This window comes from Serratia sp. Ag1, assembly GCF_000743355.1.
Classification (GTDB): Bacteria; Pseudomonadota; Gammaproteobacteria; order Enterobacterales; family Enterobacteriaceae; genus Chania.
This window is the reverse complement of the sequence record NZ_JQEI01000046.1, coordinates 1-49,692: the sequence shown is the minus strand read 5'-3', so window position 1 is coordinate 49,692 and position 49,692 is coordinate 1. Positions and strand designations below refer to the sequence as shown.

Below are 49,692 nucleotides of genomic sequence, written 5' to 3'. Positions count from 1 at the left end.
AGTCCCTGACTAAGTTGCAAGAACAGCTCACGGCGCAAACCAAAGATAGCGAGCAAAAAGCGCAGCAGCTGAAGCAGTTACAGCAAACGTTGCAGGATAACCAGCAGGCGAGTGCCAAGCTGCAGGAACAATTGGGGGCGCAGACCAAAGACAGCGAACAAAAGGCTCAGCAGGTGAAAGAACTGCAACAGGGCCAACAGGCCTTGGCTAAACTGCAAGAGCAACTGGCATCGCAAACCAAAGATAGCGAGCAAAAAGCGCTGCAGCTGAAGCAGTTACAGCAAACGTTGCAGGATAACCAGCAGGCGAGTGCCAAATTGCAGGAACAATTGGCGGCGCAGACCAAAGACAACGAGCAAAAAACTCAGCAGGTGAAAGAACTGCAACAGGGCCAACAGGCCTTGGCCAAACTGCAAGAGCAACTGGCATCGCAAACCAAAGATAGCGAGCAGAAAACTCAGCAGGTGAAACAACTACAGCAAACGTTGCAGGATAACCAGCAGGCGAGTGCCAAATTGCAGGAGCAGTTGGCATCGCAGACCAAAGACAACGAGCAAAAAACTCAGCAGGTGAAAGAACTGCAACAGGGCCAACAGGCCTTGGCCAAACTGCAAGAGCAACTGGCATCGCAAACCAAAGATAGCGAGCAGAAAACTCAGCAGGTGAAACAACTACAGCAATCGTTGCAGGAGAACCAGCAGGCTCTGACCAAATTGCAGGAGCAGTTTACAGCTCAGGCCAAAGATGGTGAGCAGAAAACCCAACAGGTTAAACAGCAACAGCAAACGCTAGAAGAAAGCCAGCAGGCGAACGCCAAGTTGCAGGAGCAACTGGCGGCACAAGCCAAAGACAGCGAGCAGAAAGTGCAACAGTTGGCACAATTGCAGCAAACCGTACAGGAAAGCCAGCAATCGAATGCCAAACTGCAAGAGCAACTGGCAGAGCAGGCTAAAGATCGCGAGCAGAAAGATCAGGATCTCAAGCAGTTACAACAAGCGTTGGCTGATGCTAAGAAATCGCAACCGGAAAGTGTGGCTGTCTTGACAGAGCCTAAAACCGATCAGGAAAAGCGTGATTATGCTATCGGGACTTCTCTGGGTAACGACATTGTAAGCCTGCTTGAGAGTAAAAAGTCGCAGGGTGTTGAAGTTAATCGGCAAGTGGCGTTAGCGGGGGTGACCGACACCATCAACGGCCAGATTAAAATGGACAAAGAGCAAATTGCTAAAGCCTTGTATGAGAGCGAGCTGGAATTAAATAGTCAGCATAAGCAGTTAAAAACAAAGAATGAACAAACGGGCAAGAAATATATTGATAAATTCAGGCAGCAGGCCAAGGTGGTTAAATCACCGCAAGGCTTCTACTACCGTATAGATTATAAGGGTGATGGTGCTATTAATGAGACGGATACGGTTGCCGTCGTGGTTAAAGAAAGTCTGACCGATGGTAAGGTGATTAAAGATATGGATCTGGCGGGTACATCGATTTCACAACCGCTGAGTGCTTATCCACCATTGTTCCGTGAAGCAATTACCAAGTTGAAAAACCATGGCAGCATGACGCTGGTAGTTCCACCTGAGTTGGCCTATGGCGACAAAGGGATGGCGCCAGACATTCCACCGGGTGCCACTATGGTCTATAGCGTGCGTATCCTGGATGTTATGCCTGCAAGCAGTACCGCTGAAGCTCACTAAGCCTAAGCCCTGAAAGTCGCAACAGAAACCCCGCATGGTGACATGAGGGGTTTTTCGTTTTGCTGCTAGCCATTTCTGCCAGAGAGTTAACGGAAAGGTGGCTCGTTGAAGGTACGCAGCTTACGGGAATGCAGATGTTCTCCCTCGGCACGTAATAGCTCGATCGCGCAGATTCCGATCTGCAGATGTTCGGAAATCGCACCTTCATAGAAGCGGTTTGCCTGACCTGGCAGTTTGATCTCACCATGCAGCGGTTTATCAGAAACACAAAGCAAAGTACCGTAAGGGACCCGGAAACGATAGCCCTGAGCGGCAATGGTGGCGCTCTCCATATCGACAGCCACGGCTCGGCTGAGGTTAAAACGTAGTGCAGAGGCGGAGTAGCGTAATTCCCAGTTGCGATCGTCCGTTGTGACAACCGTGCCAGTTCGCAGACGCTGTTTCACCGCTTCACCCGGCATGCCACTGACCGTTTTGGTCGCGTCATAAAGTGCTCGCTGCACTTCCGCGATGCTTGGGATAGGAATATCCGGTGGTAATACTGAGTCGAGTACGTGATCGTCGCGCAGATACGCATGGGCCAGAACATAGTCGCCGATTGATTGGCTTTCACGCAGGCCACCACAGTGGCCGATCATCAGCCAGGCATGTGGGCGCAATACAGCCAGATGGTCGCAGATGGTTTTGGCGTTAGAGGGGCCGACGCCGATATTCACCAAGGTGATTCCTTGGCCATCACGAGCAATCAGATGGTAAGCGGGCATTTGGTGGTTTTTCCAGGCGAGATCCGAAACTGCCTGTTCTGGGTTAGGGGTTTGTGCCGTGACATAATGCCCACCTGCACAGGAAAGAGCGACATAGGGGCTGTCTGGGTCGGCAATTTGGCGGCATGCCCACCGTACAAACTCATCCACATAGCGCGTGTAATTAGTAAACAGTACGAAAGGCTGGAAATGGTCTACAGGGGTACCGGTATAGTGCCTTAATCGTGCCAGAGAGAAGTCCGTACGCAGTGCGTCAAAATGTGACAGTGGGAAGTGATTGATAAAAGGGAACAGCCCATCTGCTGTCTCATCGCCGATTTGTGCTAATTCGGTGGTGGGAAAATGTTTGGTTATTCCGGCACTCATCGAGCGATCCAGCGTGAGATCGGAACCGTCAATCACATAAGGGAAAGGGATCTCCTGCCTGGATGAAACGACCTCAATCACGGCGGCATATTCGCTTTCTAGTAAAGCCAATTGCTCAGACAAATAATGGCGAAACAACTGTGGCCGGGTAATGGTGGTAGTGTAATTACCGGGCCGGGTAAATCTTCCGTAGGCGCGTGCCCTGGGGCTATTAGGCGTATCACCATCCCAACGGACACGCAATTCCGGGTAAGAAAACAGCCCCTCTGCGCGTGCTTGCTCGTCTGGGAGGGCCCCATGAGCGATGAAATCCTTGATGGCTCCTCGTAGCGCGCAAACCGAGGCATCATACATCGCCTCGAGTTTATCGAGTGCCTGTATGGCTGTCAGAACTGTTCCTGGGTTGTTATTCATAGCTTTTCCTTAGTTCTTGCGATATCTCAGCATAGCGTAGTGTAGGCTTTCAATGCATGCTACTACATCGTCTAAGGGGGCAGTGCCCGAAAAATAGGCAAATAAGCAGGCAGAGTGAGGAAAAACAAAAAAAAGAATACAGCATAAATATGTGTTGATTTTATAACCAGATGAAAATTGAAATCTTTAGAATATTAATGAGTGGTGTAAACAATTGCCGAATATAATTTATGATATATCGCAGAGAGGAAATTACCATTAATCTATATGGTGAATGTTTTAATTTTAAATATATAATAATTTTATATATTGGTGGGTTTTTGATAAAAATACGCCTGGTTTTTTGATGTAGATCACTTTAATAGACGGCAGTTAAACGTGACTTTTAAAATAATTCAACAGAGAAATAGGTAAAAATCAATTAATCAGCTTATTAGAGAATACACTGCACCGATTTTTGTTGGAATACTCCTACATAATAAGGTCTATTTTTATTAAATAAAACTTATCGGTTTTATATCTGAAGTAAAAATTAATATTGACATAATAATCTCCTTAAGATTATCTTATGTATTGCAACGGTTTAGATAAGCCGTGTCCTGCTGTAAAATAATTGATGTATTCCTATGTATTCATTCCTAAAATGAATGGATATCTACGTTTTATGTCACCATGCATCACAACATCTGTTTGACGCTTTTGTTTGGCAAGGATTGCCGTTGTGCTCCACACTCCAACAGGCAGTCCTTACTTAAATCGCTCAGTGAATAAGGACTGTTATGGCCTCCTCCAGCTACCAAAATGAGATACCGCGCGCGCGCGTTAACATCAAACTCGACCTCCATACCGGCGGGGCGCAGAAAAAAGTAGAATTGCCTCTCAAGCTAATGGTGATGGGTGATTATAGCAACGGACAGGAGCACAGAGCGCTGTCTGAGCGCGAAAAGATCTCCGTCAACAAGAATAATTTCGATAATGTGTTAGCGGAATTCAGCCCTTCAGTCAAACTGGTTGTAGAAAACACGTTAGCTGGTGATAAGAGTGAAGAGAACATCGCGCTGACGTTCAAAGAAATGAAAGATTTCGAGCCAGAGCAGGTAGCGCGTAGCATCCCCCAACTGCGTGCTCTCCTTTCCATGCGCAATCTGCTGCGCGACCTCAAATCCAACCTCCTGGATAACGTCACCTTCCGTAAAGAGCTGGAAGCCATTCTTAAAGACGAATCGTTAAGCGCTGATTTGCGCACTGAACTGGCCGCGCTGGCTCCTAAAGAAGCGTAACCCCTGAGAGCTGGATTAACACGAGAGTATGCTGATGTCTGTAAATACCGAAAATACCAAGGAAAGCCAGACCACTGTTCTGGAACGTCCACAAGAAGGCAGTGTTTATGCTTCCTTGTTTGAAAAAATTAATCTGACGCCGGTATCCGCGCTGGGCGATCTGGATGCCTATCAGGACAATACTGCTCTGTCTGAGACCACGGCTGATGAGCGTGTCACTGCAGCGGTTCAGGTTTTCCTGGAGCGTTTGAAGCAGTCTGGCCAGAAAGTTGAGCGTCTGGATAAGACCTTGTTGGATCACCACATTGCTGAACTGGATCAAATGATCAGCCGTCAGTTGGACGTGGTTATGCACCACCCGGAATTCCAGAAAGTGGAATCCGCCTGGCGTGGTCTTAAGCAACTGGTCGACGGTACGGATTTCCGTCAGAACGTGAAAATTGAAGTGCTGGATATTTCGAAGGAAGATCTGCGCCAGGATTTCGAAGATTCACCAGAAATCATTCAGAGCGGAATGTATCGCCACGCTTACATTCAGGAATATGACACCCCAGGTGGTGAGCCGATTGGTGCCGTGATCTCTAACTATGAGTTCGATGCAGGCCCACAGGACATTGCCCTGTTGCGTAACATTTCCAAAGTTTCTGCTTCTGCGCATATGCCGTTTATCGGTTCAGTTGGCCCGGCTTTCTTTGGCAAATCAAGCATGGAAGAAGTCGCTGCCATTAAAGATATCGGTAACTACTTCGATCGCGCTGAATACATCAAGTGGAAATCTTTCCGCGATACCGACGACGCCCGTTACATCGGTCTGACGATGCCACGCGTGCTGGGCCGTTTGCCATATGGCCCAGATACTGTGCCGGTACGCAGCTTTAACTATGTAGAAGAAGTGAAAGGTCCAGATCATGAAAAGTATCTGTGGACCAACGCTTCATTCGCTTTTGCAGCCAACATGGTGAAGAGCTTTATCAAAAACGGTTGGTGTGTGCAGATTCGTGGCCCACAGGCTGGTGGGGCGGTTACCGATCTGCCAATCCATCTGTACGATCTGGGCACTGGCAATCAGGTGAAGATCCCGTCGGAAGTGATGATCCCGGAAACGCGCGAATTTGAATTCGCCAATCTGGGCTTTATTCCATTGTCGTACTACAAAAACCGTGATTACGCCTGCTTCTTCTCGGCGAACTCTGCGCAGAAACCTGCGTTGTATGACACCGCAGATGCTACCGCTAACAGCCGTATCAACTCACGTCTGCCATACATCTTCCTGCTGTCGCGCATTGCTCACTACCTGAAACTGATTCAACGCGAAAACATCGGCACGACAAAAGATCGCCGTCTGCTGGAGTTGGAACTGAACAACTGGGTGCGCGGGTTGGTGACTGAAATGACCGATCCAGGTGACGATCTGCAAGCGTCTCACCCACTGCGTGATGCTAAAGTTGAAGTGGAAGACATTGAAGATAATCCAGGTTTCTTCCGCGTGAAACTGTACGCAGTACCGCACTTCCAGGTTGAAGGCATGGATGTCAATCTGTCACTGGTTTCCCAGATGCCAAAAGCGAAAGCCTAATTGGGCATGCGGGAGCAGCAGGTTATGAAAATCTTACGTCCGTTGTGGACGGAGGGGGCGTTTCTGTCCCCTCAACAATTTCAGCAACAGGCGCGTTGGGAAAGTTATGCTAATGACTGTCTTGCGCACCTGTCGCTGAATCATCCATGGGGAGTGCTGTGTGCAGAGTTTGATCAAGATGCGTTGCACCTTAATCGGCTGAAAGCACAGCACCTCCGGTTACGTCTCCCAGACGGGAGTCTGATTGACACTGATGTGACGGATAACCTGCCACCCGCAATCAATTTGGCACAGATTCTGGATGGGCCTCAGCGTAGTGTTGAGGTCTTGCTGGCATTATCGGATGTACAGCTTGAACTCTTTGCGGTGTTGCGTTCATGAAACCAATCAGCGATCTCTCTATTGACAGCCTGCTCTACGACACTTGGTTGATTGTGGCTGAGTTACGCCGTGGTGTGCCCGCTCAGCAAGGTACGGCATTGTATCAGCGTTGCTTGCAACTGGTTGTCGATACTCAGACTCGGTTAACCGAGTCGGGTTACAGCGCCGAAAGTATTGAGCATATCGCGTATGCACAATGTGCATTGCTGGATGAAACCGTTCTGGGGCGTGGTAGGCAGGATGAAGGTTACAACACCTGGATCCAGACACCGTTACAGACGCATTTTTTCAATACGCTGCAGGCAGGGGAACTGTTGTATGAGCGCATGCGTCAAGTGCTGCGTGAGCCTGCGGCTGATCCCGCCGTATTGACCTGTTTTTATCGGGTATTACGGCTCGGGTTTGAAGGTGTTTATCACGGCCAGTTGCAGCAACAACCGCGTGAACAACTTATGGCGACTTTGGGTGAGCAGGTGGCTGCCTACGATATTGCCTTGCAGCCGCCTTTGGCGTTAGCGGCCCGGCCACGGCACTCATCCCGTTTATTCCAGTCGGTTTTTTTCTGGTTTTTCATCGCATTGTTAGTGTTGGCAGGCAGTTGGTGGGTGTTGCATATGCAGTTACAGGAATTACTCGCGGCCTTATTACCAGGGGGCGCTGAGTGAGTGCAATGTTAAAGCGGTTGTTATGGCTCTGGGCTGGTGTTCTGGCCTTGATCTTATGTGTGGGCTACTTCCCTCTTACTCCACGTGGCCAATTTATCGGTGCTGTAATTATTATTGTTGTTACCCTGGCTGTATGGATACGGGGTGGGCGTTCACGCGTTGCTGCACAGGTTGAATCCGCTATCAATGCCGCCTGGCAGGCCCATCTACCTGCTGAACGTTATCGGCAGCCGGTAGTGCTGGTTTGTGGTGATGGTTTAGCACAGATGTTTAAGGGCGCAGCGGTGCGTGAAACACCGGAGGGTTGCTATTTGGTAGTTTCTGACCTTTCGATGCTGTCCGAAGCCTCTGCCGCATTGCTTAACCTGCGCCCAGATTGGGTAACACAACTCAGCACGTTGCTATTGGTTAACCCATCACAGCACAACGATATGGCGGTATTGGCAAACCGTGTCCAAACCTTTCGCCACCAGCTATCCCGCATGCGCCGCGTAACAGGCACTGATGTTCCTGCATTGCTATGCAGCTATCTACCGATGGCAATGACATCTGATGTGGCAACTGACAATCCTGAATGGTTTGAATTCAAAGCGGGCCAGCCTTCCGCGACGGTCTGGCATAATGCGCACTCGGCACAACCTTTGGCGCATTGGGTGGCACAAGGCGAGAGCGCAGAACAAACCCAGAGACTTTACCGGGCAATAGAAGTTGAAAGCTGGGTGCAGTGGATGGTGCAACAAATCCTGCCGCAATGTTTAACGCGTGAACAGTCGATCCCGGTTTGTTCACCGTTGGCGTTGGCGCTGACGTTTTCTCCGGCGGTGCCTGAGTTGTCATCTGCTCATCTCTGGCAGCAGTGGCTGACGGAGAAAACCACACTCAACCGTAAAGAAAGCAGCAGCAAGGTAAGTGAGGACGTCTCATTGCCTTTCCCCGATCCGCTGTTGCGTCTTTTACCGCAGCAGTCCGGTTTTACCCCACGCCGCCGTGCGGCAGTTTATGCCGCCGGGGTATTCACGCTTGCCGGGTTGGTTGCACTGAATGTTTCTGCGTGGCAGAACCGTACGCTGTCGCGCCAGATGACGGATGATCTGCAACGCTACCAGGCCATTCCCATGTCGGATACCCAAGCCAAAGCACAGGCCGTGAAGGTATTGAAAGCCGATGCCGCGCAACTGAATGAATATTACCGTGAGGGGGTTCCTCTTAATCTTGGCCTGGGTTTGTATCCTGGTGAGCGCTTGCGGCAACCGGTTTTGGCCGCGATTAAGGGGTATATACCGCCGGTTGAAGAAATAAAAGTTGATGAGCCAGCGCCACCGCAGGTTGCTCCTCAAACCGTGCTGCTTGATAGCCTGTCGCTCTTTGATACCGGCAAGTATCAGCTTAAAGCGGGCTCCACCAAAGTACTGGTGGAGGCGTTAATCAACATTAAAGCCAAGCCAGGCTGGTTGATTGTGGTGGCGGGGCATACCGATATCACCGGGGATGCCAAGGCGAATCAAATGTTGTCTCTCAAGCGTGCGGAGTCGGTACGCGATTGGATGTTGCAGACCAGTGATGTTTCACCGACCTGTTTTGCCGTTCAGGGGTATGGTGCCACTCGGCCCATTGCTTCTAACGACACTGACCAAGGGCGGGCAGCAAATCGAAGAGTAGAAATTAGTCTGGTTCCTCAGGCAAATGCCTGCCAGGGGCCGGGCAGTGTAACTCCGCCGGAACAAGTTGGCGGTTCTGATAATCAAGGAGAGTAAACATGGCAATTCCAGTCTATCTGTGGCTGAAGGACGACGGCGGTGCGGACATTAAAGGTTCTGTGGACGTGCAAAGTCGCGAAGGGAGCATCGAAGTGGTGGCACAGGATCATAGCCTGTACATCCCGACTGACAATAACACTGGCAAGCTGACCGGCACTCGTATCCACACGCCTTTCGTGTTTACTAAGGAAATCGATGCGTCCAGCCCTTATCTGTACAAAGCGGTGACCACCGGCCAAACGCTGAAAACGGCTGAGTTCAAATGGTACCGCATTGATGACGCTGGCCAGGAAGTTGAGTATTTCAACACCAAGCTGGACAACGTGAAAGTCGTTAAAGTGGCACCGAAGATGCACGACATCAAAGATCCAGGCAAAGAGAAACACAATCACCTGGAACTGGTAGAACTGCGTTACGAAAAAATCACCTGGACTTACAAAGATGGCAACATCATTCATTCTGATGCCTGGAATGAACGCGCTACCGCGTAAATCTTGGGGCAGACGGTTTTACCGTCTGCTTTTTGTTGTTTTTTCCTAGGGTCTGCTGCAGGCATTAGGCAAAGACAACGTACTTTTATCAGATAATCTTATGGGTCTCGGTTAACGGATATGGGCCATAGCGTGCCTGGGCGTGACGAGAGAACAGGGAAAGGAACTATGGAAAATCAGTCAGCTATATTATTACGCCGGTTAAATTCTTACTGTGCGCAGGCCTTGGAGGCCGCCGCAACATTGTGCCAGACCCGGGCCCACGCAGAAATTACCATTGAACACTGGTTGCTCAAATTGTTGGAGTTGGGGGAAGGGGATATCACCGTCTTGGCCCGGCGCTATGAGTGGGATATGGATGGCGTCTGGCAATCGCTGTTGGCGAATCTGGACACATTGCCACGTTCGGTTCGTAGCCGCCCACATCTCTCAGTTGCCTTGCTGAACCTGATTAAGCAGTCTTGGTTGACGGCATCACTGGATGAAGATGCGCAACAAATCCGCAGCGTTCATCTGCTGGGTGCGCTGATGGCAAAGCCATCGCAGCTCGCGAGCGATGGCCTGTGGCCGCTATTGAGTTTGAGCCCAACTCAATTACAGCGCTTGCGCCCATTATTGGATGCGCAATCCGATGAGCGCCCGGAGTTACAGCAGCAGGCGGAACTGGGGCGCTATCCTTCTACCTTGCCTCAACAAGAATCTGAGTCTGCAACGGATCCGTCGGTTCCATCGCCAGTGCCGAATGAGGCATTGCTGGCGGTGCTGGACAAGTTTACGCAGGATGTTACGGCTAAAGCCAAGGCCAATGAGATTGATCCGGTATTCGGGCGTGACAACGAAATCCGCCAGATGGTGGATATCCTCTCCCGTCGGCGTAAAAATAACCCGATTCTGGTGGGTGAACCTGGGGTGGGTAAAACGGCTCTGGTTGAAGGGCTGGCCTTGCGCATTGCCGAAGGTAACGTGCCAGACAGCCTGAAAACGGTCAGCGTGCGCACGTTGGATCTGGGGTTGTTGCAGGCGGGGGCCGGTGTCAAAGGGGAGTTTGAGCAGCGTCTGAAAAACGTCATTGCAGCAGTACAGCAGTCGCCGAACCCGATCCTGCTGTTTATCGACGAAGCTCATACCATCATTGGTGCAGGTAATCAGGCTGGGGGCGCGGATGCTGCCAACCTGCTCAAGCCTGCACTGGCCCGTGGTGAACTACGCACGATCGCAGCGACCACCTGGTCGGAGTACAAACAATATTTTGAGCGTGATGCCGCCTTGGAACGCCGCTTCCAGATGGTGAAAGTGGATGAGCCGGATGACGAAAAAGCCTGCCTGATGCTGCGTGGCCTGAAAGATCGCTATGCCAAACACCATGGTGTACATATCACCGATGAAGCCGTAAAAGCGGCGGTGACTTTGTCGCGCCGCTATCTGACAGGCCGTCAGTTGCCGGATAAAGCGGTTGACCTGCTGGATACTGCCAGCGCCCGGGTACGCATGAGCCTCGATACTAAACCCCAGCCGTTGATGCAGGTCAGTTCTGAACTGCTCGCACTGGACATGGAACAGCAGGCGATTGAACAGGATCTGGTGCTGAGTTCAGATGCCGATCCGGCACGTTTGGCGGATATTACCGACTGGCGTGATGTGCTGCAAAAACAACAGATCGAGCTGGAGAAGCAGTATAAGCAGGAAAAAACCTTAACTCAGCAGCTACTGGAATTGCGCAAAGATCTCAGCCGCTCCGTTGAGCGCGCGCAACTGCAGCAGCAGTTAAATGAGCTGCAAAATAACATTCGCTTACTGTCACTGGATGTTGATGCCCGTACCGTGGCGACGGTGATTGCTGATTGGACAGGGGTGCCATTGGGCAGCCTGCTGAAAGACGAACAAACCAATCTGCTGCAACTGGAGCAGAATCTCGGTCAGCGCGTTGTTGGTCAGGATGCCGCTCTATTGGCGCTGGCACAACGTCTCCGGGCCTCTAAAACCGGGCTGACGCCAGAAAATGGCCCGCTGGGTGTGTTCCTGCTGGTTGGCCCAAGCGGGGTCGGTAAAACCGAGACAGCATTGGCGTTGGCGGATAGCCTGTTCGGCGGTGAAAAGGCACTCATCACCATCAATATGTCGGAATACCAGGAAGCTCACACCGTTTCCCAACTGAAAGGCTCACCGCCGGGTTATGTGGGTTACGGCCAGGGTGGCGTGCTCACCGAAGCGGTACGCAAACGCCCATACAGCGTGGTGCTGCTGGATGAAGTAGAGAAGGCCCATCGCGATGTGCTGAACATGTTCTATCAGGTGTTTGACCGTGGCTTTATGCGCGATGGCGAAGGCCGTGAGATTGATTTCCGCAACACCGTAATCTTGATGACTGCCAATATGGGCAGCGATCACATCATGCAACTGCTGGATGAACAGCCTGAAGCACCGGATGCCTCCCTGCAAGAACTGTTGCGCCCGATCCTGCGCGAGCATTTCCAACCTGCGTTACTGGCCCGTTTCCAGACGGTGATTTATCGCCCGCTGGCCGCTCCGGCATTGCGCAATATCGTCGAAATGAAACTCGAACAGGTCGCTCAGCGTCTGCAGCGCCATTATGGGTTGAACTGCACTATCGAAGAGAGCCTGTACGATACGCTGGTAGCGGCCTGCCTGCTGCCAGACAGCGGTGCGCGTAACATTGACAGCTTGCTGAATCAGCAAATTCTGCCGGTATTGAGCCAGCAACTGTTACAACAGTTGGCCCAGCATCAGAAACCGCAACATCTGTTGTTGGGGTACAACGATGAAGAGGGGATTACGTTGGCGTTCGACGACCCGGACCGGGCGATGACGGCGTAATGATCGACAGAAGTGGCCCTTTTTGACGTTATTGGCGCTATAGAAGAAATTACGAGGTTTTACTTTGTCGACCAAGATACTTGATGCCAATGAGAGAACACCGGCAGTTCCGCTAAATGCTGAACTGATGGCGGAGGTGGAATGATGCTGGCACAACTTATCGCCGCGTGTTTTAAAGATCGTGACGCGTTAGACGAAGCTCGGCGGGCTGCAGCACTGTGGCAACGCTGGCTGGAGCCTATTGCAGCAAATGCGCCGGTTGGTGACGATCCAGGTTATGACGACGATTTTCAGCGCATACGTGAAGAGATGAACAAGCTCTCAGGCGCAGATACCGATCTGATTTGCCAATTGGCGGAAAAGCTGCTGACCACCAGTTGCAAAGATGTGCGGGTGGTCACTTATTACCTGTGGGCACGTTTGCACCGCGACGGTGAAGCTGGGCTGGCGGATGGGTTAACGCTGCTGGCCGGGCTGGTTGAACAATATGGCGAGGCACTGTTGCCACTGCGCGCCAATAGCCGAAAAGTGGCGCTGGAATGGCTGGCCGGTGGCAAGGTGCAGGATAGCCTGATGCGTTACCCTGAGATCGAAAAAGCCGACTTCGAACGTGCGGTGGCGGCGCTGGCGCTGCTCGATCATGCCTTTAGCAGCTGGCCAGAACAGGATCGGCCTTCCTTCGCTGGGTTGTATAACGCGTTGGATAACCGGTTGGCTCAATCAGGTGGTATGGATGCCCTGGTGCCGCAAAATAGCGGGGCGCCAGAAAATGCGCCAGCGCAGGTTCGCCAACAGGATCTCCCCAGCTTGCGGCAGGTGCAATCCGGGCGCGATCTCCTGGATCAGGCAAAAGAGCTGGCCCGCTACCTGCGTGAACAACCGCAAGGGTGGCTTTCGGCCTCAAGGCTGATGAAGAGTGTCCGCTGGGACACCGTGCATCAACTCCCCCCTCAAGACAGCGCGGGTCTGACTCGGCTGGTCGCACCGCGCACCGAATACCGTGCTCAGTTAAAACGCCTCTACCTGCAGCAAAGTTGGGGCGAATTGCTGGAGCGCACGGAAAGCATGTTTGGCGAAGGCGTAAACCACTTCTGGCTTGATCTGCAGTGGTATACCTATCAAGGGCTGAGCAAACACGGCCACCCTTACGATCTGTGGGCAGATATTATCAAACACGATCTGGCGATGTTGCTGGAGCGTTTACCGGGTCTGGAAAAGCTGGCCTATGCCGATGGCACACCTTTTGCCGATGAGGTCACGGTAGCCTGGATTGAGCAACAGGTGCAAGGGAGCAGCGCTTCGAGCTGGCTGCCAGAAAACGCCGCAACGGTTGCGGGTGAGGATAGCGACATTCTGGCGTTGGAGCCGGAGGCGCTTGCCCAGGCAGACAGCGACGGCATTGAGGCTGCCTTAGGTTGGCTGGCTGCTCGCCCGGGGATCCACACGCATCGTCAACGCTGGCTGCTGCGGCTGCTGATGGCGCGCGTTGCCGAGCAGTATGGCAAAAATGAGATGGCGCTGCATTTGCTGAGTGAGCTGGATGGCCCGGTGGAGCTGTTTACGCTCAGCCAGTGGGAACCTGCCTTGATGTTTGAAGTGAAGGCCCGGCGCTTGAAGCTGTTGCGGATGAAAGCTCAGCGTGGCGATGCAGATAAAGCCGAACTGGCACGCCAGATGGAACAGTTACTCAGTGGGCTGGTTGCCATCGATCCGGCACGTGCTGCCGTACTCTGCGGCTAGTGAAATATGCAGTAAGGTCAGTTCGGCAGAAACAACGGTAGGCAGTGATACCGGATTAAAGGGATTAGGGTTGGTACGTTATGACAGGGAGTTTTTGCCAGAGAGGCGGGTATTGGTTCGACATCTAAAAAAACTACAGTGTAGGGAATAAGGTAACTGAATGAGCGCATTATCATCAGGAAACAGCATAAAAACCGGTGGTGACCCACGTACTTTGGCGGAATTCGCAACGCTGAAAGAGGAAATCGCCAAGCTGAGCCACCCAGCGCGTCCGGATGTACATTGGGGCAAGGTTGAACAGCTCTGTATGACATTGTTCCGGCAAAATGGCGTCGAGCTGCAAACGGTCGCGTGGTTTACGTTGGCGCGCACACAACGTTCAGGGCTGTCTGGCATCCTTGAAGGGATGCAACTGATTGATGGTTTGCTCACGCATCAGTGGCCGGTTTTTTGGCCGCAGCAAACGCATGCCAGGGTAGAAATTCTTGCCTGGCTGGTCGCTCGCTTGCAGCAGGTGTTGCGTACGCAGGAATTCCAGTATGGCGATCTGGCGCAGATTTACCGTATTGAAAAAGTGCTGGAACATGTGTGCTATGTGTTGCAGCGCCTGGATCTGAAACATCTCAGCAAGTTAGATAATTTGCGCAGCCAGATGCATCACGCCGCATTGCGGCTGGAAAGCCTGGAGTCTGCCGCCACAGCTGCGCCACAGGCCACTGAAATTCGGATTGAGCCCGAGGGTGCGTTCCAGCAGGAAAGTGCTGCGTCACCACCGCTGGTTTATATCATCAAGGAATCAGTACCGGTACCACCGCCGCCGCCGCCGCCGCCAGTACCTGAACCCGAGCCTGAACCGGCACCGGTTCCAGAACCCGCTCGCTGGAAGATGTGGCACGGTTTTTTGGCAGGGGTACTCATCAGTTTGCTGGTCGGAGCAGGTTCTTGGTGGGGAATTACTTCTCTGCGGCTGTCAGGCACCGAGCAGGTATTGCAAAATATGGTCAGGCCATTGCCTGTGTTGCTGGAGCCAGGGCAGTTGGCCAAACTCCAGCAAGCGGATCACCGTGCCGAGCTGGCCAGGCTTGAAGATGCCATGGCTCAAGCCAGTGGTGAACAACTGCTGCGCTTGGACACACTCTCTCCTTTATGGGCACTGAACTACGGCAGCGTATTGGTGCAACAGCTGCATGCCCTCTGGCCAGCAAGCCCGCAGGTAAAACAGTTGGGGGAGCAATGGCATCAGCAGCGTGAAGCACAAGCGTTGCCAAAAGCCGCGATGGAGGATTGGCATCAGGCGCAAACTCGCCTGCAGCAGCTTGCGGATAAGCTGAATTCGCTGGATGAACAGCGTGGCCGTTATATAACGGTTTCAGAACTGAAATCGGTAGTTTTTGCTGTACAACAGCCGATGAACCGCACGCCGCCTTTAGAGGAGTTGTTGCGTCAACTTGAAGAACAACAGCGTAATGGCAAGGTTTCACCAGGGTTGCAAACTCAGATCGAAAGCAGGTTGACCCAGTTGTTGAACCGTTACGCTTTGTTGACGGCTCCCACCAAATAAACGCCTCAGCCCCCTTAATACGATAAGGGGGCAACTTTATATGCCCCGTTTCTCCCCATTTATACGTCGCGTCTTGTGGTGCTCAATGTCCGGTAATCAACGCTATAGTGATAAGAGAATTTTGAGCGCACTCTGAATGGGGAAACACTCATGCATCCTTTACTACATTGGCGCATTCCAGCGGCGATAGTTATCCTGCTATTTTCGGTGTTCCCGGTGGTGACCCAGGCCGTTGCAAAGGTGATGCATATGCCTTTTCAGTTAGATGATACGTCTTTGCCAGTGACCAAAGTCAACATCAATGGGCAACTCCTGACATTCTCTATTGATACGGGTTCATCCATTGCCTTGCATCTATCGAAAGACGTGATGGCGCAACTTCCTGGGTTGATCACCGATCCTGAAAAAGAGCGCACCACAGACCTGACAGGTAAAGTTTTTCTCAATGACAGGTTCCATATTCCACAGCTCTCGATCAATGGCATGACGTTTAATAACGTTAAAGGGGTTTCATTAACGCCTTGGGGGATGATTTTGATACCCGGGGGGCATATTCCAACCTCGATGGTGATTGGTTTGGATTTATTCAAAGGCAAGGCGGTGCTGATTGATTACCAAGGCCAGCGTTTGTCGGTTGCGGATGATCTTCAAGCGTTAAGCATCAACGTAGATGATGGTTGGATGGCCTTGCCGCTGCGGCTCACGCCAGAAGGAATTGTGGTTAATGTGTCATTGCGCCTTCAGCGCTACGACATGGTTTTGGATACTGGCGCATCGGTGTCAGTTTTTTGGAAAGGCAGGCTTAAATCCTCTTTTACTGGTCTACCTTGCCAAACCGTGATGCCAGAAATGGACAATAAAGGATGCATAGCCACAGAGTTTCAGCTTGATGGTGTGGGGAGAAAAGAAATTAAGCTGAATTCAGTCCTGTTAGAGGGCAACTTTGAGCATATAGAGACGGATGGTTTAGTGGGTAATAATTTCTTCAAAGACTTTACCGTTATTATTGATTTCCCAGGGCAGAGATTGCTGATTAAAGATAATCGATCAGCAAACTGAAGTAGGGGGATTAATCAGGGCCGGAATTTATCACTGCGCGTCTTTTAGCGTTTTCAGCTTTGAATAGCCATCGGCTGGTGGAAAGTGATTTCAGTTGCCGAGATAAGGCAGCCCTGGGGCTGCCTGAGCTTTGATTAATGCTGACCGGCGTATTTAGGTGAGCGTGGGCCATACAGGATGGCACCGTCTTCCCCGGCGGAAAGGAGACGCGTATTGGCAATAGCGCCAATGTCAAAACCTTTGTCGCTGATGGTATCGACGACTTGGGTTATCGCCGCAGTAATCAGCATCCCCACCAGGCCGCCACCCGAATTGCTGTTGTTCTCGTTGCTGGAAGCGCTAGCACTGCCAGCCCACAACTGCTGACCGGTGCGCAGATCGACCAGTTTGGCATTCACGGTGACGCGGGTTTCACTGCCGATCACGATATAGCTGGTGCCGTATTGGGCGATATCCAGATACAGCACAGCGTCAGCACCGAAGATCTTATGCAGTTTCTGCGTGCTGACCGCGCGGATATCGTTGGCATTGGTCAAACCATTCTGCTGGAAAGTTTCTTCCACCACCGCCACTGGCAGCACGTAGTAACCTGCTTCTGCCAGCGGTAAGGTCGCGGTAGACAGCACGCTGTGGCTGGCTTTGACGTCAGGTGACTGGCTGGTCGGCGGCAAAACCAGGATCGACTTTGGCTTACTGGCGTGGAAAGCGGTGTAGTCGTAAGCGGGTTTCTTGGCGCACCCTGTCAGCAAAAGTACTGCAATCGCAGCCAAAAGGCCTAATGCACGTTTCATTTGAAGCTCCCTTTATCTTTGCTCATCAGGAAATCCATGAACGGTGCGGATTCTGGAAACAGCGACTTTTCGGTGCTGAACTCAGACATCGCCAGGTCGGTTCTGCCCGTTTTAACGTACAGCATACCGAGATGGGCATGTAAACCAGGCGGTACGGTTTGGCCTTTTGCTTTGGATTTTTCGATGCTCTCTGTTAACGCAGCGATCTGCTGCTCCGGGCTGGAAGAACCTTGCTGATAATATTGGTATACCGTGGTTTGGTAACCGTCCCAGTTATAAAGAGGCTTTTGAGGCGTAGCACAGCCACCAAGCAGAGTTGCTGCTAACAGCACTCCGCCAAATTTTTTAGTCATTGCCATGATTGTTTTTATAATCCGTTAGTTGGTTGGGCGCCATGCACCACTTTCGATCCCTGCAACCAGATTGTTGACCGCTTCGCGTACGGCCAAGTCCAGCACTTTACCGTTTAAGGTTGAGTCGTAGCTCGCCGTGCCGCCAAAACCGATCACTTCGCGGTTCGACAGAGTGTATTCCCCTGCGCCCTGGCTGGAGTAAACGACTTCAGAGGTTTGCACGTTAACCACGTTCAGATTGACTTTGGCGTAAGCAACCTGTGATTTACCACGGCCCAGAATACCCCATAGCTGCTGATCGCCCACTTCTTTGCGGCCGAACTCGGTGACATCACCGGTGATGACATAGCTTGCACCTTTCAGGGTTTGCTGCTGGCCCTTGATACCCGCTTCGGCTTTCAACTCTTCCATATTGGCGCGATCCAGCACGTTGAAGCGGCCAGTTTGCTGCAGATGAGTAATCAGGATGGTTTTTGACTGGTTACCCAAGCGGTCAACGCCATCAGAGAAAACACCGTTCATATAGCTGGAGCGGTTATCAAATTTGCCGACAGCAATAGGGCTGCGCACGCCTTGATAACTGGTGTTATAGGTAGCGACTTTGGGTACTTCGAGCGAACGGGAAGACTCGGTAGCACAACCCGCCAACAGGGTAGTGAGGGCAACAGAACAAACAATGAGTGATTTTTTCATCGAAATGAAATCTCTCCATGATGACAAACTCGGGAAATAACCTTCATGTATAATTACAGGATGGATATTTAGCTTATGTATATTTAAGTGAAGTATCAGTATGGCTCTTGCGAGCATGATAGTTTCACGGCACACATCCTACCAGAAAGCGCTTTATTAAAGGATAAGCGCATTTACTTTATACCCGATATACCCCAAATAATTTGAGTTGTTTGCAAAAATCCCCGGCTACTCGATTTACTGAGGTTCCGGGGATTTCTATTTATATTTATCTGCTGTGATTAACCAATGGTCATCAAGCTGGCATTGCCGCCTGCAGCAGCGGTGTTGACGCTTAATGAACGTTCGATTAACAGCCGCTCCAGCAGAATATTGGTTTCACCGTGAGCAAACCCCTGCACCGAGACAATCGCTCCGCTCCGCTGGGCAATGTGCTCGCATAACGTGCGTAGCTGATCGGCATCCCCGTGGTAGATCGCTGCGTCAAACACCACCTTATCCTGTTGCCAGTCTTTGCTGAAGCTGATGCGTGCCTGCACGGCGCTAGGCAAGCGGCGGAACAGTGTGCGTTGCAATTCAGCCTCCGGCCAGAGCACCTGGCTACCCACAGCCAGAACGGCAGCTAACTGGATCAGGGCATCGGTTTCGTTATCGGCCAGGCACAGCACGCGTTCACGTGGCAGGAGGGCGTAAGTATTACGTTCCCCGGTCGGGCCCGGCAGTGGCCGCACGGTGCCACCTTGGCCAAGTTCAGCGTATTGCTGCGCCAATGCTGCCAGTTCATGATGTTTCTCGGTTACCGCCCACTGTTCCAGCGCCTGATGGGCTGTCAGCAGTACAGAGCGCGCCCCGGCTTCCTGCGGGAATTCACTATCCTGACGGTTCAGGGTGCATTGCACCGCATCGATTGGGCGGCTCGCAAGCAGGCGATATAAATAGAGAGGGCCACCGGCTTTCGGGCCGGTGCCAGATAAACCCTCACCCCCAAATGGTTGCACGCCCACCACTGCGCCAACCATGTTGCGGTTAACGTACAGGTTGCCGACTTTGGCATTGCCGGTTACGCGGGCAATGGTTTCATCAATACGCGTATGAATACCCAACGTCAGGCCATAGCCAGCAGCGTTAATCTGCTCGATCAGCTTGTCCAGGTTAGCGCGCTGATAACGCACCACGTGCAGTACCGGTCCAAAGATCTCTTTCTGCAACTCATCAAAACTCTCCAGCTCGATCAGCGTTGGCTTGATGAAGGTACCGCGCGCCCACTCTTGCTCGTCCTGACTATCGTCTCTGGCAGCCTGATAAATCTTGCGGCCTTTGGCGCGCATGGCTTGGATATGGCGCTCAATGCCGGTTTTGGCTGCAACATCGATCACCGGGCCAATGTCGGTAGACAGGCGTTCCGGGTTGCCCATGCGGCATTCGGCCATGGCACCGCGCAGCATTTGCAGCGTATGTTCAGCCACATCTTCCTGAATACACAGGATGCGTAGGGCAGAACAGCGTTGGCCTGCGCTGTCAAAGGCGGAAGCTACAACGTCGGTAACTACTTGCTCAGTCAGTGCGGAAGAATCGACGATCATCGCATTCAGGCCACCGGTTTCGGCGATCAGCGGCGTTGGGCGGCCCTGTGGATCCAGGCGACCAGCAATACTGCGTTGCAGGATACCTGCAACCTCGGTGGAGCCGGTGAACATCACGCCACGCACGCGCGCGTCGTTAACCAATACCGAACCCACGGTTTCGCCTTGGCCAGGTAACAGTTGCAGTACTCCTTGAGGAATACCGGCTTCCAACAGGATCCGCACTGCCTGCGCGGCCACCAGTGGCGTTTGTTCGGCTGGTTTTGCCAGCACGCTGTTGCCTGCGGCGAGCGCGGCAGCAATCTGGCCGGTAAAGATCGCCAGCGGGAAGTTCCATGGGCTGATGCAGACCACTGGGCCGAGCGGGCGATGGCTGTCATTGGCGAAGTCATCACGCACCTGACCCGCGTAGTAGTACAGGAAATCGACCGCTTCACGCACTTCGGCAATCGCGTTGTTGAAGGTTTTACCGGCTTCACGCACCAGAATGCCCAGCAGGCTTTGTAGCTGGCTCTCCATCAGTTCAGCGGCACGTTCCAGAATAGCGGCCCGCTCAGCCGGTGGGGTAGCAAACCAGATTGGCCCGGCGGCTGCGGCGGCATCCAGCGCACGGCTGACTTCGCCTTCGGTGGCTTCACGCACATAACCGACGACATTACTCGGTTCAGCCGGGTTGAGCACGGGCAGTTCAACGCCCTGATCCAGAGTGGCATCGATAATCGGCTCAGCGCGCCATGGTTGTGCGGCACTGGTGAGGAGCGCGCTAGAGAGTGATGCCAGACGTTGTTCGTTAGCGAGATCCAACCCGTTGGAGTTAACCCGTTTTTTACCGTACAGCTCACGCGGCAACGGGATGCGCGGGTGCGGCAGGCCGATCTGGCCTTCGCTGGCTGCCAGTGCTTCGACGGCGCTGACTGGGTCAGCGACCAGTTCGTCCAGCGGCAAGGTGGTATCCGCGATTCGGTTAACGAACGAGGTATTGGCACCGTTTTCCAGCAGGCGACGCACCAGATACGCCAGCAGGGTTTCGTGAGTCCCGACCGGGGCATAAATACGGCAAGGGCGGTTCAGCTTACCATCGGCCACTTTGCCGACCACTTGCTCGTACAGCGGTTCCCCCATGCCGTGCAGGCACTGGAATTCATATTGCCCCGGATAATAATTGTTACCGGCCAAATGATAAATCGCGCTGAGGGTATGGGCATTATGGGTGGCAAACTGCGGATAAATCAGATTCGGTACGGCCAGCAGTTTCCGCGCGCAGGCCAGATAGGAAACGTCGGTATAAACCTTGCGGGTATAAACCGGGTAGCCTTCCAGGCCGTCCATCTGAGCACGTTTGATCTCGCTGTCCCAGTAAGCACCTTTCACCAGACGGATCATCAGGCGGCGACGGCTGCGGCTAGCCATATCGATCACCGCATCAATAGCGAACGGGCAGCGCTTCTGGTAAGCCTGGATCACGAAGCCAATCCCGTTCCAACCGGCCAACTGTGGTTCAAAACACAACTTTTCCAGCAGATCGAGCGAGATCTCCAGGCGGTCGGCCTCTTCGGCGTCAATGTTGATGCCGATATCATATTGGCGCGCCTGCAGCGTCAGCGACAGCAAACGTGGGTACAGTTCTTCCATCACGCGATCGTATTGCGCGCGGCTGTAGCGCGGGTGCAGGGCTGAAAGCTTGATCGAAATACCTGGGCCTTCATAGATGCCACGGCCATTAGAAGCTTTACCGATGGCGTGGATCGCCTGCTGATAAGAAACCAGATAGGCCTGCGCATCAGCTTCGGTCAGTGCCGCTTCGCCCAGCATGTCGTAAGAATAACGGAAACCTTTATCTTCCAGTTTACCGGCATTGGCCAGCGCTTCAGCGATGGTTTCACCGGTAACAAACTGCTCCCCCATCAGGCGCATCGCCATATCCACGCCTTTGCGGATCAGCGGTTCGCCGCTTTTGCCGATAATCCGGTTCAGCGAGCTCGACAGGCTGGTTTCGTTGTGGGTAGACACCAGTTTGCCGGTGAACAGCAGGCCCCAGGTTGTGGCGTTGACGAACAGCGAAGGGCTGCGGCCAAGGTGCGAATGCCAGTTGCCGTTGCTGATTTTGTCGCGGATCAGGGCGTCGCGCGTAGGTTTGTCTGGGATGCGCAGCAAAGCTTCTGCCAGACACATCAGGGCCACGCCTTCCTGTGAAGACAGCGAAAATTCCTGCAACAACCCTTGCACCATACCGGCACGGCCACTGGCACTCTTTTGATTACGCATCTTTTCGGCAATGCCATGGGCCATGTTATGCGTCGCCTTAGCCAGATCGGCAGGTAAGCGCGCCTGTTCGAGCAGCATTGGCACTGCTTCGGTTTCCGGGCGGCGATAGGCAGCGGTAATAGCGGCACGGAGCACGGACTGCGGCAGGATCTGTTCGGCAAATTCAAGGAAGGGTTGATGGGACTCTTCGTGGGTTTGCGGCATAATGTCGTCCGCTTCGGTTAGCCCCGCAGCGGCGAGTGCAGGGAGTTCAGGAATATCAGAACCGTTTTCCAGGCGCTCAAGATAATTAAAAATGGCTTGCTTGATTAACCAGTGCGGCGTGCGGTCGATACGTTGTGCCGCGCTTTTAATCCGGTCGCGTGTGGCTTCATCAAGCTTTACGCCCATCGTGGTAGTGCCCATGCCAATCCAGCTCCTGTGTGTAGAACCTATCCCATCAGGCATATAACGCTGTGCAGATAAACCTGCTGGGATAGGTTCGTGGATAGGTTGTGTGATTAATGCGGGTAATATCCTGCATGTTGCAACTTTGTGCAACCTTGTTAAATCGAGCCAGTGAGCGAAGTGTGATTCCAATCGGTTTTTTAACATGCAACGCCGACATGTTTTTTGCAGGCAGCACTGGTTTTCGGCCATGAGTTGTAACATTACCTTGTGTTTTATAGGGGCAAAGGAGAGGTGCAACTCATTTTGCGATTGATGAGTGCAACCCATAGGGTGGCTAAATGTGATGCAGGGTAAACTTTGTGTAACTTTATTGTTAAATGCCTTGTTGGCTGTTGAGTTCGTCATCTAGGATAGCCAGCGTTTCTACAATACCGGGCAGAAACCCTGTTTATCCGCCGCACATCCTAAGGTGCTCTGTTCTGGCACTGCGGCGGATGAAAAACCTCGCAAACAGCGTGAATAAAAATACCCGATAGATTTCAAGCGGCGGCTAACAACGCGACTGCCTGAAAGACCAAGGGAACAATGAAAGTGGAGAGTTGAATGACAATGAGCACACCAATGCTGGTGACCTTCCTGGTGTACATTTTTGGGATGGTGCTAATCGGCTTAATCGCCTACCGGGCGACCAACAACTTTGATGATTATATTCTGGGTGGCCGCAGCCTGGGGAGCGTGGTTACCGCGCTTTCCGCCGGGGCTTCCGACATGAGTGGCTGGTTATTGATGGGTTTGCCTGGGGCAATCTTCCTGTCCGGCATTTCTGAAAGCTGGATCGCCATCGGCCTGACGATTGGCGCTTACCTGAACTGGAAGCTGGTGGCTGGCCGGTTGCGCGTGCATACCGAAGCCAACAATAATGCCCTGACGTTGCCAGACTATTTCACCAGCCGTTTTGAAGACAACAGCAAGCTGTTGCGGGTGATTTCCGCCATCGTCATTCTGGTATTTTTCACCATCTATTGCGCCTCTGGCATCGTTGCCGGGGCGCGTCTGTTTGAAAGCACCTTCGGCATGAGCTACGCCACCGCGCTGTGGGCCGGTGCCGCCGCTACTATTCTTTATACCTTTATTGGCGGGTTCCTGGCGGTCAGTTGGACCGATACCGTGCAGGCCAGCCTGATGATCTTTGCGCTGATCCTGACGCCGGTCATTGTGATTTTCGCCGTTGGCGGGATCGACACGTCGATGCTGGTGATTGCGGCTCAAAACCCGGCCAACATCGATATGATGAAAGGGCTGAATTTTGTCGCCATCCTGTCACTGATGGGCTGGGGGTTGGGGTATTTTGGCCAGCCGCACATTCTGGCGCGTTTCATGGCGGCAGATTCCCACCGCACTATCCGCAGCGCACGCCGTATCAGTATGACCTGGATGATCCTGTGCCTGGCGGGCACCATTGCGGTTGGGTTCTTCGGGATCGCTTATTTTGCCAATAACCCGGAGCAAGCCGGGAATGTGTCACAAAACGGTGAGCGGGTGTTTATTGAGCTGGCTATGTTGCTGTTCAATCCTTGGATTGCGGGCATCCTGCTGTCGGCGATTCTGGCTGCCGTGATGAGCACCTTAAGCTGCCAACTGCTGGTGTGTTCCAGCGCGATCACAGAAGACTTGTACAAAGCCTTCTTGCGTAAAGGTGCCAGCCAGCGTGAGCTGGTGTGGGTGGGGCGAATCATGGTACTGGTGGTTGCGCTGGTGGCTATCGCGTTGGCAGCTAACCCGGAAAACCGCGTGCTGGGCTTGGTCAGCTACGCTTGGGCAGGTTTCGGTGCTGCATTTGGCCCAGTGGTGCTGATCTCGGTCATGTGGCCACGCATGACCCGCAACGGCGCACTGGCTGGTATGTTAGTCGGTGCGATCACCGTGATCGTCTGGAAGCAATATGCCTGGCTTGATCTGTATGAAATCATTCCTGGCTTCCTGTTTGGTAGCATCGCCATCGTGCTGGTCAGCCTGATGGGGCGTAAGCCTTCGGCAACCATGACCGAACGTTTTGAATTGGCTGAAGCCGAGTTTAAAACGGTGTAATGCTTTTTTAGCCTCCCCTTGAACATGGGGAGGCTATCAATATGGTTATTTCAAGTTGCTTGAATTTTAATCTGAAGGCCTAGGCAAACTGTCGATGATTAATATTAACTAATTGATTTTTAATGATAAAAAATAACCCATAAATGATGTGAACGGCATGATAGAGTGTTTTTAGCTGCTCTGAAAAAAATAAAAATAACTTTTTTTACATTTTAGTAACACGACGGATTTGAATGTCATTATACTGTAATCATCTGGCGGTAGTTTCACTCGGTGCACAGCTCGGTGCTGTAAATATCACTGCGGGGATCGCTAATGGTAAAGTCCTTGGTTGGGCTACAAAAGACAAATAACATCTCCTCCCTGATTGCTCGTTGTAACGAGGGCTCCCCCTCCGCCTCTCAATTTTTGACCGATTCTTGCCAGCTCTTGCGCAAAAATCTGACAGTAACACTCTCTTATTACCTGCAAACCGTGTTGTCCCGTGAAAACAAGGCTCATTACGATGTAGCCGCGTATTCACATTATTCATCGGCTTATATTGGCTCTAAAGGAAGCCAAAACCTAATACGTGTGTGAAACATAATCGCGCGGTACCCAGTGCCGCTGCGGTAGGTGAAACAAACTGTAAGGTGCCACTATGGGAAGACAGAAAGCAGTGATCAAAGCACGTCGTGAAGCTAAACGCGTTATTCGCCGTGACGCACGTAGCCATCGCCAACGTGAAGAAGAAAGCGTGACCTCGCTGGTGCAAATGGGGGGGGTTGAGTCGATCGGCATGGCTCGTGACAGCCGAGATACTTCTACCATTGAAGCGAGAACTGAAGCTCAAGGTCATTACTTATCAGCCATAGAGAATAAGCAGTTAATATTTGCCACTGGCGAAGCGGGTTGCGGTAAAACGTTTATCAGCGCGGCCAAAGCGGCAGAAGCTTTAATACATAAAGAGGTGGATCGGATTATTGTGACGCGTCCGGTTCTGCAGGCCGATGAAGATCTCGGCTTTTTGCCTGGGGATATCTCTGAGAAATTCGCCCCTTATTTCCGGCCAGTGTATGACGTTTTGCTGCGCCGTTTAGGATCTTCGTTTATGCAATACTGCCTGCGCCCGGAAATCGGCAAGGTGGAGATCGCGCCTTTCGCTTATATGCGCGGGCGTACTTTTGAAAATGCGGTGGTGATTCTGGACGAAGCCCAAAACGTGACCGCCAGCCAGATGAAGATGTTTCTGACCCGCTTGGGTGAAAACGTTACGGTGATCGTGAATGGTGATATCACCCAGTGCGATTTACCGCGCGGCGTGAAATCCGGCCTCAGCGACGCGTTGGAGCGCTTCGAAGAGGACGAGATGGTAGGCATCATCCGCTTTGATAAACAAGACTGTGTCCGCTCGGCACTGTGCCAGCACACGCTTAATGCATATGATTGATTTATTTTAACTTTTTGAAAGGCCACTGCGGTGGCCTTTCTTACGCCCCAAACTACGGGGCGTACCAGAAAAAACAAAGAGTTCTGCAGAAGGTGATCAGTATCTTCGTGTCGCATCTTTGTTCCGGTCACGTATTTGAAACCCGTATAATAGAATGGCGTATTGCCCGTAAAGTCGTTGACGTTGAGCTTTTGACTTTAAAAAGAGCCTCCGGCACCCCTCGGAGTCCTGTCAATAACTGTGGGGAGGTTGAGCGAGAACCGGATCACGTTATGCAGGATACGCCGCCTGAGTACGTCACGGCGGTGATGAAATTAATCGAGAGTGGGGAAGTTAGCTGGAATGACCCAGACGTCGCTATGGAGTTCGCCGATTTCTTAACGCTACTATGCCTAAACTCAGTAAGACAACTTTAGTAGCATTATAAATCATACTAGCGTATGTTTTTTCATGTTGTATAATGGAACCATGTGGCGCAGAGCAAAGAGAGCAGGAAATGGAACGTATAACAGTAGGAAAGACAAAGAAAAACATAGTTTCAAGAGTTAATCCGCCCATATTCCCGCTATCGATAAGAATGGGGATTTCTGATGACATATGTATTGTTGACTTTATGGACTCTCCAGAAAAAGATGTTGTGAATGTTTTCTATTCAATAGCGTTAACCAAAAATCACGCTGAAAGATTAATTTCAGGGTTGACGAAGTTTATAGAAATGGAAGATTAGCATGAAAGAAAAAGGCTTTACTGCACAAGAATGCTTCTATGTTAAAGATGAGCTTTTCTTTTTCACTAATAGTATTGATATTGATGTAAAGCACCCAAAGTCTATTGATAATGTGAATGGTTTTCTTGAGTGTATTGAAGGGGAACAACTTACCCAGGATGTTTCTTTTGTGTCGGTTAAGTCAACTATTCCTCGAGAAATAGCTTTTAAAGGCGAAAGAAAAGATATTGAATATCTTTTTTTGGAATGTTTTGATAGCGAACTGAAACAATGGATTGAGTTTCTTAACACCTTTTACAATGATAATGAGGTGGGGGGCGTGGAAGGTTATATTAGATATGTCATGAATGTTGTGAGTAGAGATGAGAAATATAGTTATGACGCTGTGCTCAGTAAAATATTAGATTCATACTTGTCTTATGAAAGAGAATGTGTGAAAGCTGAGCGGTCATATGTTGAAGCATCAGTGCAGTCCTTACTGCAAATTTTCAGATATATCCCTTTCATTTATGACAAGAATAATTTGGATTTTTATATTGATGGAGAAACTGGTTTTTTTGGCATTCTTAGACAATTAAAGCATAAAAACAAAGGCACTTTAAATATACTTGTTAAAGATAATAGTGAATTGATATATTCATATGTAAAACGAAAAAACGGCATAATGAAGTACTCTGGGAGGGGGTATACCGGAAAAGATTTAAGGAATTCTGATGGTATACTTGCGATATTAAATATCATGGATTGGTAATATGAGTGATTTATGCTTACCTAAATCTTTCAGTAAGGTTCGTGCACAAATAAATAATTACTTCCTTTGGCGTTATGTTAGAGAGGAGCATAGGGCCATTAACGGGGTTGCTTCACATTTGTGTTTTAATTTAACCGTGGATGATCATGGCTATCTTTCTTTTAGTCACTCAAATAAAGTCGATAAATTTGAAATGGTTAAGGAAGCTCATAGAAATATAAATCTTGGAGGGAGAACTAAACCGGCGGTTTATATGTCTTTTGATATGTCGGAGGTTTACAATTATGTGAATAATCCTAGAAAGCTAATTTCATTTGAGGATAAGGGATATCCTCATATCGGAATGTTTTACTTGGCTGGCTTGGTAGATCGGGAGGTTGACTTTATGGAGGTAAAGACAACTTTATTAGAGCTGTCATCATTTTATCTGAGGTTTGAGGGCGGAAGCGTAGAGGAAATAGCTAGTTGATATCTAATTGCTACTGTTGGGCTATTTTGGCTGAACGATTGAAGCTGTAGGTTTGTCCATAAAGTCATGATGTGATTATCTTGCTTTTTTTTCAATAGTGTCATAATCGTAATTTAGATTTGATATTCATCTTAAAAGCTAGTGTTACCTAAGCTACGCGACTTAGCGTGACTGCATTAAAAGTGCCCCAGGAAGCGGGCAGGCGTGGCGGGGATAGCATTGTTTTACGTCATTTAAAAATCGCTGTCAGCGGCTCGTTACGGCGATTTATCATCGCGTCTGAATTCTCACGCTATATCATTGATGTGGCGCGATAGCGACGCCCTCAGAACATGGCAGGGCGTTCGGCCTATGCTGTTCCTTTAATCATCCTGATAACCATAAGAAATGCATTCTCTAAGTCTTGCGATGGTGTCATAAAGTGATACTATAAACTCCATGAACAAACGACACCAAAAAACGCTGTCAGATGTGTTTGCCCGGCCTGTCAACGGTTCTATAAAGTGGTCTGATATTGAGGCGCTTTTTACCGCGTTAGGGGCGGAAATTCACGAGAGGGAAGGTTCTAGGATCGCTGTGCTGTTGAAGGGTGAGAAACGTATCTTTCATCGGCCCCATCCCAGACCTACTACTGACAAGGGGGCGGTTAACTCCATCAGGCTCTGGTTGGACAGTTTAGGAATTAAACCATGATGAATAACACATTGAAGATCGACGGTCATATTGCCGTGCTCAGCTTTGACCCAGAGATCGAAATGTTTCGGGGGGAGTTTATTGGGCTGAATGGTGGGGCAGACTTTTACGCCTACAGCGTGGAAGAACTCAAGAAAGAAGGGGCCACCTCTCTGGCGATCTTTTTGGACGAGTGCCGTAAAGACGGTATTGAACCGTATAAAACCTACAGCGGCAAAGTAACCACCCGCCTCTCGCCAGAACGCCATCAGGCGTTAGCTGTAGCGGCACAGGCAACCGGGCAATCCATCAATGAATTGCTTAATGAAGGTGTCGATCTGGTTATCGAAAAACACTCTTAATCCTGCGCAAAATAAAGCCGCCAGTGCTGGCGGCTACGGGGTTACTCGTCGTCATTCTCCAGGCTGTATTTTTTAAACCGGATCACCTCCAGGCCGAGCCAGTCATTAATCTCCTTGATACGCTCTTTCAGTGGCATTAATTGATTGCACACAAACACCTTGGCGGCCTTCTCAACGTCACCCGCTGACCTGGCGTTTTCCGGCTTGCTCCCCATCATCTGGCAGGGATTTAGGTACGCCTGCCAGTTGCTTTTTCTCTGACAGATACTGAATAAATAACAGCCCTAACGCGATCATCACCGGTATGAACACCAGGATATTTAGCCAGAACCAGCCGATGATATGCAGCATCTGACCAGACAACAGCGAGGCTAATGCGGTGGTGCCAAAGACAAAGGTATCGTTCAGGGATTGCGTTTTTAGCCGCTCCTGGTGGGTGTAACAGGAAGTGAGCATGACCGTGGCACTGACAAAGCCAAAATTCCAGCCCACACCCAGCAGGATCAGTCCGCTCCAGAACCAGATCACCTCGTTACCGACCATTGAGACCGCAGCGGCACAGGCCGTTAACAACAGCCCGGTGACACATATTTTACGCGGGCCGAAACGGGTCATCAGCCTGCCGGTGACAAATCCCGGCGCGTACATCGCCAGAATATGCCACTGAATACCCAGCGTTGCGGTAGACAGGCTGTGGCCGCTATGCAACATGGCCAGCGGGGTTGCGGTCATCATAAATGTCATCAATCCGTAAGAGACCAGGCCCGCCACCGCGATGGAAATAAAACGAAATGAGCTGGCTATTTCCCTCAGCGAACGGGGCGGTACCAGCACCGTTTCGTGTTGGGGCAATTGTTTGGAAAGATGGCGTTGCTGGGCCGCTAACTGTGCCGTCATCTGCCGCATTCGCCATAAAAACAGCAGGGCGATCAAGGCTAATAAAGACTGACTGAGGAAACTGGCCGACAGCGGCACAGGTAAAAGATGTTGTGTCCAAATCACCAACTGTGGGCCGATCACCGCTGCCAGCAGGCCACCGAGCATGATACGCGATATCGCCATGGGCTGTTCTGGCCGGGCGACATAGTCGGTTATGGCAAAACGGTAGCTTTGGACACAGGCCGCGTAGCAACCTGCCAGCAGGCAGCCTAAGCAGAACAGGCCGAAAGAGCCGCTAGTGACTCCCCAAGCGGCAATGGCCCCGCCGATTAATGCGCTGAGCGCACCAAGGGTATAAGCATTGACACGGCCAATGCGGGCAATCATAAATCCGATGGGTAAGACAGATAATGCCAGGCCAATGTTAAACAGACTGACTGGTAGGGTCGATAAGGTTTTGTTGCTGCTTAACGTTTCGCCCACCAAGCCACCCAGCGAGATGATAATCGGTGGTGAAGACGCACCAATCGCCTGCAGGGCAAACAGTAAATATATATAACGCTTGGTTTGCGCCCGATAGGCGTCTGTCCCTGTATTCACACTTGCCAGATCCACAGTTGGCATCCTTTGGTTGGCTATCACATTAAAAAAATCAGGCGGAGTATCGGCTCTGCCTGATTTGGTATGTTATTCACTACTGTAGCCTGAGATCAGGCAAAAATGGTCATCATATAAGCGGCAAACAGCGCCAGATGCGCGGTGCCGTTCAGGACGTTGGTTCTGCCGGTAGAGAAAGAAATATGGCACAGGATCAACACCGTCAGCATCACGACCATGTGCGGTGCCTGTAGGCCGAAGATCAGCGTCTGGCCGGTCAGAGTAGCGATAATCGTGACCGCCGGAACCGTCAGCGAGATCGTCGCCAGCACGGAACCGAAGAACAGGTTCATGGCACGCTGCACCTGATTATTCAGCACTGCACGTAACGCCCCCAGTCCTTCAGGTGACAGGATCAGCAGCGCCACCAGGAAACCGGTGAATTGCGTTGGTGCATTCAGCCTGGTTAACAGGTATTCCAGCGGATTGGCGTTAAATTTGGTCACGGCAATCACTGCAACCAGATGCACGATCAACCAGCCAGCATGCCAGAGACTGCTGTGCGAGGAGGGTTTTCCGTGGTGCGGGTCACCATCGTCGCCGTCATCTTCGTGTTCATATACGAACAGATTCTGGTGTGTTTTGGTTTGAATCAGCAGGAATACGCCGTACATCGCCGCCGAAATGGCCGCCACTAACAATGACTGGCCGACGCTGAAGTTGCCGCCGGGCAACGCACTGGGCAACACCAGCACGATGATCGCCAACGGGAAAATCGCCATCAGATACTGTTTGATGCCGCCAAGGTTCACGTACTGGGTGGCAAATTTACGCCCACCGAGCAGCAGAGCAACACCCACCAAGCCTGCGGTGACGATCATAATGATGGAATACAGCGTGTCACGCATCAGAGCTGGTGCCGCGTCGCCGGTTGCCATCAGGGCCGAAATCAGGCTCACTTCCAGAATCACCACCGACAGGCTGAGGATCAGCGAGCCGTAGGGTTCACCCAGCCGGTGGGCCAGTACGTCGGCATGGCGCACTACGCTGAAAGCACTGCTGAGGATCCCCACCAGTGCCAAAATGTTGATAGCGATAATCAATGGAAAGCTGTCAATCCCTCCCCATAAATTGAGCACCAGCAGTGCAGCAATGGGAAAAATGAGTGAGTACTCGGTGTGTCGGGATTTGGAGCGGCCAGGATCGTTGTGCGACTTCATTTTGGTGATTCTCCTTCTCAAACTGCATGGCCCGGTCATTGCAGAATCGTTGGCTAGTCTGCATATCCAGAATGTTGTTATACCCTTCATACTTCAAGTTGCTTGGGTGTTGGCTGCGTTACTCGGCCCATACAGGGCCTCACTCTGCGGGCCAGCGCCAGCGTTGTTCAAATGGGTCTATGACCCATTTGTCGTTCAGTTGCTGCCTACAAGCAACTCGAATTATTTTGGGTATATACCCCAGAGAGTTTTCAGATTGTAGGCCGGTGGTCGTTTCCTCGAACGGTCAGATTCGCGGCATATATAAGGCAACCGGCCCCATCATCCAGAAGACGAAGGGGACATATTAATAGGATACACCCTGCTCATGACACTGGGTAATGATGTGATGTTGTTTTAACTTGGGAAAGCAATGGGTTACTTTATGTGACAAGCGTAACAAAAAAACCGCAACGCATGCGGTTTTTTTTACGCATTTTTACGCAATAGGGTGTTTTTCCTATGCTATGCGGGCATAAAATCAAGTCAGCTATGCATTAGCTTGAGCGAATCAGGCAGAAATTGGCCGTTACGAGTCAATATTATCCATAATTTCATGCCTTTTCTCATGGTAGCCTTCCTCATTTAGCCCCTCACGCCAGTAAGGCACGGCATAAAGCTGATTACGGTCGCATTTCCATTCACGGCGTAAATAACGGCGCAGTTCGACCACCAGACGATCTTCACCCGCTAGCCAGAAATGGATGCCAGCCTGTGGCAACGGTTGTGCACAGAATTGAGTAATAAGTTCAGCCGTTTTATCAGTAGAGCCAATGATCCAGCTCAGCTCAACGTTGGCTGGTTTCTTCAGATCAAGCACGTCTGCAGGTGTATCAACCCGAATAAATACCCGTCCGGTGCTGTTGGCGGGCAGGTTTTCCAACAACGCGGCGATCGCGGGCAGTGACGAGGGATCACCAGCCAGGCAATAAAAGTCTGCTGCTGGCAACATGGGTTTGGGGCCACCGGGGTTGCTGATACCGATTTTGTCACCTGGCTTAGCCTGACGAGCAAAATTCACTGCAGGGCCGTTGTGATCGTGCAGGGCGAACTCGATATCGATCTCTGCTTGCTCAGGCCGAACGGCACGTATCGAATAGGTACGGACAATCGGGCGCACAGCGTCGGCGGGCCAGACCGGACCGTTGTCGCTCAGCGTTGGTAAATCGGGTTGCGTCTGGCCTGCGCATGGCAAAAATACTTTGATATGGGCGGCGGCAGCGTTCGCAGGGTAGTGGCATAAGTCAGGAGCGCTAAAGGTGATACGGCGCAGGTGTGGCGTGATGTCGCACAGACGGGTGACTTCAATCAAATAAGGTGCACGAGGGCGTGGGGTGCCAGCAGTCATTGGGTTCTCCTTTATCATTCTGCGCTGAGTATATCACGACATATGATAATGAGAATTGTTTTGATTTTTGTTTCGGGAGAGGCTGCATGAAAGTAAAGAGTGTTTTTTGTACAATCCATATTATTAAAAAGATATCTGAGATTAAAGTTTACCCTTCATATTTGAGGAGGGTTGGGTATTGACTGCACGCGTTTGTTTCTTACAAATAACTCGAATTATTTAGGGTAGAGTCGGCTTAACTATTATGGCAGTTACATTTCAATACGTTTTCACATTAAATCGAGGTTGAAACTTGATTACACTGTAAGAAGCGAATAAGGTTATGTTTATATACCCGTCATACTTCAAGTTGCTTGGGTGTTGGCTGCGTTACTCGGCCCATACTGGGCCTCGCTCCTGGGGCTTAGCTCAGTTGCCGCCTACAAGCAACTCGAATTATTTTGGGTATAACAGCGGTATTAATTAATAAACTTCCGCAAAACTAAATTTCAAAGAAGCATACCCGAAATAATTCGAGTTGCTGGTGGCAGGGTTCAACCAACACCCAAACAACTTGGAGTATGACGGATAGAGTGGCGAGAAGGGAATTGGGCAATCCGATTTCCAGGAGGTTGTAGTAGGTGTTAACACGAGATTTTCTGCAAAAGGCAGATTGCAGAACGGCATTCGGCGCAATTGAAGAGACGCTATTACTGACACCAGAACAGCGTCTGGCCTCATTGGAATGTACGCTGTCACGTCGGCCAGATAATAGCCCGGTATGGATATTTGGCTACGGTTCACTTATGTGGAATCCGGTATTTGAATCTGAAGAAATCAGGCCTGCCACTTTGCAGGGCTGGCATCGCGCATTTTGCCTGCGGTTAACCGCAGGGCGCGGTACGCAGCATCAGCCAGGGCGTATGTTGGCACTGAGCGAAGGTGGGCAAACCAGCGGCTTGGCGTTCCGTTTACCGGAGGCGAAACTGCGTGAAGAGCTGGAACTGCTGTGGAAGCGCGAGATGCTTACCGGTTGCTATCTGCCAACCTGGTGTGAATTAGCGCTGGAAAACGGCACGATAGTCACTGCGTTGGTATTTGTGATGAACCGCCAGCACCCATTGTTTGAAGAAGATACCCGCCATCAGGTGGTGGCCCCCTTGATTGCCAGTGCCAGCGGCCCATTAGGCACCAATGCGCAATACCTGTTTGCCTTGGACAATGAGCTAAAAAGCCACGGCATGCATGATGATTGCATTGGCGATCTGGTTAATACCGTGCGTCAATGGCTGCAGCAGCACAACAGGCCAGGCGCTCTTGGTGGTGAAGCGACCGCCTGAGGTGCTGTGCCATAGCATTAAAAAGCATAAGTAGAGGTTATTTCTTATTTGTTCCTTTTGCACTGAACCCGTATCAATGCTGTCAATCCTACGGGCGCAAGAGGAAATTGAATGAACTTTCAGCAATTAAAAATTATTCGTGAATCGGCACGCTGTAACTACAACCTGACGGAGGTTGCCAACACGTTATTTACCTCACAATCTGGGGTCAGCCGTCATATTCGCGAGTTAGAAGAAGAGTTGGGGATTGAAATATTTATCCGGCGCGGGAAACGGCTATTAGGCATGACGGAGCCGGGTAAAGAACTGTTGATCGTCGCCGAGCGTATCCTGAATGAGGCAAATAATATTCGTCGCCTGGCAGAGGTTTTCAGCAATAACGACGCTGGCCAACTGCATATTGCTACGACTCATACTCAGGCACGTTACAGCCTGCCGGGCGTGATTAAAGAGTTTCGTGCGCTGTATCCACGAGTGCGAGTGGTTCTCAATCAAGGGAGCCCAGAAGAGATTGTGGCGATGTTGGCTGCTGGCGAAGCCGATATCGGTATTGCCAGCGAACGCTTGATGAACGATGAGTCGCTGGCCGCTTTCCCTTATTATCACTGGCATCACGCCATTCTTGTGCCTGAAGGGCATCAATTGGCGCACCAGCCGCAGGTAACGCTGGAAATGCTCAGCACGTTGCCGCTAATTACTTACCGACAGGGGATTACCGGGCGTTCGCGGTTGGATGAGGCTTTCCAGATCGCAGGGTTAACGCCGGATATTGCGCTGAGTGCCCAGGATTCCGATGTGATCAAAACCTATGTGGAACTGGGGCTGGGGGTAGGCATATTAGCCGATATCTCTTTTGAACAAGCGCGCGATCGTGGGTTGGTTTGCCTCAATGCTGAACATCTGTTTGCCACTAACACGGTTTGGCTGGGGTTAAAACGTAGTCAGTTACAACGTAACTATGCGTGGAAATTTATCCAACTGTGCAATCCCGCGTTGTCACTGACGGAAATCAAGGAGAAAGTTTTCTCAGCCCAGTTGGAACCGGTGATTGACTATCAGATTTGAGGTCAGCAGCATTCAACATATTTACCTCAATGGTAGACTGTGGTTTTCTGGCTGGACTCGCGGATATCGGTGACTGATGGGGCTATATTGCCGTTTGCATGTTTTATACCCGTCATACTTCAAGTTGCTTGGGTGTTGGCTGCCCTCACTCACCCCAGTCACTTACCTGAGTAAGCTCCTGGGGCTTCCTTCGGTTGCCGCCTACAAGCAACTCGAATTATTTTGGGTATATACCCATCATACTTCAAACAATTCGGATTATTTTGGGTATAAATGATTATGAAAACGCCTTCCAACAACGCACTGCCGTTTAACGCGATTGTCACAGCCACGGTATTGCGAGCATATTGTGCCGCAAATGACGGGCTGCCCGTTTATGATTCCCTTGATTCACCGAGCTTTGTTCTGCGCAAGGCCCGCTGTTATTTCCCTTATATGCGCAAGCGATTGCGTGGCGTGCAGGCTGACCGTGCGGCAGGGGTGATCCTGAAGGATGTGAGGTTGCAGCCATGAAGGTATTGGTGACCGGAGCCACCAGCGGATTGGGGCGCAATGCAGTGGAATGGTTATTGAGTGCTGGCCATCAGGTGCATGCAACTGGCAGGAATGAAACCGTCGGGCGTTTGTTGGTCGCTTTAGGGGCGAGGTTTACCCTGCTGGATCTCACCCGTGCAGGGGTAGAACAGTGTGAGCAACTGATGGTCGGCTGTGATGTGGTTTGGCACTGTGCAGCGAATTCCTCCCTTTGGGGACGGGGCCCGGAGTTTTATCAGATCAATACCTACGTGACCGATAAGCTGGCTCAGGTGGCTGGGCGTTGCGGTATCCGGCGCTTCATTTATATATCAACCCCGGCAGTCTATTTTGATTTTCAGCACCGCCACAACATCGCGGAAGGTGAGTTTGCTGACAGCTTTGCCAACCACTATGCCGCCAGCAAGTTCGCCGCAGAGCAGAGTATCGCGGCGCTTTTGCATCTTTACCCGCAAACCACCTATCTTATTTTGCGGCCAGGTGGCCTGTTCGGGCCGCATGACCGGATGAATATGCCAGGCGTAATGGCCAAACTGCAGCGCGACAAAGGAATACTGCGCCTGCCCGGGGGCGGTAAGGCCTGTCTGGATCTCACCTTTGTGCTCAACGTGGTGCATGCCATGGCACTGGCTAGCTGTAAGGATAATGTAGCGTCTGGCAGCGTTTACAACATCACCAATCAGCAACCGCAGGCATTGGCAGACGTGCTGCATAAGCTGTTGCTTCAACAGTTAGGCTGGCAATACCGTTTGCAGGCGGTGTCTTATCCACTGTTGCTGTCATTGGCATGCGGGAGCGAAATACTGGCGTTTATCACTGACAACGAACCGGCTTTGACGCGCTACGGCGTGGCGGCGATCCATTTCGATATGACGCTGGATAACACCCGAGCGATTGAGGAGTTGGGGTATCGACCACTGTACAGCCTGGAGCAGGGGATTGAGCAAACAGGGCAATGGCTGAAGCAACAGGGTGCTTGGGTGAAGTAGCGGCTCCACAGAGCCGCCAGGTTTAATGAGTTCTCATCCCTGCCATGCCCATCAGCAGGCGAAACAGTGTGGCAACCAAGAACAACCCCAGCACGCTGGCACTCCAGATGATTACCAGCCAGCCGAGGCGTTGCCACCAAGGCGCTTTATACTCCATCGTCTTCTTCATGCTCAATGATACCCATCTTCATGGCTGACTTTGCCGCGGAATACATAGTAGCTCCAGAAGGTATAAACCAGGATGATCGGGATAATGAACAGCGCGCCAACCAACATAAAGCCCAGGCTTTGTGGCGGTGCGGCGGCCTGCCACAGCGTAATGGATGGCGGTATCAGCAGTGGCCAGATGCTGATACCCAGGCCGCTCAAGCCGAGAAACACCAGCAGTAACGTCAGCAGGAATGGCGAATAATGGGCACCCTGACGCACGCCATGCCAGATCCCCCAGGCGCTGAGCAACACCAACAGCGGCACCGGCAATAGCCAGAACAGGTTTGGCAGGCTGAACCAGCGGGCGGCAATAGCCTGATGTTCGAGCGGAGTCCACAGGCTGATCGCCAGCAGTATCAATAGCAGAATGATTAACAGCGGGGTCGCCAGGCGGTACATGCGCTTTTGCAGATCGCCCGCCGTTTTCATCACTAGCCAGGTACAACCCAACAGAGCATAGGTCACTACTAGCCCTAGCCCGCAGAACAACGCAAACGGTGTCAGCCAGTCGAGCGCGCCACCCGCATAGGCACGGCCTTCTACCGGGAAACCGTTGAGGATTGCGCCCACAACCACGCCTTGGCTAAAGGTGGCGAAAATCGATCCACCAATAAAGGCTTTGTCCCAGATATGGCGTTTTTCTGGTTTCGCTTTGAAACGGAACTCAAAGGCGACTCCACGGAAAATCAGGCCAAACAGCATCAGCGTGAGCGGAATGGCCAGGGCTTCGAGGATCACCGCATAGGCTAGCGGAAAAGCGCCAAACAGTGCCGCGCCGCCGAGCACCAGCCAGGTTTCATTACCATCCCAAACCGGAGCGACAGTGTTCATCATCACATCGCGATCGCGGCTGCTTTTCACCCAGGGATACAGAATGCCGATCCCTAAATCAAAACCGTCCATCACCACATACATCATGGTGCTGAACACGATAATCACAAACCAGATCAGTGGAAGATCGATACCCATGTTCAGCTCCTGTCGTCCAAGGTTTCTTTTACCGCTGAAAGCGGACGGGACGGCGTGCCGCCGCTGTTTGCTTCGTCACCTTCATGCTCTTGCGGGCCTTTGCGGATCAGGCGCATCATATAGGAGTAACCGACACCAAACACCGAACAATAGACGACGATAAAGGCCAGCAGACTGATGCTCATCTGCAGTTCGCCATGGGCAGATACGGCGTCCTTGGTGCGCAACAAACCGTAGACGACCCAGGGTTGGCGGCCAATCTCGGTGGTGAACCAGCCTGCCAGCAGGGCCAAGATACCGGACGGCCCCATCCAGAGAATAAAGCGCAGGAAGGGCCTGGAGTGATAGAGCCTGCCGCGCCAGCGCAGCCACAGGCTCCAGACGCCAGCCAGGATCATCAGCATGCCCAGTGCCACCATAATGCGGAACGACCAGAACACCACGGTAGCGTTGGGGCGATCCTCTGGTGGGAAGGATTTCAACGCTGGCACCTGCCCGGTCAGGCTGTGAGTCAGGATCAGGCTACCGAGGTAAGGAATCGCCAGCTTAAAGCGTGTTTCTTCACGCTGCATATCTGGCCAACCAAACAGGATCAGCGGCGTGGCTTCGCCTGGGTGGTTTTCCCAATGGCCTTCCATTGCCGCGATTTTTGCTGGTTGATGCTTCAGCGTATTCAAGCCATGTGCATCACCGATAACCGCCTGGATCGGCGCTACGATCAGCGCCATCCACATGGCCATCGACAGCATTTTGCGCATAGCCGGGGTGTCACGCCCGCGCAGCAGATGCCAGGCGGCGGAAGCCGCGACAAAAAAGGCAGATGACAGGAACGCGGCAGTGGCCATGTGCAGCAGGCGGTAAGGGAACGACGGGTTGAAGATCACCTTCAGCCAGTCAACTGGCACCACCACACCGTTGATGATTTCATGCCCCTGTGGGGTCTGCATCCAACTGTTGGAAGCCAGGATCCAGAAGGTGGAAATCAGCGTGCCGAGTGCCACCATGCAAGTGGCGAAGAAGTGCAAGCCAGGGCCGACGCGGTTCCAGCCAAACAGCATCACCCCCAGAAAACCGGCTTCAAGGAAGAAGGCGGTGAGCACTTCATAGGTGAGCAACGGGCCGGTGATGCTGCCAGCAAATTCAGAGAAGAAGCTCCAGTTAGTACCAAACTGATAGGCCATTACCAGGCCGGAAACCACCCCCATGCCGAAGTTAACGGCAAAGATTTTTGACCAGAAATGATACAGATCGCGATAGGTACGATCGCCGCTTTTTAGCCATAATCCTTCCAACACCACCAGATAACTGGCCAGACCGATGGTGATGGCGGGGAAAATGATGTGAAAGGAGACGGTGAAAGCGAACTGAATACGTGCTAGTTCCAATGCGTCAAAACCGAACATGACGCCTCCTGCTGCTGTACATAAAATGACCTCTTGAGTATAGATCTCATTTTCCAAACTAACGCTTGGTATTCAGTAGAGCACGGAGTACATTGGCTATAACAGTGACAATTATTTCATATTTAACCATAACAGTTGGTGTGAATGACCAGATATGAACAGCTTGCTCAGCAGATCCGCGAACAAATCCAGAACCGGGTATGGCGTGCTGGCGATAAACTGCCTTCGCTGCGTGAAAGCGGCAAACGCGCGGGTTTAAGCCTGATGACGGTGGTGCAGGCGTATCAGTTGCTAGAGAGCCAAGGCTGGATCATTGCCCGGCCACAGTCTGGTTATTACGTCGCACCCCGCCCACAGCCCTTGCTGCAGCCAATACGCAGCGAAAGATTGCTGCTGAGTGAACATGTCGATATCAACGCCTTTGTGTTTGAGGTTTTACAGGCGTGCAAAGATCCCACCATGGTGCCTTTTGGCTCGGCTTTCCCTGATGCCACGCTGTTTATGCAACCAAAGCTGGCGCGGGCGCTGAGCAGTGTGGCGCGTAAATTTACCCCGCACAGTTCATTAGCCAACCTGCCGCCGGGCAATGATGCTTTGCGTCGCCATATTGCCCAGCGTTATGCGCTGAGTGGGATGCAGGTGGCACCGGACGAGATCGTGATTACCGCAGGAGCGATGGAGTCACTCAGTCTCAGCCTGCAAGCGGTAACGCAACCGGGCGACTATGTGGCGATTGAATCCCCGGCATTTTACGGCGCGTTGCAGGCGCTGGAACGGTTGCGCCTGAAGGCGGTGGCGATTGCCACTCACCCGCAATACGGCATCGATCTGGATGCATTGCAGCAAGCGCTGGAACAGTACCCGATCAAAGCCTGCTGGCTGATGCCGCATTTCCAGAATCCACAAGGTGCCAGCCTGCCGCAGGAGAATAAACAGCGGTTGGTGAGGTTGCTGCGCGAGCATCAGGTCTCATTGATCGAAGATGACGTGTACGGTGAGCTGTATTTCAGCGCCGAGCAACCGTTGCCCGTCAAAGCGCTGGACAACGATGGGCAAATCCTGCACTGCTCGTCATTTTCCAAATGTCTGGCCCCGGGGTTCCGGGTGGGCTGGGTGGCAGCAGGGCGGTATGCGCAGCAGATCCAGCGCCTGCAATTGATGAGCACCGTCTCGGCTAGCGTGCCGACCCAGATGGCGATTGCCGACTATCTGTTACACGGTGGCTACGACACCCATTTGCGCCGCCTGCGCCGCTTACTGGCACAGCGCCAGAGCGTGATGTGCCAGGCCATCACCCGTCACTTTCCGCTAACCGTCAAGGTGGGCCAGCCCGATGGCGGCTATTTTCTCTGGTGCGAATTGGATCCGGCGCAGTCTGCCATGGTGCTGTATCAGCGGGCGCTGGCTGAAGGGATCAGCATTGCCCCTGGGCGCATGTTTACCACCGGCCCCCATTTCAATCACTGTTTCCGCTTGAACGCCTCTTTCGAATGGGGCGATAAGTTCGAGACAGCGATCAAAACGTTAGCCAGACTGATTCGGGAACTGGAACCAGTGGTGTAGCTCAGGTCAAATAATGCTTCAATGCCCTTCCGGCTTGATGAAGAGCAGAATGTACTGCCGGGACGTGAGCCAGCGGATTCAGCAGGCCATAATCGTGGATCAAGCCGTTATAGCGGGTGGCGGTGACCTCGACGCCTGCGGCGTTCAGCAGGCGGGCATAGGCTTCACCCTCGTCGCGCAGCACGTCCAGCTCTGCGGTTTGGATCAGGGCCGGTGGCAGGCCTGTCAACTGTTCCAGCGTGGCATTGAGCGGTGAAGCGTAGATCTCTTTGCGCAAGGCTTTATCAGGAGCGTAATGATCCCAGAACCCTTTCATCATGTTGCGTGTCAGGAAATGGCCTTCAGCGAACTGGTGATAGGATTCGCTATCAAAGTTGGCGTAAGTGACGGGCCACAGCAGGATCTGGCAACGCAGCGCTGGCGTTGCCTGCTCTTTTGCCAGCAAGCTAACTGCCGCCGCCATATTGCCGCCAACGCTGTTGCCGACAACCGCCAAGCGTGAACCGTCGACGTTGATTTTCTCGCCAAACTCCGCCACCCATTCGGTAGCGGCGTAGGCCTGATGAATGGCGTTGGGGTAGTGCGCTTCTGGTGACGGTGTGTAGTTGACGAACACGGCAACAGCCCCTGAGCTGTAAACCAGATCGCGCACCAACCGCTCATGGGTAAGAAAATCGCCCATCACCCAACCCCCACCGTGAAAGAACATAAACGCCGGGAGTTTCGCTTTTACTTTAGGCGGACGCACGATGTGCAGCAGCAGTTCCTGGCCTGCAGCACGGACAGTTTTTTCCTCAATCTCTACGTCACGCAACGGTACTTCTACGCTGCGCTGCAGGCTTTCCAGCATTTTGCGCGCTTCTTTCGGCTTCATGTGCTCCATCGGTTTACTCAAACTGGCGTTCAAAGCCTGTAAAAAAGCGGCGGTATGGTATTCGGCAGCCGGTTGAATGAGCTCAACGATTTTCTTAGGCATGTTGGAACCCTAAAAGTGGAGGCGATCTGCGTGGAGTGGTGCATCAAAGTGTAGCTAATGCCTTTATTTTTGTGCGGCAGTGAACGGGTAAAAAATGTGTCAGGGCGCGTAAACGCTAAAGAGCCAGGAGTTTGCCTCACTGAAGTGCATCTGATGCCCTATCCTGGTGCAAAAGCGCGAAAACCCGCCAGACAGGCCAAATTATTTTTGCGAGCGCGATCAGAGAAACAGAAGAATTTTGCAATTGAATAGGATTTCGCGGGCGCTGATGATTTCAGGCCGTATTTTTTCCGTTATTCATTACCAATGCATAAATATTGAATATTTATGCATTATAAGCTCTTGTTTTAACGAAAAAAATTTCAAAATACGCTGAAAAACCCGTTTTGGCATGATAGCTGCTCTACACTCTTTATGAAGCGACATGTATTTTAACTACTCGTTAACATTTATTCCCCGTTCCGGGGTGCTAAATGCGGCAGATATAGCGAAGAATCGATTTTATGTAACAGATTTGTATCTGAATGACCGGTGTTAGCAAGCATGATCGTCGGTCAGAAAATCTCGCCAGCAAGTCGATTTTTTGTCGTGCAGCATTGCTTCCGGCGCAGGAACGGCCCTTACAGTCAAAATTCAGCCTTTGCTGAAGTCATGAGGTCACTATGGAACAGCCAATCGCAGTTACCCGCCAGTCTTTCGATGACTGGATGATCCCAGTATATGCACCCGCTGATTTTATTCTGGTGCGGGGAGAGGGGTCACACGTCTGGGATCAGCAAGGCAAAGGTTATATCGATTTTGCTGGCGGCATCGCCGTTAACGCGCTGGGGCACGCCCACCCACAGGTTAAAGCAGCGCTGGTGGAGCAGGCAGGCAAGCTGTGGCATCTGGGCAATGGTTATACCAATGAACCGGTGTTGCGCCTGGCGAAACAACTGATCGATGCGACCTTTGCCGACAAGGTGTTTTTCTGTAACTCCGGGGCAGAGGCCAACGAAGCTGCACTGAAGTTGGCCCGCAAATATGCGCTGGACCATAGCGGTAGCGAAAAGAACCAGATTGTGGCGTTCAACAATGCGTTCCATGGCCGCACGCTGTTCACCGTTTCAGCGGGGGGGCAACCGAAGTATTCGCAGGATTTTGCACCGTTGCCCCCAGGGATTGTGCATTCACCGTTTAACGATTTGGCGGCAGCGGCAGAGGTGATTAACGCGCACACCTGCGCGGTGATTGTTGAACCGATCCAGGGCGAGGGCGGCGTATTACCCGCCGATCCGCTGTTCCTGCAAGGCTTGCGTGAACTGTGCGATCGCCACGGTGCGCTGCTGATTTTTGATGAGGTGCAAACCGGCGTTGGCCGTACCGGGCATCTGTATGCCTATATGCAATACGGCGTGGTGCCCGACGTGCTGACCACCGCCAAGGCGCTGGGCGGCGGTTTCCCGATCGGGGCGATGATCACCACCGACAAACTGGCGAAAACCTTGGGGGTGGGTACCCACGGCACCACCTACGGTGGTAACCCGTTGGCGACGGCGGTGGCCGCTGCGGTGTTCTCGCTGATTAATACCCCAGAAGTGCTGGAGGGGGTAAAACAACGCCACCAATGGTTTGTTGATGGGTTGAACACCATTAACCAACAGTATCCGATCTTTGCGGAAATTCGCGGCGGTGGCCTGTTGATTGGTTGTGTACTGAGCAAGGATTATGCGGGTAAAGCTAAACAAATCACGCAGTTGGCCAACGAAGAAGGGGTGATTGCCCTGATCGCTGGCCCAGACGTGGTGCGCTTCACCCCTTCGCTGATCATCCCGGAACAGGATGTTAAAGAAGGGTTGGCGCGGTTCGCGCGTGCTGTCGCGCGGATTTGCAGTTAATAAAACGGCTGCACCCACGTGGTGCAGCCTAGCCCCGGTTGGGTTTAAAAGCCCCAGGGGACGATTTTCGAGGTTCGCATTATGATGATTATCCGCCCCATAGCGCGTCGCGATCTGGCTGATTTATTGACGCTTGCCGGTAAATCCGGCATTGGTTTGACTTCCCTGCCGCAGAATGAAGACACGCTGTCGGCACGTATTGAGCGGGCGTTAAAAACCTGGCAAGGCGAACTGCCGAAAAGTGAACAGTGCTACCTGTTTGCCCTGGAAGATACCGAACGCCAACAAGTGGTTGGCGTCAGCGCCATTGAGGTGGCGGTGGGGCTGTCTGAGCCCTGGTACAGTTTCCGCGTGGGTACTCAGGTGCATGCTTCGAAACAGCTGAACGTGTATAAATCGGTGCCGACGCTGTTTTTGAGTAATGACCATACCGGTCATTCGGAATTATGTACGTTGTTCCTCGATCCGGACTATCGTCATGGCGAGAACGGCAAACTGCTGTCGAAAGTGCGTTTTCTGTTTATCGCCGCGTTTCGTGAGCATTTCTCGCGCAAAGTGATCGCCGAAATGCGCGGCTTTTCCGACGAGAATGGCCGTTCACCGTTCTGGGAAAGCGTTGGCCGCCACTTTTTTTCCATTGAGTTTGCCAAGGCGGATTATCTGAGCGGCACTGGGCAGAAAGCCTTTATCGCCGAACTGATGCCAAAACATCCGCTGTATGTCGATTTCCTGGCCGAAGATGCCCAGAAAGTGATTGGCGAAGTGCATCCGCACACTGCTCCGGCGCGCCGGTTACTGGAGGCAGAAGGGCTGCGCTATCAGGGCTACGTTGACATTTTCGACGGCGGCCCGACGCTGGAGGCAGAGATCGACGAGATCCGTGCGGTCAAGCGCAGCAAGTTGGCGAAAGTGGTGTTGGATGACACCCCCATTAACAGTGATGCCCCGGCGTATCTGGTGGCTAACGACAACTATCCCCATTACCGCGCACTGCTGGTGCATGCCGATCTGCATGACGATCGTCTGCGCATCAATGCCGAAACCATGGCAGCGCTTGGCGTTGAACAAGGCAGCCAGGTGCGGGTAATCACGCTTATTGCACAGGAGAAAGCCTAATGTCACACCCTGCATTGTTGATTAACGGAACGTGGTGTGAAGGCCACGGCGCGGAGTTCAGCAAAACCGATCCGGTAGATAACCAACCGCTGTGGCAGGCGAATGCTGCTGATGCGGCCGATGTGGCAGCCGCTTGCACCGCCGCGCGTGGCGCGTTTCTGGCCTGGGCTCGCACGCCGTTTGCCGAGCGTGAACAGTTGGTCAAACGTTTTGCGCTTCTGCTGGAAGAACATAAGCAGGCTTTGGCGGAAACGATCAGCCGTGAAACCAGCAAGCCGCACTGGGAAACCTTAACCGAAGTGCAGGCGATGATCGGCAAGGTAGCGATATCTTTACAGGCTTATCAAACACGTACCGGCGTGACAGAAACCGCGATGGCCGATGGGGCTTCGGTGTTGCGCCATCGTCCGCACGGTGTGCTGGCGGTATTCGGCCCATATAACTTCCCCGGCCATCTGCCGAATGGCCATATTGTTCCCGCCTTGCTGGCGGGTAACACTGTGGTGTTCAAACCGAGCGAACTGACGCCATTGACGGCGGAAGCCACGCTGAAGCTCTGGTTGCAGGCCGGTTTGCCGGCTGGGGTGATCAATCTGGTGCAGGGCGGGCGCGAAACCGGCGAAGCGCTGGCCGCCAGCTCACATATCGATGGGTTGCTGTTTACCGGCAGTGCCAATACCGGTTATCACTTGCATCGTCAGCTTGCCGGGCAGCCGGAAAAAATTCTGGCGCTGGAGATGGGGGGCAACAATGCGCTGATTATTGAACAGATTGACGATCGTGATGCGGTAGTGAATCTGGCGATCCAATCGGCGTTTATCTCCGCCGGGCAGCGTTGCACCTGTTCGCGCCGCATTCTGGTGAAACGCGGGCCAGAAGGAGACGCTTTTATCGAGCGCTTGGTTGAGGTGGCTGGCGCTTTACGCATTGGCCGCTGGGATGCTGAACCACAGCCGTTTATGGGTGGGGTGATCTCGGTGGCTGCCGCTGAGAAAATGCTGGCAGCACAGCAGCAACTGTTGGCGTTAGGTGGGAAAGCTCTACTGACTCTGCGGCAGTTGGAGAGTGGCAGCGCGTTGTTAAGCCCGGGGATCATTGACGTCACTGGCGTGGCTAATGTGCCGGATGAAGAATATTTCGGCCCACTGACCACCATCATCCGTTACGACAGCTTTGATGACGCATTGCGCATTGCCAACAACACACGCTATGGGTTGTCGGTGGGGTTAGTGTCACCGCAGCGTGAGCAGTTCGAGCAATTGCTGCTGGAAGCGCGTGCCGGTATTGTCAACTGGAACAAGCCGCTGACCGGGGCTTCCAGTGCCGCACCTTTTGGCGGGGTAGGTGCCTCGGGCAACCATCGCCCTAGTGCATTCTATGCGGCGGATTATTGCGCCTGGCCGATGGCTTCGCTGGAAAGCCCCAGCCTGACGCTACCCACCAGCCTATCACCCGGTTTGCTGTTTAACTGATGCCCGCAGGAGAGAAACATGTTGGGATATGAAGTCAATTTCGATGGGTTGGTCGGTTTGACGCACCATTATGCCGGGCTGTCGTTTGGTAATGAGGCCTCGACTCTGCACCGCAATGCGGTATCCAACCCAAAGCTGGCGGCTAAGCAAGGCTTACTGAAAATGAAATCGCTGGCGGATCTCGGCTTCCAGCAGGGCGTATTGCCGCCGCAAGAGCGCCCGCATCTGCCGATGCTGCGTAAGCTGGGGTTCAGCGGTTCCGACGAAAATATATTGGCGCAGGTGATGCGCACGGCACCGCAACTGCTTTCTGCACTCAGTTCGGCCTCGTCGATGTGGACGGCCAATGCGGCGACGGTGTCACCTTCAGCCGACAGCGCCGATGGCAAAGTACACTTTACCGCTGCCAATCTGAATAACAAATTCCACCGGGCGATCGAGGCGGAAACTACCTCCGCCGTGCTGCGGGCGATTTTCAGCGATCGGCAGCATTTTGAGCATCATGATGCATTGCCACAGGTGGCGCTGTTCGGCGATGAAGGGGCGGCTAATCACAACCGGCTAGGCGGTAGCTATGCTCAGCGCGGTGTGCAGGTGTTTGTTTACGGCAGGCAAGAGTTCGGTGGGGAACAGGCTCCAACCCGTTACCCTGCGCGGCAGACGCGAGAAGCCAGCGAAGCGATTGCCCGTTTACACCAGTTGCAGCCAGAACACACGGTCTTTTTGCAACAAAACCCGGCCGTGATCGATCAAGGGGTGTTCCATAACGATGTGATTGCGGTTAGCAACCAGCAAGTGCTGTTTCATCATCAGCAGGCTTTTCTGCATCAGCAGCAGGGGCTGGATGAACTGCGGCGTAAAATGGCAACGGTAGGCTCTGAACTGGTGGCGATTGAAGTGCCCACCGCGCGCGTCAGCGTGGCAGATGCGGTGGCGACCTACCTGTTCAACAGCCAACTGCTGACCAAAGCGAATGGCCGGATGATGATCGTCGTGCCAGAGGAATCTCGCCAGCATGCGGGTGTCTGGCATTATCTGTCGGAAATGGTGGCCAGCGGTGGCCCGATTGATGAGATCAAAGTATTCGATCTGCGCGAGAGCATGCGCAATGGCGGCGGCCCTGCTTGCCTGCGGTTGCGAGTGGCAATGAATGAACAGGAACTGCGGGCGGTAAACCCACGGGTGATGATGAATGACGCGCTGTTTACCACGCTTAACCAGTGGGTTGAGCGCTATTATCGTGATCGCCTGACGCAGGCAGACTTGGCGGATCCGCAATTACTGCGTGAAGGCCGTGAAGCACTGGATGCCCTGACCACAATCCTTGGCTTGGGTTCTGTTTACCCGTTCCAGCAATAAGCGGAGCAATCATGATTGACTTACTGGCGCTGACGTTAGCAGGGGAAGAACCGGCGCAGCAAGGTGGTGAAAACGACCTGTTGCGCTGGCAATGGCTGGGCGAAGGGATATTGGAGATTTGCCCACGGCACGGTTATCAACGTGCCGTAGCGATCTCCGCCGGTATCCACGGTAATGAAACGGCACCTATCGAATTGCTTAACCAGTGTGTAGCGCAGGTGTTGGCTGGCACCAGACCACTGGCGGTGCGTTTGTTAGTGGTGCTGGGCAATCCACCCGCGATGCGTGCAGGTAAACGCTATCTGTCCAGCGATATGAACCGTATGTTCGGTGGGCGCTACGTCAAGTTTGAGCCTGGCCAAGAAACCGCGCGGGCGCAGCAATTGGAGCAGGTGATTGGCGCTTTCTTTGCTGGGGAGAACGCCACGCGTTTTCACTTTGACTTGCATACGGCGATCCGCGAATCGCATTTACCGCGTTTTGGCCTGTTGCCATTCCAAAACCGAGCGTATAGCGCAGAAATGCTGGCGCTGCTGGATGCGGCAGCATTAGATGCCCTGGTGATCCATCAGGCTCCCGGCGGGACTTTCAGCCATTTCTCCAGTGAACAATGGCAGGCAGCCAGTTGCACGTTGGAACTGGGCAAGGCGCGGCCATTCGGCCACAACGATCTGCAACAGTTTGTGGGTATTTATCAGGCATTACAATCGGCGATCAGCGCCGAGCCGCTGCCACAAAGGGAGCAGGCACCGATACGGGTATTCCGCGTTGAGCAGTCGCTGATTAAGCACAGTGAAGCCTTCAAACTGTATCTGAGTGATGACACCGCCAACTTTACCGAGTTGCCACGGGGAACGGTATTGTGTGATCAACCAGGGGAGACATACCGGGTACAGCACGATAAAGAGTGGATTCTGTTCCCTAACCCTAACGTCGCTCTGGGATTGCGTGCCGGTATGCTGCTGATAGAGGTTCCGCGCAGTACTTTGTTTTAACCTTTGATGCCCTCTGGTTGATGTTAAAAATACCGCGAGAGAAAAACATTTCTTTGACAAATTTTTATCATTTAATGAAAGAGTGATCTGCTGCAAATAAAAATAGCTGTGCCGAACTAAAGTTAATCTTAAAGGGCAGTTTTGGTCTGTTGACTCGTTGAAACTGTGAGGTTGCTATGAACAACTTACTCTCCCGTGCCAGGTTATTTCACATTGTCATTGCGACAGCCGTATTTTGGTGGGTAGTTACTACGGTGGTTTTGGTCATGCTTGACTAACACCCCGCGAGCGTGGGGAAGACAACACCATCAACAACATTGCCGAACGAGACCAAGAAACACCCCCACGTGCGTGGGGAAGGCCAGGGCTATGCCGGGGTGGGGAAAACGACCCAAGAAACACCCCCACGTGCGTGGGGAAGGCCCGGTATGGACAGGTTCGTGCCCCTGTCAGCCAGAAACACCCCCACGTGTGTGGGGAAGGCAAACAGTGCGCACTCTCGTATGGAAGCTTGTTGGAAACACTCCCACGTGCGTGGGGAAGACTGCGGCGTGGTTCTGGCGGTTGGCTGCGGCTTGGAAACACCCCCACGTGCGTGGGGAAGAC

Annotated in this window: 40 protein-coding genes and 2 pseudogenes; 29 read left to right on the top strand and 13 right to left on the bottom strand. The window is 52.3% G+C overall.

The window, feature by feature from the left end; translation table 11 throughout:
* Positions 1 to 1,694: FKBP-type peptidyl-prolyl cis-trans isomerase N-terminal domain-containing protein (locus IV04_RS24820; protein WP_152562936.1), on the top strand; the 1,694-nt coding region annotated here is incomplete at its 5' end.
* Between the two features lie 86 nt (positions 1,695 to 1,780).
* Here the strand turns inward: IV04_RS24820 and IV04_RS21805 are convergent.
* The gene (locus tag IV04_RS21805) at positions 1,781 to 3,238 is read right to left on the bottom strand and encodes an AMP nucleosidase (protein ID WP_037396693.1); all 1,458 of its coding nucleotides are present in this window, start codon (positions 3,236 to 3,238) and stop codon (positions 1,781 to 1,783) included.
* A gap of 779 nt (positions 3,239 to 4,017) precedes the next feature.
* Here IV04_RS21805 and tssB point away from each other — a divergent pair.
* The 11 genes and pseudogenes from tssB to IV04_RS21755 all read left to right on the top strand — a co-directional run bounded on the left by tssB (position 4,018) and on the right by IV04_RS21755 (position 16,583).
* On the top strand, positions 4,018 to 4,518 hold the full coding sequence (gene tssB / locus IV04_RS21800; RefSeq protein WP_037396696.1) for a type VI secretion system contractile sheath small subunit: 501 nt from the start codon (positions 4,018 to 4,020) through the stop codon (positions 4,516 to 4,518).
* 28 nt (positions 4,519 to 4,546) lie between these two features.
* Positions 4,547 to 6,094, top strand: a complete 1,548-nt coding sequence (tssC, locus tag IV04_RS21795; RefSeq protein WP_037396699.1) for a type VI secretion system contractile sheath large subunit — start codon at positions 4,547 to 4,549, stop codon at positions 6,092 to 6,094.
* Between the two features lie 24 nt (positions 6,095 to 6,118).
* Complete coding sequence (gene tssK / locus IV04_RS21790; protein ID WP_037396701.1) at positions 6,119 to 6,475, top strand: type VI secretion system baseplate subunit TssK; 357 nt, start codon at positions 6,119 to 6,121, stop codon at positions 6,473 to 6,475.
* The gene (gene tssL, locus IV04_RS21785; RefSeq protein WP_037396704.1) at positions 6,472 to 7,140 is read left to right on the top strand and encodes a type VI secretion system protein TssL, short form; all 669 of its coding nucleotides are present in this window, start codon (positions 6,472 to 6,474) and stop codon (positions 7,138 to 7,140) included. Before tssK ends, tssL begins: the two co-directional genes overlap by 4 nt.
* Positions 7,141 to 7,145: 5 nt before the next feature.
* Positions 7,146 to 8,894 carry an OmpA family protein gene (locus IV04_RS21780; protein WP_231566260.1) on the top strand — a complete coding sequence of 583 codons (1,749 nt, stop codon included), beginning with the start codon at positions 7,146 to 7,148 and terminating at the stop codon, positions 8,892 to 8,894.
* 2 nt (positions 8,895 to 8,896) lie between these two features.
* Positions 8,897 to 9,388 carry an Hcp family type VI secretion system effector gene (locus tag IV04_RS21775; RefSeq protein ID WP_037396711.1) on the top strand — a complete coding sequence of 164 codons (492 nt, stop codon included), beginning with the start codon at positions 8,897 to 8,899 and terminating at the stop codon, positions 9,386 to 9,388.
* A gap of 168 nt (positions 9,389 to 9,556) precedes the next feature.
* A complete protein-coding gene (gene tssH / locus IV04_RS21770) occupies positions 9,557 to 12,223 on the top strand; it encodes a type VI secretion system ATPase TssH (RefSeq protein ID WP_037396715.1) in 2,667 nt (888 codons plus the stop codon).
* A gap of 144 nt (positions 12,224 to 12,367) precedes the next feature.
* A complete protein-coding gene (gene tssA / locus IV04_RS21765) occupies positions 12,368 to 13,963 on the top strand; it encodes a type VI secretion system protein TssA (RefSeq protein WP_081893270.1) in 1,596 nt (531 codons plus the stop codon).
* A gap of 46 nt (positions 13,964 to 14,009) precedes the next feature.
* Positions 14,010 to 14,114, top strand: a pseudogene (locus IV04_RS26900) (type VI secretion system baseplate subunit TssE); the annotation flags it as partial.
* 9 nt (positions 14,115 to 14,123) lie between these two features.
* A complete protein-coding gene (locus IV04_RS21760; RefSeq protein ID WP_037396720.1) occupies positions 14,124 to 15,524 on the top strand; it encodes a VasL domain-containing protein in 1,401 nt (466 codons plus the stop codon).
* A 150-nt stretch (positions 15,525 to 15,674) separates the two neighbouring features.
* Positions 15,675 to 16,583, top strand: coding sequence for an aspartyl protease family protein (locus IV04_RS21755; RefSeq protein WP_037396724.1), 909 nt, complete (start codon positions 15,675 to 15,677; stop codon positions 16,581 to 16,583).
* Between the two features lie 134 nt (positions 16,584 to 16,717).
* Here IV04_RS21755 and IV04_RS21750 read toward each other — a convergent pair whose 3' ends face one another.
* From IV04_RS21750 to putA, 4 genes are all read right to left on the bottom strand, one after another.
* The gene (locus IV04_RS21750; RefSeq protein WP_037396728.1) at positions 16,718 to 17,374 is read right to left on the bottom strand and encodes a DUF799 domain-containing protein; all 657 of its coding nucleotides are present in this window, start codon (positions 17,372 to 17,374) and stop codon (positions 16,718 to 16,720) included.
* Positions 17,371 to 17,733, bottom strand: a complete 363-nt coding sequence (locus IV04_RS21745; protein ID WP_037396731.1) for a DUF4810 domain-containing protein — start codon at positions 17,731 to 17,733, stop codon at positions 17,371 to 17,373. Before IV04_RS21745 ends, IV04_RS21750 begins: the two co-directional genes overlap by 4 nt.
* Before the next feature lie 18 nt (positions 17,734 to 17,751).
* Entirely contained in the window at positions 17,752 to 18,420 is a 669-nt protein-coding gene (locus IV04_RS21740) for a CsgG/HfaB family protein (RefSeq protein WP_037396734.1), read from the bottom strand.
* Positions 18,421 to 18,701: 281 nt separating this feature from the next.
* Positions 18,702 to 22,673 carry a trifunctional transcriptional regulator/proline dehydrogenase/L-glutamate gamma-semialdehyde dehydrogenase gene (gene putA / locus IV04_RS21735; RefSeq protein WP_037396737.1) on the bottom strand — a complete coding sequence of 1,324 codons (3,972 nt, stop codon included), beginning with the start codon at positions 22,671 to 22,673 and terminating at the stop codon, positions 18,702 to 18,704.
* Between the two features lie 588 nt (positions 22,674 to 23,261).
* Here putA and putP point away from each other — a divergent pair.
* From putP to IV04_RS21695, 7 genes are all read left to right on the top strand, one after another.
* Positions 23,262 to 24,746 (top strand): sodium/proline symporter PutP, encoded by a 1,485-nt coding sequence (gene putP / locus IV04_RS21730; protein ID WP_037396739.1) that lies wholly within the window; start codon positions 23,262 to 23,264, stop codon positions 24,744 to 24,746.
* A 640-nt stretch (positions 24,747 to 25,386) separates the two neighbouring features.
* Positions 25,387 to 26,175 (top strand): phosphate starvation-inducible protein PhoH, encoded by a 789-nt coding sequence (gene phoH / locus IV04_RS21725; protein ID WP_037396742.1) that lies wholly within the window; start codon positions 25,387 to 25,389, stop codon positions 26,173 to 26,175.
* 496 nt (positions 26,176 to 26,671) lie between these two features.
* Positions 26,672 to 26,902 carry a hypothetical protein gene (locus IV04_RS26635; protein WP_051916938.1) on the top strand — a complete coding sequence of 77 codons (231 nt, stop codon included), beginning with the start codon at positions 26,672 to 26,674 and terminating at the stop codon, positions 26,900 to 26,902.
* A gap of 1 nt (position 26,903) precedes the next feature.
* Positions 26,904 to 27,653 carry a hypothetical protein gene (locus IV04_RS24815; protein ID WP_051916937.1) on the top strand — a complete coding sequence of 250 codons (750 nt, stop codon included), beginning with the start codon at positions 26,904 to 26,906 and terminating at the stop codon, positions 27,651 to 27,653.
* 1 nt (position 27,654) lies between these two features.
* On the top strand, positions 27,655 to 28,122 hold the full coding sequence (locus IV04_RS21705) for a hypothetical protein (protein ID WP_037396748.1): 468 nt from the start codon (positions 27,655 to 27,657) through the stop codon (positions 28,120 to 28,122).
* Between the two features lie 438 nt (positions 28,123 to 28,560).
* Entirely contained in the window at positions 28,561 to 28,815 is a 255-nt protein-coding gene (locus IV04_RS21700) for a type II toxin-antitoxin system HicA family toxin (protein ID WP_037396750.1), read from the top strand.
* The gene (locus IV04_RS21695; RefSeq protein WP_231566258.1) at positions 28,812 to 29,156 is read left to right on the top strand and encodes a type II toxin-antitoxin system HicB family antitoxin; all 345 of its coding nucleotides are present in this window, start codon (positions 28,812 to 28,814) and stop codon (positions 29,154 to 29,156) included. The genes IV04_RS21700 and IV04_RS21695 overlap by 4 nt, the downstream gene beginning before the upstream one ends.
* Before the next feature lie 41 nt (positions 29,157 to 29,197).
* On the opposite strand, the pseudogene IV04_RS25535 reads toward IV04_RS21695, so the two are convergent.
* From IV04_RS25535 to IV04_RS21680, 4 genes and pseudogenes are all read right to left on the bottom strand, one after another.
* Positions 29,198 to 29,395, bottom strand: a pseudogene (locus tag IV04_RS25535) (Presumed portal vertex protein); the annotation flags it as partial.
* On the bottom strand, positions 29,334 to 30,650 hold the full coding sequence (locus IV04_RS21690) for an MFS transporter (protein WP_231566259.1): 1,317 nt from the start codon (positions 30,648 to 30,650) through the stop codon (positions 29,334 to 29,336). The pseudogene IV04_RS25535 and the gene IV04_RS21690, both read right to left, overlap by 62 nt.
* Before the next feature lie 95 nt (positions 30,651 to 30,745).
* Positions 30,746 to 31,852, bottom strand: coding sequence for a sodium-potassium/proton antiporter ChaA (gene chaA / locus IV04_RS21685; protein WP_037396753.1), 1,107 nt, complete (start codon positions 31,850 to 31,852; stop codon positions 30,746 to 30,748).
* A gap of 568 nt (positions 31,853 to 32,420) precedes the next feature.
* Positions 32,421 to 33,239: a siderophore-interacting protein gene (locus IV04_RS21680; RefSeq protein ID WP_037396758.1), complete on the bottom strand. Its 819-nt coding sequence runs from the start codon at positions 33,237 to 33,239 to the stop codon at positions 32,421 to 32,423.
* 620 nt (positions 33,240 to 33,859) lie between these two features.
* Here IV04_RS21680 and IV04_RS21675 point away from each other — a divergent pair.
* The 4 genes from IV04_RS21675 (at position 33,860) to IV04_RS21660 (ending at position 37,146) form a co-directional block, all read left to right on the top strand.
* Positions 33,860 to 34,558 (top strand): gamma-glutamylcyclotransferase, encoded by a 699-nt coding sequence (locus IV04_RS21675; protein WP_037396761.1) that lies wholly within the window; start codon positions 33,860 to 33,862, stop codon positions 34,556 to 34,558.
* Positions 34,559 to 34,669: 111 nt separating this feature from the next.
* Positions 34,670 to 35,623, top strand: coding sequence for an HTH-type transcriptional regulator Cbl (gene cbl, locus IV04_RS21670; RefSeq protein ID WP_037396769.1), 954 nt, complete (start codon positions 34,670 to 34,672; stop codon positions 35,621 to 35,623).
* Between the two features lie 279 nt (positions 35,624 to 35,902).
* Positions 35,903 to 36,136, top strand: coding sequence for a hypothetical protein (locus IV04_RS21665; protein WP_152562935.1), 234 nt, complete (start codon positions 35,903 to 35,905; stop codon positions 36,134 to 36,136).
* Positions 36,133 to 37,146, top strand: a complete 1,014-nt coding sequence (locus IV04_RS21660; RefSeq protein WP_037396774.1) for an NAD(P)-dependent oxidoreductase — start codon at positions 36,133 to 36,135, stop codon at positions 37,144 to 37,146. The genes IV04_RS21665 and IV04_RS21660 overlap by 4 nt, the downstream gene beginning before the upstream one ends.
* A 22-nt stretch (positions 37,147 to 37,168) precedes the next feature.
* On the opposite strand, the gene IV04_RS25520 is transcribed toward IV04_RS21660, so the two are convergent.
* Genes IV04_RS25520 through IV04_RS21650 form a run of 3 tightly spaced genes read right to left on the bottom strand, consistent with a single transcriptional unit; the run spans position 37,169 to position 39,728 of the window.
* Positions 37,169 to 37,315 (bottom strand): DUF2474 domain-containing protein, encoded by a 147-nt coding sequence (locus IV04_RS25520; RefSeq protein ID WP_072010947.1) that lies wholly within the window; start codon positions 37,313 to 37,315, stop codon positions 37,169 to 37,171.
* Between the two features lie 2 nt (positions 37,316 to 37,317).
* Positions 37,318 to 38,325, bottom strand: coding sequence for a cytochrome d ubiquinol oxidase subunit II (cydB, locus tag IV04_RS21655; protein ID WP_037396777.1), 1,008 nt, complete (start codon positions 38,323 to 38,325; stop codon positions 37,318 to 37,320).
* Positions 38,326 to 38,327: 2 nt separating this feature from the next.
* Positions 38,328 to 39,728, bottom strand: coding sequence for a cytochrome ubiquinol oxidase subunit I (locus IV04_RS21650; protein ID WP_037396780.1), 1,401 nt, complete (start codon positions 39,726 to 39,728; stop codon positions 38,328 to 38,330).
* 144 nt (positions 39,729 to 39,872) lie between these two features.
* Between IV04_RS21650 and IV04_RS21645 the strand changes: the two genes are divergently transcribed.
* Complete coding sequence (locus IV04_RS21645; RefSeq protein ID WP_037396783.1) at positions 39,873 to 41,291, top strand: PLP-dependent aminotransferase family protein; 1,419 nt, start codon at positions 39,873 to 39,875, stop codon at positions 41,289 to 41,291.
* A gap of 1 nt (position 41,292) precedes the next feature.
* Here IV04_RS21645 and IV04_RS21640 read toward each other — a convergent pair whose 3' ends face one another.
* A complete protein-coding gene (locus IV04_RS21640) occupies positions 41,293 to 42,267 on the bottom strand; it encodes an alpha/beta hydrolase (RefSeq protein ID WP_037396791.1) in 975 nt (324 codons plus the stop codon).
* 662 nt (positions 42,268 to 42,929) lie between these two features.
* Between IV04_RS21640 and IV04_RS21635 the strand changes: the two genes are divergently transcribed.
* The 5 genes from IV04_RS21635 to astE all read left to right on the top strand — a co-directional run bounded on the left by IV04_RS21635 (position 42,930) and on the right by astE (position 49,086).
* A complete protein-coding gene (locus IV04_RS21635; RefSeq protein ID WP_037396794.1) occupies positions 42,930 to 44,144 on the top strand; it encodes an aspartate aminotransferase family protein in 1,215 nt (404 codons plus the stop codon).
* Positions 44,145 to 44,225: 81 nt separating this feature from the next.
* Complete coding sequence (gene astA / locus IV04_RS21630; RefSeq protein WP_037396797.1) at positions 44,226 to 45,260, top strand: arginine N-succinyltransferase; 1,035 nt, start codon at positions 44,226 to 44,228, stop codon at positions 45,258 to 45,260.
* On the top strand, positions 45,260 to 46,732 hold the full coding sequence (gene astD, locus IV04_RS21625) for a succinylglutamate-semialdehyde dehydrogenase (RefSeq protein ID WP_037396800.1): 1,473 nt from the start codon (positions 45,260 to 45,262) through the stop codon (positions 46,730 to 46,732). Before astA ends, astD begins: the two co-directional genes overlap by 1 nt.
* An 18-nt stretch (positions 46,733 to 46,750) precedes the next feature.
* Positions 46,751 to 48,091 (top strand): N-succinylarginine dihydrolase, encoded by a 1,341-nt coding sequence (astB, locus tag IV04_RS21620; protein WP_037396803.1) that lies wholly within the window; start codon positions 46,751 to 46,753, stop codon positions 48,089 to 48,091.
* A gap of 11 nt (positions 48,092 to 48,102) precedes the next feature.
* Positions 48,103 to 49,086 (top strand): succinylglutamate desuccinylase, encoded by a 984-nt coding sequence (astE, locus tag IV04_RS21615; protein WP_037396806.1) that lies wholly within the window; start codon positions 48,103 to 48,105, stop codon positions 49,084 to 49,086.
* Positions 49,087 to 49,692 lie beyond the last annotated feature (606 nt).

What these genes read in the sequence shown, in the direction of transcription:
- IV04_RS21740 (WP_037396734.1), bottom strand. Translation starts at nt 18,420, where the DNA reads ATGAAAAAATCACTCATTGTTTGTTCTGTTGCCCTCACTACCCTGTTG.
- IV04_RS21665 (WP_152562935.1), top strand. Translation starts at nt 35,903, where the DNA reads ATGAAAACGCCTTCCAACAACGCACTGCCGTTTAACGCGATTGTCACA.
- cydB (WP_037396777.1), bottom strand. Translation starts at nt 38,325, where the DNA reads ATGGGTATCGATCTTCCACTGATCTGGTTTGTGATTATCGTGTTCAGC.
- IV04_RS21640 (WP_037396791.1), bottom strand. Translation starts at nt 42,267, where the DNA reads ATGCCTAAGAAAATCGTTGAGCTCATTCAACCGGCTGCCGAATACCAT.
- tssB (WP_037396696.1), top strand. Translation starts at nt 4,018, where the DNA reads ATGGCCTCCTCCAGCTACCAAAATGAGATACCGCGCGCGCGCGTTAAC.
- tssK (WP_037396701.1), top strand. Translation starts at nt 6,119, where the DNA reads ATGAAAATCTTACGTCCGTTGTGGACGGAGGGGGCGTTTCTGTCCCCT.
- IV04_RS21750 (WP_037396728.1), bottom strand. Translation starts at nt 17,374, where the DNA reads ATGAAACGTGCATTAGGCCTTTTGGCTGCGATTGCAGTACTTTTGCTG.
- IV04_RS21760 (WP_037396720.1), top strand. Translation starts at nt 14,124, where the DNA reads ATGAGCGCATTATCATCAGGAAACAGCATAAAAACCGGTGGTGACCCA.
- tssC (WP_037396699.1), top strand. Translation starts at nt 4,547, where the DNA reads ATGCTGATGTCTGTAAATACCGAAAATACCAAGGAAAGCCAGACCACT.
- putA (WP_037396737.1), bottom strand. Translation starts at nt 22,673, where the DNA reads ATGGGCACTACCACGATGGGCGTAAAGCTTGATGAAGCCACACGCGAC.
- IV04_RS24815 (WP_051916937.1), top strand. Translation starts at nt 26,904, where the DNA reads ATGAAAGAAAAAGGCTTTACTGCACAAGAATGCTTCTATGTTAAAGAT.
- IV04_RS25520 (WP_072010947.1), bottom strand. Translation starts at nt 37,315, where the DNA reads ATGAAGAAGACGATGGAGTATAAAGCGCCTTGGTGGCAACGCCTCGGC.
- cbl (WP_037396769.1), top strand. Translation starts at nt 34,670, where the DNA reads ATGAACTTTCAGCAATTAAAAATTATTCGTGAATCGGCACGCTGTAAC.
- IV04_RS21700 (WP_037396750.1), top strand. Translation starts at nt 28,561, where the DNA reads ATGAACAAACGACACCAAAAAACGCTGTCAGATGTGTTTGCCCGGCCT.
- tssL (WP_037396704.1), top strand. Translation starts at nt 6,472, where the DNA reads ATGAAACCAATCAGCGATCTCTCTATTGACAGCCTGCTCTACGACACT.
- tssH (WP_037396715.1), top strand. Translation starts at nt 9,557, where the DNA reads ATGGAAAATCAGTCAGCTATATTATTACGCCGGTTAAATTCTTACTGT.
- chaA (WP_037396753.1), bottom strand. Translation starts at nt 31,852, where the DNA reads ATGAAGTCGCACAACGATCCTGGCCGCTCCAAATCCCGACACACCGAG.
- astB (WP_037396803.1), top strand. Translation starts at nt 46,751, where the DNA reads ATGTTGGGATATGAAGTCAATTTCGATGGGTTGGTCGGTTTGACGCAC.
- IV04_RS21755 (WP_037396724.1), top strand. Translation starts at nt 15,675, where the DNA reads ATGCATCCTTTACTACATTGGCGCATTCCAGCGGCGATAGTTATCCTG.
- putP (WP_037396739.1), top strand. Translation starts at nt 23,262, where the DNA reads ATGACAATGAGCACACCAATGCTGGTGACCTTCCTGGTGTACATTTTT.
- IV04_RS21805 (WP_037396693.1), bottom strand. Translation starts at nt 3,238, where the DNA reads ATGAATAACAACCCAGGAACAGTTCTGACAGCCATACAGGCACTCGAT.
- IV04_RS21780 (WP_231566260.1), top strand. Translation starts at nt 7,146, where the DNA reads ATGTTAAAGCGGTTGTTATGGCTCTGGGCTGGTGTTCTGGCCTTGATC.
- IV04_RS21650 (WP_037396780.1), bottom strand. Translation starts at nt 39,728, where the DNA reads ATGTTCGGTTTTGACGCATTGGAACTAGCACGTATTCAGTTCGCTTTC.
- astD (WP_037396800.1), top strand. Translation starts at nt 45,260, where the DNA reads ATGTCACACCCTGCATTGTTGATTAACGGAACGTGGTGTGAAGGCCAC.
- IV04_RS21645 (WP_037396783.1), top strand. Translation starts at nt 39,873, where the DNA reads ATGACCAGATATGAACAGCTTGCTCAGCAGATCCGCGAACAAATCCAG.
- IV04_RS21705 (WP_037396748.1), top strand. Translation starts at nt 27,655, where the DNA reads ATGAGTGATTTATGCTTACCTAAATCTTTCAGTAAGGTTCGTGCACAA.
- IV04_RS21660 (WP_037396774.1), top strand. Translation starts at nt 36,133, where the DNA reads ATGAAGGTATTGGTGACCGGAGCCACCAGCGGATTGGGGCGCAATGCA.
- IV04_RS26635 (WP_051916938.1), top strand. Translation starts at nt 26,672, where the DNA reads ATGGAACGTATAACAGTAGGAAAGACAAAGAAAAACATAGTTTCAAGA.
- IV04_RS21635 (WP_037396794.1), top strand. Translation starts at nt 42,930, where the DNA reads ATGGAACAGCCAATCGCAGTTACCCGCCAGTCTTTCGATGACTGGATG.
- IV04_RS21745 (WP_037396731.1), bottom strand. Translation starts at nt 17,733, where the DNA reads ATGGCAATGACTAAAAAATTTGGCGGAGTGCTGTTAGCAGCAACTCTG.
- astE (WP_037396806.1), top strand. Translation starts at nt 48,103, where the DNA reads ATGATTGACTTACTGGCGCTGACGTTAGCAGGGGAAGAACCGGCGCAG.
- astA (WP_037396797.1), top strand. Translation starts at nt 44,226, where the DNA reads ATGATGATTATCCGCCCCATAGCGCGTCGCGATCTGGCTGATTTATTG.
- IV04_RS21775 (WP_037396711.1), top strand. Translation starts at nt 8,897, where the DNA reads ATGGCAATTCCAGTCTATCTGTGGCTGAAGGACGACGGCGGTGCGGAC.
- phoH (WP_037396742.1), top strand. Translation starts at nt 25,387, where the DNA reads ATGGGAAGACAGAAAGCAGTGATCAAAGCACGTCGTGAAGCTAAACGC.
- IV04_RS21680 (WP_037396758.1), bottom strand. Translation starts at nt 33,239, where the DNA reads ATGACTGCTGGCACCCCACGCCCTCGTGCACCTTATTTGATTGAAGTC.
- tssA (WP_081893270.1), top strand. Translation starts at nt 12,368, where the DNA reads ATGCTGGCACAACTTATCGCCGCGTGTTTTAAAGATCGTGACGCGTTA.
- IV04_RS21695 (WP_231566258.1), top strand. Translation starts at nt 28,812, where the DNA reads ATGATGAATAACACATTGAAGATCGACGGTCATATTGCCGTGCTCAGC.